Consider the following 57513-nt stretch of genomic DNA (forward strand, 5'->3'; position numbering starts at 1 on the left):
GACGCCCCTGTGAGCACACGTCCCACCGCGCCGTCAGGACATGTCGACGGGCTGCGCCCGGACGATCCGACGGTCCTCGAGGCCCCGGAGGCGTTCGACCCACCGGCTCCGCGAGCGTCGTCGCGGCGCCCGCCCGCGGCCCGCGGGCCGGCGGGGAGCGCCCCGGAGACGGGCCCGGACGAGGCGCCGGAGGCGGATTCGGAGTCGGGAGCCGGAACCGTCTCGGGAACGGGCCCGGGAGACGTCCCGGAAGCGGGACAGGAAACCGGCGCTGACGCGCGGCCGGCCGGCGCCGCGAGTGCCGCCGGTGCCGCCGGTGCCGCGGACGCAGCGGGTTCCGCGGGTGCCGCCGGTGCCGCCGGTGCTGCCGGTGTAGGGCCGCGCGCCGCCTGGCTCGCGCTGCTGGTCCGGTCCTGGCGGCAGCTCACCAGCATGCGCACCGCGCTGGTGCTGCTCTTCCTGCTCGCGCTGGCCGCGGTGCCCGGCTCGCTCATCCCGCAGCGCAACCTCAACCCGATGAAGGTCGAGGAGTACTTCGCCGAGCACCCCACGCTCGCCCCCTGGCTCGACCGGTTCTCCGTCTTCCACGTCTTCGGCGCGCCCTGGTTCGCCGCGATCTACCTCCTGCTGTTCATCTCGCTGATCGGCTGTCTCTGGTCGCGGGTGCACTGGCACGCGCGGGCGTTGTTCACCGCCCCGCCGAAGGCGCCGGCCCGGCCGGGCCGGCTGCCCGGCGGCAGCACCTGGACGAGCCCGCTCGACGCCCCGGACGCCGTCGACCTGGCCCGTGGGGCGCTCCGCGGGCGGCGGTTCCGGGTGGCCGTCGCGCCTGGTGACGCCCGCCGTCCCGACGGCTCGCCGGACCACTCGGTCGCCGCGGAGAAGGGCTACCTGCGCGAGAGTGGCAACCTGGTGTTCCACCTGGCGCTCGTCGCGCTGCTCGCCGGGATGGGACTGGGCTCGTGGTTCGGCTACCAGGGCACCGTCCTGGTCGTCACCGGCAACGGGTTCGCGAACACCCTGATCTCCTACGACCAGTACAGCGGCGGCGAGCTCGTGAACGCGGCCGACCTGCCGCCCTTCTCGGTCACCCTCGACCAGTTCTCGGCCTCCTACCAGGACAACGGCCAGCCCGCGGACTTCCGGGCCGACGTCTCCTACCAGTCGGACATCGGCGCGCCCGTGCGCACCGACACGATCCGGGTCAACCACCCGCTGCGGATCGGCAGCGCGAAGATCTACCTGATCGGCCACGGCTACGCGCCGCACTTCGTCCTGCGTGACTCCGCCGGTGCGGTCGTCTGGGAGTCCTACGTTCCCTGCACGCCGCGGGACGGCATGTTCACCTCGACCTGCACGGTGAAGATCCCCGACACCGGCCTGCCGCCGGTGGGGGAGCGCCAGGAGCCGCAGCAGCTCGCGTTCAGCGGGGTGTTCACCCCGACCACCGTGCTGGACCCGGGGCACGGATACGTCTCCACCTATCCGGCGGCGCGGGCACCCGGGCTCACGCTCACCGGATTCGTCGGGAACCTGCACCTCAACGAGGGCATCCCGCAGAACGTCTACGCCGTCGACACCCGGGACATGACCCAGTTCCCGATGACCGGGCCGGCCGGGGAGAAGCGGATCGCCCAGGTCGTCGCCCTGAACAACCCCGGGCAGCGGACGCTGACCGGCCTGCCGGGCGGCCTGTCGCTCGAGGTGGACGGCGTGCACGAGTTCGCCACGTTCCAGACCAAGTCGGACCCCTACAAGGGACTGGTGCTGGGCGCGTCCGTCGTCATCATTCTCGGCCTCGTCGCGAGCCTGCGGGTGCGGCGCCGCCGGGTGTGGGTGCGGGCGACCCCGCTGGACGGTGGCGGCAGCACGGTGGAGGTCGGCGGCCTCTCCAGATCGGACGCGCAGGGCTTCGCCGCCGAGCTGGCCGCCCTCAGCGAGGAGATCCGGCTCGACACCACCGAGGCCGAGGCCACCGCGGACGGGGCCACCGCGGGCGACACCGCTGCGGGCGACACCGCTGCGGACGGGGAGAAGCCGGCCGCAGCCATGCCGGCCGACCCGGTCACGAGCACGACCATCAGCGCCACCAGCGAACGGGAGCCTTGATGCCGGTCAACGAAGGCATGGCCAATCTGTCCGACCTGCTGTTCGGGACGTCGGTCGCCGTCTACGCGGCGGGGATGCTCGGATACGCGGCCGAGTTCGCGTTCAGCCGGCTCGGCACGCCGTCCGGGAAGGCCGCCACCGCGGACGGTGCCGGGCAGCTGGAGACCGCCGGCGAGGCCGGTGCGCAGGCCGAGAAGCAGGAGATCCTGGTCGGTGCCGCGACCTCCGCCCCTGGCACCGCCGAGGCCGCCGGGAAGCCGGGCAGGCCCGCGAAGGCGACGCGGGCAGGGGCGGGCACCGCGGGCCTGGCGGACGCGGCCGGAGGGGCCGCGGGCTCGGACGTCGCGGCGGGCGGTGGCGATGCCGCCGGATCCGGGTTCGCGCCCTGGATCGGCCGGATCGCGGTAGTTCTGACGATCGTCGGCTGGGTGGCGCACGTCGGTTCGGCGGTCACCCGGGCGATCGCGGCGGGCCGTGTCCCCTGGGGCAACATGTACGAGTTCTCGTCCATGATCTGCCTGATCGCGGTGACGACGTTCCTGGCCCTGATGACCCGCCAGCAGATCCGGTGGCTCGGGGTCTTCGTGATGGTCCCGGTCGTGCTCTCCATGGGCTTCGCCGGCACGGTCCTCTACGTCGCGGCGGGGCCGCTCGTCCCGGCGCTCAACTCGTACTGGCTGCGGATCCACGTCGCCGGGGCGATCGTCGCCAGCGGTGTCTTCCTGGTGTCCGCTGTGACGACGGTCCTGTTCCTGCTGAAGGACCGCTGGGAGAACCGGCTGGCCGAGGTGGCCTCCGGCCGCGCCGAGGCGTCGCGCGCCATGCGCAGCCGGGGCGGGATCGTGATGCGCCTGCCGTCCTCGGCCACCCTCGACACGATCACCTACCGCGCGATCGCGTTCGCCTTCCCGATCTGGACGTTCGCCATCATCGCCGGGGCGATCTGGGCCGAGGCGGCCTGGGGCCGCTACTGGGGCTGGGACCCGAAGGAGACCTGGTCCTTCATCACCTGGGTGATCTACGCGGCGTACCTGCACGCCCGCGCGACGGCCGGGTGGCGGGGACGGCGCGCGGCGGCGGTCTCGCTGCTGGCCTTCAGCGCGCTGTTCGTCGACTACTACCTGGTGAACCTGGTGATCAGCGGCCTGCACTCGTACGCCGGGGTCTGAGGCGCCGGCACCGCGGAACCGGCGACTGCCGGGCCGCCGGGCCCGCATGGCCGCCGGTCGGGGGCCAGCCGGAGGTCAGCCGCGGGCGGGCGGCTCGGGCTCGCCGCCGCGGATGCGGTTGGCGAGCTCCCGCAGGAACTCGGGATCGTCGTCCGGGCCGACGGGACGGACGGCCTGGCGGCGCATCCCTGTCCGGGAGACCCCGGAGCGGGTGCGTCCGCCGGCGGCACGCTCGGTTCCCCATGGCCCACGGCCGCCGAACGCCGGGTGGTCCGAGGCCGCGCGGCGCTCGTAGCCGTCGTAGCCGTGGGCGACGCGTGGCCGCCCGAACAGGAACCAGCAGACCGATCCGAGGAAGAAGAAGACGATCAGCACGATCAGCCAGATCGGTTTGGGCACGACCTTGACCGCGTCCGCTGGAGTGCCGATCACGTCTATGACCGAAAACACCCAGACACCTATGATCAGGAATGTCAGCGCGAGACCCAGCACCGGCCGACCGCTCCTCTCACTCGCTGTGAGCGGCGCGCCGACGCGCACCTGCCCGTGGACATCGCCGATCGGCGTGCCCCTGTCGAAGACGCACCGGCTCCTCGCGGCCACCGGTGCTGGACTGTTCACTCTCGGCCACCCGGACCCGCTCTGTCGGATCCACGGTTTCCAGGATGAACGTCTCGTGTGTCCCTAGTGTGCCTCCCGGGTGGACGCCATGTCCCGGCGGTCCGCGAAGGCGCTGTTCACCGGTCGCGAATGTGACGCGCCAGACGCTTGGAGCGCCCTGGGACAGGGTACGACCAGCGGCCCTTCGTCGGCGCTGCAAAGATGGACGCCATGGCCTGGGCCGATCTCCGCGCGTTCCTCGCTCACCTCGACCGGAGCGGGGACCTTCGCCGGGTGCGGGTTCCCGTCGATCCCCGCCTGGAGGTGACCGAGATCGTCACCCGGGTCGTCCGCGAACGCGGCCCGGCACTGCTCTTCGACAAGCCCCTCGGCTCCGACATGCCGCTGGCGATCAACGTGTTCGGCACCGAGGCCCGGATGGCCGCGGCGCTCGGCGTCGAGCGCCTCGACGACATCGGCACGCGCATCGGCGAGATGCTGCGCCCCGAGCTGCCAGTCGGCTTCGGCGGCCTGCGTGACGCGCTCGGCAAGGCCGCGCAGCTCACCTCCCTGCCGCCGCGCAAGGTCCGCACCGCTCCCTGCCAGGACGTCGTCCTCAAGGGCTCGGACGTCGACCTGAACCTGCTGCCCGGCGTGCACGCCTGGCCGCGCGACGGCGGGCCGTTCCTCAACCTGGGGCTGACCCACACGAAGCATCCCGAGACCGGGGCGCGCAACCTCGGCATGTACCGGCTGCAGCAGCACGACGCCCGCACCGTCGGCATGCACTGGCAGATCCACAAGGACTCCAACGCCCACCATGCCGTCGCCGAGCGGCGCGGCGAGCGGCTGCCGGTCGCGATCGCGTTCGGCTGCGACCCCGCTGTCACCTACGCGGCGTCCGCCCCGCTGCCCGCCGAGATCGACGAGTACCTGTTCGCCGGCTTCCTGCGCCGCGAGCGCGTCGAGATGGTCGACTGCCTGACCGTCCCGCTCCAGGTGCCGGCGAACTCCCAGGTCGTGCTCGAGGGCTGGCTCGAGCCCGGCGAACGGCTGCCCGAAGGCCCCTTCGGAGACCACACCGGCTTCTACACGCCGATCGAGCCGTTCCCCGCGCTGCACGTCGACGTGATGACCATGCAGCGCGACCCGGTCTTCCAGAGCATCGTGGTCGGACGTCCACCGCAGGAGGACGGGCCGATGGGCAAGGCGACCGAGCGCATCTTCCTGCCGCTGATCCGGATGATGATCCCCGAGATCGTCGACTACGACCTGCCCGAGGCCGGGGTCTTCCACAACTGCGCGATCGTCTCGATCGAGAAGCGGTTCCCCAAGCACGCCCAGAAGGTGATGAACGCGGTCTGGGGCGCGGGCCTGCTCTCGCTGTCGAAGCTGATCGTCGTCGTCGACGCCGACTGTGACGTCCACGACTACCACGAGGTCGCCTGGCGGGCGTTCGGCAATGTGGACTACGCGCACGACCTGCTCACCACGGTGGGCCCGGTCGACCACCTCGACCACGCCTCCTACGAGCAGTTCTACGGCGGCAAGGTCGGGGTCGACGCGACCCGCAAGCTGCCCACCGAGGGATACCGGCGCGACGGCGGCTGGCCCGAGGAGATCGTCATGGACGAGGCCGTCCGGGACAGGGTGACGCGTCGGTGGAAGGAGTACGGCCTGTGAGTGACGCCGCCTTCGCCCCAGGCATGCCCGGGCGGGCCTCCGGCGGGCCGACGCACGGCCCGGTCCGCGCGTTCCTGCGGCTCGTCGTCATCGAGCACTCCGTCTTCGCGCTGCCGTTCGCCTACGTGGCGGCGCTCGCGGCCTGCTTCGCGGTCTCGCGGTCGGTGCACTGGCGCGACCTGGCCCTCGTCACGGTCGCGATGGTGGCGGCCCGCACGTTCGCGATGGCCACGAACCGGATCATCGACCGGGCCATCGACGCCCGCAACCCGCGTACCGCCGGTCGCGAGCTCGTCACCGGAGTGGTGTCCGTCCGCACGGCGGTCGTCGGCTCGATCGTCGCGCTCGCGGTGTTCCTCGGCTCGGCCGCGGCTCTGTCCTGGCTGTGCCTGGCCCTGGCCCCGGTCGCGGTCGCCCCGCTCATCGTCTACTCGTACGCGAAGCGGTTCACCGACTTCCCGCAGGCGGTCCTCGCGATCGCCCAGGCCGTGGCCCCGATCGGCGCCTGGATCGCGATCACCGGCGCGTGGTCCTGGTCGGCCGTCCTGCTCGGGCTCGCCGTCGGCACCTGGATCGGCGGCTTCGATCTGATCTACTCCTGCCTGGACGCCGAGGTCGACCGGCGGATCGGGGTGCGCTCCGTTCCGGCACGGTTCGGCGTCCGGGCCGCGCTCGCGGCCTCGGTCGTCACCCACGTCGTGACCTTCGCGCTGTTCGTCGTGTTCGGCCTGCTGGAGGACTTCGGTGCCTGGTGGTGGGCCGGCCTGGTGCTGACCGCGGCGGCCTTCTGCTACGAACACGCGATCGTCTCGCCGACCGATCTCTCCCGGGTGACCCGGGCGTTCCTCACCACCAACGGCTTCGTCGGGATCGCCCTGTTCACCTTCGCGCTGGCCGACCTGGTCAGCCGCGGCCTGGCCACCTGATCCCCAAGATGTCCGACGGCCCCGCGGCGGCGCACGGCGGGCTGGCGGCCGACGGCCCCGCGGCGGCTGACGGGCCGCGGCGGCCCTGGGTCGTCGGGGTCAGCGGCGCGAGCGGGACGCCCTACGCGGCCGCTGTCCTGCGTGGCCTGCTCGCCGCCGATCTGCCCGTCGACATCGTCGTCTCCCGCGCGGCCCGGCTCACCCTGCTCGACGAGACCGGCATCGGCTGGCGGGACGGCGCCTGGCGCGACCCGCTGGCGAGCTGGCTCCGCACCCGGCTCGACGGCCGGCCCCGCGCCGACGCGGCCGAGGTGGCCGCCCGCGTCGACCGCCTGGTGGACGTCCACCCGCCCGACGACATGGGCGCGCGCCCGAGCAGCGGCTCCTACCCGACCCGCGGGATGATCGTGGTCCCGGCGAGCACCGCCTCGGTCGCCGGCATCGCCCTCGGCCTGTCCAAGGACCTGCTCCAGCGCGCGGCCGACGTCACCCTCAAGGAGGGCCGGCGCCTGGTCGTGGTGCCCCGGGAGATGCCCTACACCCGGGCCACGCTGCGGCACATGCTCGACCTGGACGCCGCCGGTGCCGTCGTGGCCGCGGCCAGCCCCGGCTTCTACGCCGGCGCCCGCGCCGCGGAGGACCTGGTGGACTTCGTCGCCGGCCGGGTTCTCGATGCCGCCGGCGTTCCCAACACCCTGTTCCGCCGGTGGACGGGCGAGCTCGGCGCCGCCCGCACCCTCCCGGCGGGTGGTGCGGGTGGTGCGGGTGGTGCGGGTGGTGCGGGTGGTGCGGGTGGTGCGGATGGGTCGGGTGTGGCGGCGGTGCGGGGGCCGCGGGCGTGACGGCCGGCGGGCCCGGCGCGTACAACTTGACCTGGGGGACGGGCCGCGGCGCGCCCTGACCAGCGGATGAGGGACGGGCGGGAACGTCATGGCGAGAAAGAAGGCCGGACAGGCGCGTGGCCACAACCCGGCGTCCGCGGGCCCCGGGAAGCGTGCGCGGCCCGGGGCACCGGAGGGAGCCGCGGGAGCGGCGGGACCGGGACGGGGGCGGGCGGGCCGTGCGCCCGAAGTCGCCCCGGATCTGCGCGTCCAGCTTCCGTACTTCCTGATCCGGCTCGCCGTGCTCGTGATCCTCAGTGTGGTCCTCATCGCCGTCGGGGTAGCCCCGCTGCTCGGCATCCTCATCGGCTTCGCCGTGGCCGGCCTCCTCACCTGGCCGCTGGGCCGCATGCAACGGCGGGCCGCGCAGAGGTCCGCCGCGCAGAGGTCCGCCGAGCGGAGATCTGCCGAGCGGAGATCTGCCGGCCAGGCCCGGGCGGATGGGTCTCCCCGGAACCCGCCCGCGTCCTGAGGGTCTCTGGTCGACCGGAGATCGAACTACGTTCGGTGACCTGAACCTGCGGGTGTCTGCTTGCCCTTTCGTTGCCTGCTCGCCCCTTCGGGCCGTCCTGCCGGCGTTTCCTCCCCAGAAGGGTGAGTAGCCGACGCAAGGGCAAGCAGCTAAACGATGTCTATGACGGCAGGGATGAGGCGTTCGGCCTGGTCAGACGACTGGCGAGACGCCGGGGGCGGCGCCAGGCCTCCGGGGAACCGGTCGCCGACGGTGACCATGACGGCGACCACCGCGGATCCCAGCCCGGCGGCGTCCACGATCGAGTCACCGCGGCCCGCGGTGACTCGAACGACTACGGATGATGCAGGCGATGGCGATGGCGATGGCGGCGTGGGGGCCGTGGGGGCCGTGGGGGCCGTGGCGGCTGCGGGGGCCGTGGCGGTCGTGGCGGTCGGTGGGGTCTGCGGCGGGGATCACGGCACCGGTGGCGGACCGGGACGTCATGGATTGTCGGTCCGCGGAGCTACGCTGGATCGCATGGATGCCGGGCTCAAGCGCGAGATCGAAGCCAAGGTCCACGACGGTGCCCGGCTCAGCCGGGCCGACGGTGAGGCCCTCTACGGGAGCGACGACCTCGCCTGGCTGGGTGGTCTCGCGCACGAGGTGCGTACCCGAAAGAACGGCGACCAGACCTTCTTCAACGTGAACCGACACCTCAACCTGACGAACGTCTGCTCGGCCTCGTGCGCCTACTGCTCGTTCCAACGCAAGCCCGGCGAGTCGGACGCCTACACGATGCGCATCGAGGAGGCCGTCCGGCTGGCGAAGGATATGGAGCCAGCCGGGATCACCGAGCTGCACATCGTCAACGGCCTGCACCCGACGTTGCCGTGGCGTTACTATCCGCGGTCGCTGCGCGAGCTGGGGAAGGCGCTGCCCGGCGTCGCGCTCAAGGCGTTCACCGCCACCGAGATCCACTGGTTCGAGAAGATCAGCGGCCTCTCCGCGGACGAGATCCTGGACGAGCTCATCGACGCGGGCCTGGAGTCGTTGACGGGCGGCGGCGCGGAGATCTTCGACTGGGAGGTCCGACAGAAGATCGTCGGTCACGAGACCCACTGGGAGGACTGGTCGCGGATCCACCGTCTCGCGCACTCCAAGGGCCTGCGCACGCCGTGCACGATGCTGTACGGCCATGTCGAGGAGCCGCGGCACCGGGTCGACCACGTGCTGCGCCTGCGTGAGCTGCAGGACGAGACGGGCGGTTTCGCGGTGTTCATCCCGCTGCGCTTCCAGCACGACTCGGTCGGCGATCCCCGCAACCGCCTGATGAACCAGCCGATGGCGACCGGCGCGGAGGCTCTCAAGACGTTCGCGGTGTCGCGGCTGCTGTTCGACAACGTCGATCACGTCAAGTGCTTCTGGGTGATGCACGGGCTGACCACCGCCCAGCTGTCCCTGAACTTCGGCGTCGACGACCTCGACGGCTCGGTCGTCGAGTACAAGATCACTCACGACGCGGACGGCTTCGGAACGCCGAACACGATGACCCGGGAGGATCTTCTGTCCGTGATCCGTGACGCGGGCTTCCGGCCGGTCGAGCGGGACACCCGCTACCGGGTCGTGCGCAGGTACGACGGTCCGGACACCACCCGGCGGGACAACCCCGTCTCGATCGACGCCTGACCCGGCGATGGCGCTCGAGGAGAACCCGGCCCGGTCGGGCGGCGGATCGCGGCCCGACAGCCCGGTCGTGGCCGGCGGGCCGGCGGCGCCCGGCCCGGAGGATCACGCGGGCGGCCCCGGGGGCCCGCCGCCCGGGGGCGCTCGCCCGGTCCGCCCGGTCCGCCCGGAGGGCGCGCCTGGGATGGGCTCCATCTTCGTGCTCGCGTTCCTGGTGATCCTGGTACCGGGGCTGGTCGCCTACAGCCTGCTGCGGTGGTGCGGCCTGGCGATCGGCCCGGCCGGCCTGCTCGGGCTGCTTGTGATCATCGTTGGGCTGGGGTTCTTTCCATCGGTCCTGCAACGGCTCGGTTGGGTGCGCCGCCGTCGGGGGCGTCCCGCCAGAAACCGGAGAGCATGATGTCCGCTGACGACGTGTCGCCGTCCGCTGGCGGCCACCCCATCGGCACGGGTGGCGCGGGTCGCGGGCGGGCTGGAGCCGCGCCGGGTGAGGGCGGGCTCATGGGGCTCAACCTCCGGTACTTCGCGCTGCGCGCGGCGATGTTCGGCGCCGTCCTCGGGGTGCTGTTCCTGGCCGGCGTGGGCGGCGTGCTGGGGTTCGCGCTCGCGGCCGTGATCAGCGGCCTGCTCAGCTACCCACTGGCGCTGCGCCAGCGCCGGGCGGTCCTGGACAATGTCGCGGCGCGGCGCGGCGGCCGGCCCTGGTGACGGTCCCGGGCGGCCCGGCTGACCACCGACCTGGCGGCGGGCCGGAGCAGCAGGAAGCGGCGGAGCGGCAGGAAGCGGCGGAGCGGCAGGAAGCGGCGGAGCGGCTGGGTCGACCCAGGGTCGGCCACATCCAGTTTCTCAACTGCCTGCCGCTCTACTGGGGCCTGGTCCACTCCGGTGCGCTGCTCGACCTGGAGCTGACCAAGGACACCCCGGACCGCCTGAGCGACGCACTGGTCGCCGGTGACCTCGACATCGGCCCGATCAGCCTCGTCGAGTATCTCCGGCACGCCGGGGATCTCGCCGTCCTCCCGGATCTGGCCGTGGGCTCCGACGGGCCGGTCCTGTCGGTCGTCGCCACCAGCGCGCTCCCGCTCAGCGAGGTCCGCACCGTCGCGCTGGGCTCGACGTCCCGGACGAGTGTGCTGCTCGCGCGCATGCTGTTCGAGCAGCGGTGGGGGCTGCGCCCGCAGTACGTGACCATGCCGCCTGACATCCCGCTGATGCTGCGCGAGGCCGACCTGGCCGTCACGATCGGCGATGTGGCGCTGCGGGCGACCTACGACGCGGAGCGGGCGGGACCGGGTCATCCGCTGCGGGTGTTCGACCTTGCTCGCGAGTGGCGGGAGTGGACCGGCCTGCCGATGGTGTTCGCCCTCTGGGCAGCCCGGCGCTCGTTCGCCGCGGCCCATCCCGGCGTGGTCAAGGAGGTTCACGAGGCCTTCCGGTCGAGCCTCGACGCGGCCCTGCTCGAAGTGGACGAGGTCGCCCGGCGCGCGGCGCGGTTCGAGGTGTTCGACCCCGCGACGCTGGCCCGCTACTTCACGACGCTCGACTTCCGGCTGGGTGCCCGCCAGCAGGCCGGAATCCTGGAGTTCGCCCGCCGCGCGGCGGCCCGTGGCGACGTGCCACCGCTCGGCGAGATCGTTTTCGCGTCGGTGTGACGCCGGCTCTCGCCGCGCCCGCCGCGTCTAGTCATCCGCGCAGGGCGCGGCGGGCACGAATGCCCGAGTGGTGCGCCGGTGCCGGGAATCGGCCCGGATATCCCGGTCGGCGGCGGACCTAATGATCGCCGGCTTGCCGGGCCGCCCCGGTGACCTACTCGCAACGCCGCAATGGTGATGTATTAGACAGGCGGCCGGAATGCCTGGGAGATACCCACCGGGGGTGTGGCCCGCTGTGCGCTGGCCGTCGCGAAACGCGCGATCCGGCTTTTGACGAGAGCGATGAGCCGAGGCGGTGTCGCCCGGCCACCCGGCGCAATCAGCATCTCGTCCAGGTTCGGTTGTTGCGCGGCTGCGGCGCCGCTCATGCCTGTTGCGGACAGTGACGGTACTCCGTCGCTCTGCTGGTGGTTCCAGGTCGAGCGCGGGGCAGCCGCGCCACCCGAAGGTGCGATGCCGGCGCCGCGCCCCCGGCCCTCCATGTACCCAGCGTGATCGGCGGTGGATTCGAGCGGGTGGTCGACCCCGTCCTGGCTGTCCGCCGCGCCGGTACGGGCCGCGCGGGTGCCGGCCCGCAGATCCGAACCGGCGGAGCGCGTCGCCACCAGCCCCTGCTCCGCTCGGCGGCCGTCGAGCCCGGTCCGCCCCGCCGCGGGCTCGGACTCCTCGGCGTGCCGGGCGGCCGCGTCGATGAGGCTGTTGACGGCGAGCGTCCACGCACGCAGGCCCTCGTGGCCGGTCAGCTCGGTGAACACCGCGGCCTCCAGGCAGCAGGTGCTGGCCTTCGCGAGCTCGTCCATGTCGAGCAGGGAGATGGCCAGCAGCCCGGCCAGGTGGCCCGCGATCATGAAGAGGCGGAACTGCTGGTGCGGCAGCATCGGGGTGCGCAGGAGCTGGTCGACGAAGGCCTGCTGGTCGAGGACCTGGGCGGTGAGGTCGGCCGGGTCCAGCAGGTCGGCCGCCGCGATGAGGTCGGCGGCGAGCCGGTCGAGATAGTCGAGCTCTCGGTCGGAGCGCCGGTGGTCGAGGAGGTCACCGATCCGCCGGCGGGACTCGATCTCCGCGTCGGGCTGGCGGCGGTGCCGCTCGGTGCGCTCGGCGATGGCGGCCTCGCGCAGGTCGACGAGCGCGCCCCCGGCCTCCAGGGCCGCGTCGACCGCGGCGAGGACCGGCCGCGCCGGTATGCCCCGGCTGGGCTGTTCCAGCTGGCCGATGTACTGGCGGCTGTATCCGGTCCGCCCGGCCAGCTCGTCGCGGGACAGGCCGCGCTCACACCGGCGCCGCCGGATCTCCGTCGGGAGGATGTCCTCCGCGGTACTCGAACCCTGCCGGCCTCGGCTCCGTTGCCGCATCTGCGCCGATCCTTCCGCTGCCCTGGGCTCGGCGAGACGTGACCGCCCTGATCTGACGACATCCGGCCGGATGTCGTCAGATCAGGGCGGTCACGTAACACCGCTGGCCGCCTGCTCACCGTTATGGGACGCGGCGGCACCTTCCCGCCTGGACGCGTGGTGCGGTCAGCCGACCGCGTTCACGCACCATACGGATCTGGTGCCTGCCGTCGTGTGCCTGGTGGGTTTCCAAGGGTGTGGCCCGTTCGGGTCACGGATACGAGACATCACCTTGTGTGATCAGAATACTCCGTCTGGCGCAGGTGACGACTAGGGGCCAAAGGTCCTAGGCACGGAGAGTCGTCGTCGACCCGTTGGTGTGTGGTAGCTGTGTGACGCCGAATCTGATCACGCTCCGTGATCGTTACCTTGGATGTCGGATCGCCTGTCGGAGCGTGCGGGGCGGGTTTGGGTGCTGGCTGGTATGCGCTCGGCGACCGTCCGGATCCCGTCCGGCGGCGACATCCCCGTTTTCCCGGAATCCACCCTCCGGCATTGTGAATCGATTGTGTCTTCAGTGTTTTTGATCGACGGATCGGAAATAGGGCCTGAAAAGCCCGCGCTCGCCGCCTGGTCGAGACAATTCGTCGCACCGGCCCGGGTATCCGCTCTGGGGGGCCCGTCAGGTGCTTCTGGGCGGGAGCGAACGGGTGGGGGACCCGGCGCGGTCGGGTCATACCGCGAAACCATCCCGAATGACGATGGGCACGACTCGCCCGCGGCGCGTACAAAAGACGAGTGATGGACTGCTGGCCGTCGACGGACGCGGAAGTCGGCGTCGCGGAAGTCGGCGTCGCTGAAGTCGGCGTCGCTGAAGTCGGTCTCCCCGAAGTCGGCGTCGCGGGAGCCGGTCTCAACGGGGCCGGTCTCAACGGAGCCGGTGTCTCCGACGCCGGGGTGGCCCGCGCGCCAGCCGGGCGCGGCCGGTTCCGTCCCGGTCCGTTCCGCGTCGTGATCGCGGATGACGCCGACGGGCTGCGCGAGCTCCTCTGCCTCCTGTTCGACACCGAGCCGGACTTCACCGTGGTCGGCCGGGCGACGAACGGGGCGGAGGCCGTCGAGGTCGTCACCCAGACCGCGCCCGACCTCGTCCTGCTGGACGTCGCGATGCCCGTGCTCGACGGCATCGGCGCCCTGCCGCATGTGCGGATGGCGGCGCCCGACGCGCGAGTGGTGATCTTCACTGGCTTCTCCGAGAGCGCGCTGCGCGACGAGGTCATGGCCCTCGGCGCGGACGAGCTGATGGAGAAGGACCTGTCCACCAGCGCGCTGCTCGACCGGCTCCGGCAGATGTGCCGGCGCCCGCGCCTCGTCTGAGCCCGCGGGCGAGCCCGTCCGGCGGCGCCGGACCGTGGTGGGTCCCGCCCGGGAAGCCCCGGCCCCGTCCCGCTCCGGCCCGGTTCTGGCCGTGCCGTCGGCTCGCATTCCCGGTCGTTCGCGCGTTGTGTGTGAGCCGTGACCCAGATGGGGTGTGACGACACAACCACGACGTCAGGGCGTCATCTGTGGGAGCATGGCCATCGTGACTGCCCGGGTCCACCTGCTGGAGCCGTCGGTCGGGCGAACAGACGCCCGTCGCCGACGCGCTGGCGCGTTCCCGCCGGCTGGGCCGTCACGGTCGAGGATCAACGTTATCCGGTTCATGCCCGGTGCCCCGACAGCGCCCTCGGCGCCGTCGGCGTACTCCGGCTCCGGCCAGCCGGGCCGGCATGGTCCGTCCGGCGTCCGCGGCGCGCTCGCGTCCCGGCCGGGTGACGTCTGCCCCGTCGACCTCCGCCTGGTCGCACGTCTGCACGTCGACCTGTTGCGTGTCTCCAGCGCCGGCTGTCGCCGCTCCCGCTGAACTCCGCCCGCGCCGGCGTTCGACGCCGTCGTGGACCCTGCTCACCGAGAGATCTCATGACTTCTCCTGCTCGACCCCCGCGTGCCGCGCGCCCGCAAAGCCCGTCCCGACCCAAGGGGCAGGGCCAATGGGCGCTGGGCTACTCCGAGCCGCTCAACCCCAACGAGCGGATGAAGAAGGACCAGGACGGCCTCGCCGTGCGCGAGCGCATCCTGAACGAGTACCCGCGCACGGGGTTCGACGGGATCGACCCGCAGGATCTGCGCGGCCGGTTCCGCTGGTGGGGGCTTTACACCCAGCGCCGGCCGGGGATCAGCGGCGGCCGCACCGCCGTCCTCGAGCCCGAGGAGCTCGACGACCGCTACTTCATGCAGCGCATCCGCCTGGACGGCGGCCGGATGACCTCCGAACAGCTCCGGATCATCGCTGACATCTCCACCCGTTACGGGCGGGACGTCGCCGACGTGACCGACCGCCAGAACATCCAGCTGCACTGGATCCGCATCGAGGACGTCCCGGCCATCTGGGGGGCGCTCGAGGCCGCGGGGATGACCACCGAGGAGTCGTGCGGCGACACCCCGCGCGTCATCCTCGGCTGCCCGCTGGCCGGGGTGGACGCCGACGAGGTCATCGACGCCACCGGCGTCATCGACCAGGTGGTGGAGCGGTTCGTCGGCGACACCACGCTGTCGAACCTGCCCCGCAAGTTCAAGAGCGCGATGTCGGGCTGCCCCGACCAGTGCACCCTGCACGAGATCAACGACATCGCCTTCGTCGGTGTCGTGCACCCCGAGCTCGGCCCCGGGTACGACCTGTGGGTCGGCGGCGGGCTGTCGACGAACCCGAAGCTCGGCGTGCGCCTGGGCACCTTCGTCACCCCGGAGCGGGTGCCCGAGGTGTGGCACGGCGTCATCCAGCTCTTCCGTGACTACGGCTACCGGCGGATGCGGACCAGGGCGCGGCTGAAGTTCCTCGTCGCCGACATGGGCGTCGAGTGGGTGCGCTCGACCCTGGAGAAGGAGTACCTGGACGCGGCGCTGCCGGACGGCCCGGCGCCGCTGCCGCCCCGCAACGAGGGCCGCGACCACATCGGCGTCCACCAGCAGCGTGACGGGTTCTTCGCGGTCGGCTTCGCGCCGCGCGCCGGCCGCCTCACCGGGACGACGCTCACCGCCGTCGCGAACCTCGCCGACCGGTTCGGCCAGGGGCGGATCCGGGCGACCACCACCCAGAAGCTGGTGATCCTGGACGTCCCCGGCGAGGATCTCGACGCGCTCGAGGCGGAGCTGGCCGCGCTCGACCTGGTCGTCCGGCCGAGCGTCTTCCGCCGCGGCACGATGGCCTGCACCGGCATCGAGTTCTGCAAGCTGGCGATCGTCGAGACCAAGGGCAACGCCCGCGACCTCATCGTCGAGCTGGAGCGCCGGCTGCCCGACTTCGACGAGCCCATCGGCATCAACATCAACGGCTGCCCGAACGCCTGCGCGCGGTTCCAGGTGGCCGACATCGGCCTCAAGGGCTCGCTCGTCCCGGACGACAACGGCGAGATGGTCGAGGGGTTCCAGGTCCACCTCGGTGGCCACCTGGGCACCCGCTCCCGGCTGGGCCGGAAGTCACGTGGTCTCAAGGTGACCGCCGACGGCCTGGTCGACTACGTCGTCGGCCTGCTGGAGACCTACCAGGAACACCGGGCCGACGGCGACACCTTCGCCGACTGGGCGGAACGCGCGGACGAGGCGCTGCTGACCGGCGTCGGGTCCGGCTCCGCGTCGGCCGGCTCCGCGTCGGCCGGCTCCGCGTCGGCCGGCCCGGCCGGCGGCCGGACCGAGGGCGGCGCGACGTGAGCGCCCGCGCCGTCCCGTTCTACTGCCCCTACTGCGGTGACGAGGACCTCGTTCCCGAGCCCGCGCCGGGCGGGACGGGCGAGGGCCACGGGCACTGGTCGTGCCGGTCGTGCCGGCGCGCCTTCCGGCTCAGTCTCACTGCGCTGGCCACAGCCAGAACAGGTTCGGCGAACGGCACCGTCGTGGCGCCGTCGGACGTGGAGGAGAAGAACTGATGGATGCCGCGCTGAAGGCCCGGGCACTGCGGGCCGGCGACGAGCTCGAGGGCGCCCCGGCGGAGGAGATCCTCCAGTGGGCCGCCGACGAGTTCGGCACCGGTCTCGTCGTCGCGGCGTCGATGGCCGAGGCGGTCCTCGTCGACATGCTCGCGCGCATCCGCTCGGACGTCCCGGTGGTCTTCATCGACACCGGCTACCACTTCGCGGAGACCATCGGCACCCGGGACGCCGTCGCGCACACCTACTCGTTGCCGATCATCAGCGCCCGCCCGCAGCTCACCGTCGTCGGTCAGGACGCCGTGCACGGGCCGCGGCTCTACGAGAGCGACCCGGACCTGTGCTGCCGGATGCGCAAGATCGTCCCGCTGGACCGCGCGCTCGCCCCCTACCGGGCCTGGGCGGCCGGTTCGCGGCGGGTGGAGTCCGCCGGGCGCAAGAGCCTGCCGGTCGTCGGCTGGGATCAGCGCCGCGGCAAGGTCAAGATCCACCCGCTGGCCACCTGGACGGACGAGGACGTCGAGCGGTACGTCCAGGAGCACAACGTGATCGTGAACCCGCTGCTCTCCGACGGCTACGAGTCGGTGGGCTGCTGGCCGTGCACCCAGCGCGGCGCCGGCCGGGACGGCCGCTGGGCCGGTACGACCAAGACCGAGTGCGGCATCCACTAGTTCGCCTGGCTCGCAGCCGGGAGCCGGGTGGCGCACAGTTCGGGGCAGGTGGCCAGGACCACGCTGTACCGTGCACGCCGTGGCAGTCGTGACACCTGGGCCGCAAGCCCGTGGATCCGGGTCGGATCCGGCACCTTCCCAGGTCAGTCGGCCCGGCGAGGTGTGGCTGGTGGGGGCTGGGCCGGGTGATCCCGGGCTGCTGACGGTCCGCGGGCGGGAGCTGCTCGCCACCGCCGACGTCGTCGTCACCGACCGCCTGGCCGCGGCCGTCCTCCTCGATGTCGCCCGGCCGGACGCCCGCGTCATCCACGTGGGCAAGAGCCCGACGACGTCCCGCAGCCAGGACGAGGTCAACGCGCTGCTGGTCGAGCACGCGCGCGCCGGCGCCCGGGTGGTGCGACTCAAGGGCGGCGACCCGTTTCTGCTGGGCCGGGGCGGCGAGGAGGCCGAGGCCTGCGCCGCCGCCGGTGTCAGCTGCACCGTGGTCCCCGGCGTGACTTCCGCGATCGCCGTGCCCGCGTACGCCGGCATCCCCGTCACGCACCGTGGCGTCGCGCAGGATCTCGCGATCATCTCCGGCCACCTGCCGCCGGGGCACCCCGAGTCGACGGTCGACTGGGCCGCGCTCGGTGCCTCCCGCGCCACGATCGTCGTGCTCATGGGGGTCGCCCGGCTGGTCGACATCGTCGACGCGCTGCTGGCGGGCGGACGCCCGCCCGGGACCCCGGCCGCTGTCATCGAGCGCGGCACGACCCCGGCACAGCGGGTGCTCCGCACGACCCTGGACGCCCTCGTCGTCGACGCCGTGGCCTTCGGGCTGCGCTCCCCGGCGGTGCTGGTCGTCGGCGAGGTCGCCGCGCGCCGGGACGCCGCCGTCCCCATCCCGCCGGTGGTCGAGGCCGACGCCGATCACGGCGAGCGGGTCCCTGACGGGTACGGCACGCGGGACACGCGCGTCCCCGGCGGGCAGGGCATTTCCGGCGGCCAGGGCATTTCTGGCGGGCAGGGTGTCTCCGGCGGGCAGGGCGGCCGCGCCTCGTCGGGGCGGCCCGGGGTGGCCGGCGACGCTCCGCTGGCGGGCATCCGTGTCCTCGTCCCGCGCACCAGGGCGCGGCAGGGGCTGCTCGCCCGCAGGCTGCGTGAGCTGGGCGGCGAGGCCGTCGAGACGGTGGTCAGCCGGTTCGTCCCGACCGGGGACGCGACGCCGCTGCGCGAGGCGCTTCCAGGTGCGGACGGCCTCGTGCTGGCTGACGCCGACGAGGTCGCCGCGGTGGTCTCACTGCTGCGGGGCGCGGGTACGGACGTGCGGGCGCTCGCCGGGCTGACGCTCGTCGCGGCATCCGCCTCGGCCGCCGCCGCGCTCGACGCGCTGGGGCTGGCCTGCGCGCGGTCGTCGGCCGAGGTCCAGGTCGCCCACACGGTGGTGACGGAGGTCCCGGTGCCCGGGCTGCGGGTGGTGATCTGCGGGGCCGCGCCGCCGCCGGTGGGGATCCGGACGCTGCGTCGTGTGCGGCTGCTCGCCGACGCGCCCGCCGAGGCCGACCCGCGGATCGCCGAGGAGCTGCGCCACGGTGACGTCGACGCCGTCGCGCTGGCGTCGTCGACGGCGGCCCGCTGCCTGGTCGAGCTGTACGGTCCGTTGCCGGACAGTGTCCTCGTCGCCGCGATGGGCCGGCGCACCGCGCAGGCCTGCGAGGCTGTTGGCCTGCGGGTGGACGCGATCCCGTCCGAGCCGGGGATCTACCCGCTCGCGGCGGCGGTCGCCGATCTCGTGGCCGGCCGGCGAGCGCCGACGGCGTAGCCCAGGGCGTCGGCAGACCCGGTCGGGGGCCTGCCGGCGTCGTGGGGCCGGCGGGCAGGGTGGGCACTGCGTGGCCTTAGCGGTACCCCGCGAACGCAACGGTCACGGTGCCGCGGCGGCGGCTTGGTGCAGCGCGTCCTCGATGCGGGCCTGCACGGCCCGCACGACCCCCGGATGCAGCCCGAGCGGCTGGGTGACCGTCCAGCTCGTCCCGGGGTGGTCCGTCTGCGCCGCCGCCAGGGCGTCCGGGATGTCGCGGCTGGTGTGGTTCCCGTCGAACAGGAAGAAGGGATGCGCCACGATCTCCGAGCAGCCGGTGCGGACCAGCGCGGCGTAGCCCTCCGCGATGTCCGGGCGGGCGATCTCGAGGAAGGCCGGTTCCACCGCGTCCCAGGCGGGGGGCGTGCCGGTCGGCACGCCGTCGCCGCTCCCGTCGCCGGGGGCTGGGGCTGGGCTGTCGGTGTCGGCACCGGCCAGCGTGCGCGCGAGCTCGACGACCGTGGCGTTCGCCTCCGCCCGCCGCGAGCCGTGTCCGATCACCAGGAGACCGCGCATGCTCTCTAGTCTGCAGCCAGCGGCGGGCGGCACGCCGCCCGGCGGGCACGTCACCCGGCGGGTCCGGCCCGCCGCGGCGCGGCGGCGCGGGCCCGGCTCTGATGCTGGGGTGGCTCTGTTCCTGGCGGCTGATCGGAGGCCCGGCTCGGCTCCTTGCCCTGAGAAGTCCTTCTCGCCGTTTGGTTTCTTCCTCGCCGTTTCGGGTGTCGATGGCAGCGGATTCCACCTCATTAGGGCGAGATGGAAACGAAAGGGCGAGCAGGCCGCCCGGCCCGTTGGGAGTTCTGTCCGATAGATAGCGAGCTGTCCTGGTCGTGCGGTCTGGGACCGCAGTGGCCATCGGGGCCGGAGATCGCCAGGCGCGGTGGCCCGGCTCGCGGGCCGGGTGCTGTTACGGCGGGCGGCCGTCGGAAGACGGACAGCATACGGTCATCCGACACTGCGCGGGTTACCGTCGCGAGCGACGGCCGCCCGGCGCGACCCGGACCGCCGGCCTGTCGCCGGCGCGGCCGAGGCGTGATGATGGGGTGTCCGCGGGTTCCCGCGGGATCGAGGGTGGCGGCACGTCGCGGTGGCGCCCGAGACGAGCGGGAGACCAGTGGCGGACCGATCGGCACGCCGGACGCGGGGTGCCCCCCTGCAGCCGGGCGATCCGACGTTGATCGGGCGCTACGAGGTCGTCGGCCGGCTGGGCGCCGGCGGCATGGGCACCGTCTTCCTGGCCCTCGACCAGAGCGGCCGGCACGTAGCGATCAAGGTGATCCGCTCGGATCTCACGGTGGATCCGGAGTTCCGGGAGCGGTTCGCCGACGAGGTCGCCGCCGCCCGCCGGGTGGCCCCCTTCTGCACCGCGCAGGTCCTCGACGCCGACCCGCACGCCCGCCGTCCCTACCTGGTCACCGAGTTCATCGACGGTGCCCGGCTCGACGAGGTCGTCGCCGAGTCCGGGGCGCTGCCGCTGTCCACCCTGCAGGGGGTCGCCGTCGGGGTGGCCTCCGCGCTGACCGCGATCCACGGCGCCGGGATCGTGCACCGTGACCTCAAGCCCAGCAACGTGCTGCTGTCGTACTCCGGCCCCCGGGTGATCGACTTCGGGATCGCGCGGGCGCTCGACGCGGCGGGCGGGCGCACCCAGTCCGGGCTGGTCCTGGGCTCGGCCGGGTGGATGGCCCCGGAACAGATGGAGGGCACGGCGCCGGTGGGCCCGGCGACCGACGTCTTCGCCTGGGGTCTCCTTGTCGCCTACGCCGCGGGCGGGAGCCACCCCTACGGCGACGGCACCTATCTCGAGATGTCGGAGCGGATCCTCACCGGCCAGCCCGACCTGCGGCCCGTCCCGGCACAGCTGCGCGACGTCGTCGCCGCGGCGCTGCGACGCGACCAGCGGGTGCGGCCGTCCGCCGAGCAGATCCTGCTGAACCTGCTCGGTGACCGTGGCCGGAGCGGCAACACGCGCGCCGTGGCCAGTGAGGTCCTCGACGGCACCTGGCCACGCGGCCGGTCCGCCGCCGCGGCGGCGGCCGGTTACGCGGCGGGCGCGGCCGGCGCGGGCGACGGCTTCGGCGCGGCAGGTGCCGCCGGAGCCGGTGGTGGGCCCGCGGCGACCCGTGTGGCGGGCGGGACGGCCGGCGCGGGCCAGGCCCCCGGCCGACCGGCCCCGACCCGCGTCGCCGGCCCCGCGGACGTCAGTAGCCGCTGGTGGGAGGGCCCGCCGGCGCCCGCCTCGGGCCGGCCGGGCGACGGTGCGGCCCCGGGCGGGTTGCCCGGTGCCCGCCAGGCATCCCCGCCGGTGCCGGGCGGGCAGCAACCCGCTCGCCGCCGCCGCAAGGGCGGATTCGTCCAGTACGGGGACGAGCCCGAAGCCGCCCGACCGGACGGGCGGTACTCGGCAGGTGCGGCCGGCGCGGCTGGAGCCGGCGCGGCGGCCGGTGCCGGCGCGGCCGGTCCGCCGCAGGCCCAGGGCGGCGGCGCGCGGCCGGCGAGTGCCAGGCCGGCTCCCCGTGGATACGCACCCGCCGCGCCACCCCCGCCCGCGCCTCGCCCGGCGCCGCGACCAGCTCCCCGGCCGGCGCCCCCGCCCGCTCCGGCGCCGGCGCCGTACTACGGCGACGCGCACCGCCCGGCACCCCCCGCGCCGGCGCCGTACGCGCCGAGCCGCCGGCCGCGCCGGCGGTGGCGCCTGCGGATCCCGTTCAAGAAGACGATCATCTTCGTGGCGCTCGTGCTGCTCCTGCTGTCGGCGGCCGACCAGATCGCCACGATGGTGGACGACCAGCGCCAGCGGCTCTGGGACAGAGTCGTCAGCACATTCCGGGACGACATCGGCGGCCGGATCGACGACCTGTGGGGCAAGACCGACAACCTGCGGAACCAGACCCCTGACCTGGGCGACCAGGTTCCCAACCTGCCCACCCAGCTGCCCGGCGGGCTCGGGGACCAGAACGGCTGAACCGTGCTGGCGCGGGCCCGGGCCGGCCACGCTTCGCGGCCGCGTGGATGTCGGCGGCATGAAACAGGCCCGACGCAGGTACACCGTCGTCATGGCGAACTTCAGCAGCAAGGTCCAGGAGATGCTCCACAGCCCGAAGGCCCGCCAGATGGTCGACAAGGCGCGGGCCGCGGCGAACAAGCCGGAGAACCGCGACAAGATCCGACAGCTGTCCAGCAAGCTCACCAGCCGCGGCCGTAGCGGGCAGGGCACCGGCCATGACGCCCGTGTCGGGTCGGACAACATGCACTCCGACGTGCACCGTTCCGACTTCGGCGGCCAGAACGGCGCCGGGCCTTCCGGCCCGGGAACGACCGGTGCGGGCGGGCCCGGCGCCGGGGCGGGTTCCGGCTCCCGCGACAGCTCGGGATACGACCGGATCTGAGCCGGTCCGCCACCCGGCCCTGGCCCCGGCGCCGCCGGGGCCGGTGCCACCCGGCCGGCGCTTCCCCGGGCCGGTGTAGCCCGGGCCGGGGCTTCTGACGCGGTGTCTTCCGAGCCGGCTCGTCCGAGTTCGGCCGCCCGTAGCCCGGGGCTCGCCCGGCGCAGGTCGTACGATCCTGGGGTGAGCCTTGTTGATGCCGACGGTGAGTCCCCGGCGGGCCGGGCCCGCGTTCCCGATGCCGAGATCCGCGCGCTGCTCGACCGGGCGGCTGACGGCGGGCGAATCTCGCCGGAGGAGGCGCTCCTCCTCTACACGTCCGCTCCGCTGCACGGGCTCGGGCGCGCGGCCGACGCCGTCCGCCGCCGCCGGTACCCGGACGGCATCGCCACCTACATCATCGACCGGAACATCAACTACACCAACGTCTGTGTGACGGCCTGCCGGTTCTGCGCCTTCTACCGGTCGCCGAAGCACGCCGAGGGCTGGGTCCGCGACCTCGACGACATCGTTGCCAGGTGCGGCGAGGCGGTCGAGCTGGGCGCCACCCAGATCATGCTGCAGGGCGGCCACAACCCCGAGTTCGGGATCGAGTGGTACGAGCGGACGTTCGCCGGCATCAAGGCCGCCTACCCGCAGCTCGCCCTGCACTCGCTCGGCGCCAGCGAGGTCGTGCACATCGCGCGGACGTCCGACCTGGACTTCGCCGAGGTGATCACCCGGCTGCGCGACGCCGGGCTCGACAGCTTCGCCGGCGCGGGCGCGGAGATCCTCACCGAGCGTCCCCGGCACGCGATCGCCCCGCTCAAGGAGCCCGGCCACGTGTGGCTGTCGGTCATGGAGATCGCCCACGGCCTGGGCCTGGAGTCGACGGCGACGTTCATGATGGGCACCGGCGAGACCAACGCCGAGCGCATCGAGCACATGCGCATGATCCGGGACGTCCAGGACCGCACCGGTGGGTTCCGCTCGTTCATCCCGTGGACGTACCAGCCGGAGAACAACCACCTCGGCGGCCGGACGCAGGCGACGACCCTGGAGTACCTGCGGCTGGTGGCCGTCGCGCGGCTGTTCTTCGACAACGTGGCCCACCTGCAGGGCTCGTGGCTGACCACCGGCAAGGAGGTCGGCCAGCTCACCCTGCACATGGGCGCCGACGATCTCGGCTCGGTGATGCTCGAGGAGAACGTCGTCTCCTCCGCGGGGGCCCGGCACCGCACCAACCGGTCCGAGCTCATCCACCTGATCCGGGCCGCCGACCGCATCCCGGCGCAGCGCGACACGCTGTACCGGCACCTCGTCGTGCACCGTGACCCGGCGCTCGATCCGGTCGACGACCGGGTGGCCTCGCACTTCTCCTCGACCGCGCTGCCGCTGGTGTCGACCTGAGCCACGAACCGGACGCGGGCGGGCCGGGCGTCGCGGGCAGCGGGCCGAAGATCGAGCTGCACGTCCACCTCGAGGGGACGGTGCGGCCGGAGATGCTGCTCGCGATGGCGCGCCGCAACAACGAGGCGCTGCCGGCCCGCACCGTCGAGGGCGTAGCCGAGCTGTACCGCTTCCGCGACTTCGACCACTTCCTCAAGGTCTGGGTGCTCACGACGCAGGTCATGCGCACGGCCGACGACTTCCGCGAGGTCGTCGTCGACTACGCGGGACGGGCCGCCGCGCAGGGCGCCGTCTACCTCGAAGGCATCTTCTCGCCGTGGTTCCGGGTGAACCGGGGCGTGCCCTGGCAGGAGATCTTCACCGGCTACGCCGAGGGTGCGGTCGAGGCCCGCGAGCGCTTCGGGGTCGAGGTACGGCTGACCCCGGACATCGACCGGGTGCTGCCACCCGAGGTCGCGATGGACGTCGTCGGCTGGGCAGCCCGGTTCACCGACCGCGGTGTCGTCGGGATCGGGCTCGGCGGGCCCGAGGTGGGCCATCCGCCGGAGCCGTACGCGCCGGTCTTCGCCGCCGCCGCGGAGGCCGGCCTGCCCGCCGTCCCGCACGCGGGGGAGACGGCCGGCGCCGAGTCGGTGCGCGGCGCGCTGCACGCGCTGGGGGCGAGGCGGATCCGGCACGGCGTGCGGGCCCTCGAGGACCCCGAGCTCGTCGCCGAGCTGGTGGAGCGGGGCATCGTGCTGGACATCTGCCCGACGTCGAACCTGCGGACGGGTGTCGTCACCGACCTGGCGGCGCACCCGCTGCCCGAGCTGCTCGCGGCCGGGCTGCGCTGCTCGCTGGCCACCGACGATCCGGCGATGTTCGGCACGGATCTCGAACGGGAGTACGCCGTCGCGGCGGGCCTCGGGGTGCGCCTCGCCCGGCTCTACGAGGCCGGGGTTGCCGGTGCGCTGTGCGACGACCGGACCCGGTCCCGGCTGGTGGCGCTCGGGGCCGGCACGGACTGGGACGCCGCCCAGGCCACGGCGCTCGCCGCCGAGGCGGCTGGGTCGGCGGCTGGGTCCGCGCTGGCCGGGTCTGACGCGGCTGGGTCCGCGACGGTGGGGTCCGTGGCCATGACGAACGCAGAGGGATGAGCCGGTGAGTCGAGCGGGTCTGGACAAGAAGCCCGACCAGGTGGCCGCGATGTTCGACCAGGTCGCGCGGCGGTACGACGTGACGAACGCGGTGCTGTCGGCCGGCCTGGACCGCACCTGGCGGACCGCGACCGCGCGGGCCCTGGCCCTGGCGCCGGGCCTGCGGGTCCTCGACGTCGCGGCCGGGACGGCGACGTCGTCCCGGGCCTTCGCCGCCGCCGGGGCCGATGTCGTGGCTTGCGACTTCTCTCTCGGCATGCTGGCCCAGGCCCGGCGCCGGCTCGCCGACGCGACCGCGCGGGCGGGCGCCGGGGCGGGAACGGGTGGGGCGGGAACGGGTGGCGGCCGGGTGCTGCTGGCGGCTGGTGACGGCCTGCGCCTGCCCTTCGCGGACGGCTCCTTCGACCGGGTCACGATCTCCTTCGGCCTGCGCAACGTGGCCGAGGTCGACGTCTGCCTCGCCGAGCTGCTGCGGGTCACCCGGCCGGGGGGCGTGCTGGCGGTCTGCGAGTTCAGCCGTCCGGTGTGGCGGCCGGTGCGCACGGCGTACATGGAGTACCTGATGCGCGCGTTGCCCGCGGTCGCGCGAGCGGTGAGCAGCAGCCCGGACTCGTACGTGTACCTGGCGGAGTCCATCCGGGCCTGGCCGGGGCAGGCCGCGCTGGCGGAGACGATCCGCGCGGCCGGCTGGACAAGGGTGGGCTGGCGCAATCTCAGCGGCGGCATCGTCGCCGTCCACCGCGCCGTCCGCCCCGGCGGAGACGACTGACTGACCCCTGGGTCAGTTCGGGACGTGCGCCTCCATCCAGGCCAGCGCGCGCGCCCAGGCGTCGCGGGCCGCGGCGGCGTCGTAGGAGTCGGGGCGCGCGTCGTTGTAGAAGGCGTGGCCCACCCCCGGGTAGCGGACGACCTCGGTGTCGACCTCGGCGCGGGCGGCCGCGGCCCGCAGGTGCTCCACCTGCTCCACCGGGATCGAGCGGTCGAGATCCCCGTACAGCCCCAGCCAGGGGGTCTGCAGGGCGGCGGCGAGGTCGAGCTGCGAGGGCTCGCCGAACCGACCGTCCTCGATGCCGCCGCCGTAGAACGTGACGGCGGCGCCGAGCGGGCGCCGCACGGCCGCGTGGAAGGCGATGCCGCCGCCCATGCAGAACCCGACGACGGCGCAGCGGTCGACCGCCGTCCCCGACTCGGCGAGCACCATCAGCCCGGAGTCCAGGTCGTCGAGGATGTCGTCGCCGGACAACCGGCCGCGCAGCGAGACCGCCGCCGCCGAGTCGGTGTAGTCGAAGACGGGGGAGCCCAGCCGGTGGTACAGATCCGGGGCGACGGCCCGCCAGCCGGCGTCCGCGAACCTGCGGCAGACGTCGGTCACGTGGTCGGTGAGCCCGAACACCTCGTGCACGACGAGGACGCCGCCGCGGGCGGTCCACCGGGGCTCCGCTATGACCGCGGGCGTCGGACCTTCGGCGGTGGTGAGAACGACTGTTTCTGAGGTCATGACCGCGTCGATCTCCGATGTCGGTGGGGCCTGTCGATCCACGCCGGGCGATCGGCGGGCTCCGGATCCGATGGGGGCGCGTCGATCCGTGAGACGCGGGTCCGCGCGATGTCAGTCATTCGCGCGATGTCAGCCAACTTTCTGCCAGCCAAAGTCAGCCAACTTTTGTCAGCCAACTTTGCGGAACTACCCAGCTCGGGTGGTCATGTCACCTCCTGGCCGGGGACGGCCGGCCCGATCGTGCGCGTCGCCCCCGCCCGCTTGGCGTCAGCCCCCGCCCGCTCGCCCGCTCGCCCGGCGCGGGCCGCCTGCGTGCCCGCCGGTGCCGCCTGCGCTGCCGGCCGGCTCGCGCCGCACCGACAGGCGGGTGTTGGCCCGGTCGAGGGACCACCGAGGTGCCTATCGTCGCCGTGCCGTGGCGCTGCGTTGCGAAGTACGGGGGAAGTTGGCTCGTCTGCGCATCTCGAGGTCCTGGTTGGTGCCTTGGGCCTTGGCAGGGCCTACACTCGGCGTGGCGCTCGTGAAGAATTTCACGAGCGCGCAAGCGGGAGACGTGGGACACGGCCCTGATCGGCCGACTGGCGCGGGAATCCGGAGCAGCGCGTGACCAAGCGGATGACGGAACGGGACGGCACCCGGGCGGATGACCGCCCTGACGCCGACGTCATCGTGGTTGGTGCCGGGCCGGGCGGCTCGGCCACCGCGTACCACCTCGCCCGCACCGGGCTCGACGTCCTGCTGCTGGAGAAGAGCACCTTCCCTCGGGAGAAGGTCTGCGGTGACGGGCTGACCCCGCGGGCCGTGCGCAGCCTCGTCGAGATGGGCATCGACACATCGGTCGAGGCCGGCTGGCTGCGTAACAGGGGGCTGCGCATCATCGGCGGCGGTGTGCGCCTCGAGCTGCCGTGGCCGGAGCTCGCGAGCTGGCCCGACTACGGCCTGGTTCGCCCGCGCGCGGACTTCGACGAGATGCTCGCCCGGCACGCGGTCAAGGCCGGTGCCCGACTGGTCGAGGGCGCCTCCGTCACCGGGCCGGTGCGTGACGACCGGACGGGACGGGTGGTCGGCGTGACCGCCCGGGCCGGGGTCGACCGGGCTCCGGCCGAGTTCCGTGCCCCGGTCGTGGTCGCCGCTGACGGCAACAGCGCCCGGATCGCGCAGGCGCTGGGGATCCGGCGCAGGGAGGACCGCCCGCTGGGCGTGGCCGTGCGGCGCTACTACCGCAGCCCGCGCACGAACGACGACTTCCTCGAGTCCCACCTCGAGCTGTGGGAGGGCCCGCCGCGCCAGAGCCGACTGCTGCCGGGCTACGGGTGGATCTTCGGTATGGGTGACGGCACCAGCAACGTCGGCCTGGGCATGCTCAACACCACCAGCGCCTTCCAGAACACCGACTACCGGGATCTGCTCCGCCGGTGGCTGAACGGGCTGCCGCCCGAGTGGGGCTACACCGAGGAGAACGCCACCGGCCCGGTCCGCGGCAGCGCGCTGCCGATGGCCTTCAACCGCACCCCGCACTACCAGGACGGAGTGCTCCTCGTCGGCGACGCCGGCGGGATGGTGAACCCGTTCAACGGCGAGGGCATCGCATATGCGATGGAATCGGGCCGGATCGCCGCCGAGACGATCGTCCTTGCGCTCGCCCGGCACTCCGGGCCGGCCCGGGAGCGGGCGCTCGGGCGATATCCGGAGATCCTGACTCAGACATACGGGGGGTATTACACCCTGGGCCGTTTGTTTGTACAGCTCATCGGGAATCCGACCGTGATGGCGCTGGGGACCAGGTACGGGCTGCCTCGGCCCATGCTGATGCGTTTCGTCCTGAAGGTCATGGCGAATCTGACCGACCCGCGGGGAGGTGACGCCACGGATCGACTGATCAACGCGCTGACCCGGTTGGCGCCCGCCGCCTGAACGCGGCCACGTTCGGAAGCAGCCGGTAGGGACGCCGGCAGCCGCCGGTATGGACTCCGGCGCACGTGCTCGCACGCGACACCTCCCGATAGTCGCGCGTGCTCCGAACCAGGGAACTCCGGGCTGTGTCAGACGTCCACGGGAGATCCCTCCGGCGGTGCTGCGGAGGGGAACAATCCCGGTGCGACCGGGAAATCAGAGGTCGCGTAGGCTGCACCCGCGCTCGGCACCCGCGGGGGCAGGAGCACGAAGCACCGGTTGGCTCGGGAGGCCCGTTCGGCCACACCCGGCGAACCGCCACCAAGACGTCCGCACCAAACTTTCGAAGGAGAGGAGTTCGGCATGCTCGACAGTTATGTGCCGATCCTCGTTCTGCTCGCGATCGCGATGCTGTTCGCGGTCGGTTCCGTGGCGGTGAGCGCGCTGGTCGGCCCGAAACGGTTCAACCGGGCGAAGGTCGACATCTACGAGTGCGGTATCGAGCCCGAGCCGACACCGGCCGGGCCGCACCGCTTCCCGGTGAAGTACTACATCACCGCGATGCTCTTCATCGTCTTCGACATCGAGATCATCTTCCTGTTCCCGTGGGCCGTCACGTTCGACAGTCTCGCGGTCTTCGGTCTCGGCGCGATGGTGTCGTTCATGGCGACGATCTTCGTTGCCTACGCCTACATATGGCGCCGGGGGGGTCTGGAATGGGGCTAGAAGAGAAGCTGCCCGGTGGAGTTCTGCTGACCACCGTCGAGAAGCTGGCCAACTGGTCGCGCAGGTCGTCGCTGTGGCCGGCCACCTTCGGTCTGGCCTGCTGCGCGATCGAGATGATGTCGACCGGCGCCGGCCGGTACGACCTCTCCCGCTTCGGGATGGAGGTCTTCCGGGCCAGCCCGCGTCAGGCCGACCTCATGATCGTGGCGGGCCGGGTGAGCCAGAAGATGGCCCCGGTGCTGCGCCAGATCTACGACCAGATGCCCGAGCCCAAGTGGGTGCTGTCGATGGGCGTCTGCGCGAGCAGCGGCGGCATGTTCAACAACTACGCGATCGTGCAGGGCGTCGACCACATCGTTCCGGTGGACATGTACCTGCCGGGCTGCCCGCCGCGTCCCGAGATGCTCATGGACGCGATCATCAAGCTGCACGAGAAGATTCTCGCCGGCTCGGTGTCGGGCAAGGTCGAGCACACCAAGGCCGGCTCGTCCCCCTACCCGAAGCCGATCGAGGTGGCCACGGCGTGGGCCGGCCTGCCCGCCGGCGCGGTCGACACCCGCACGCTGTCGGTCAACGACCGCAAGCGGTTCAGCCTCCCCGAGGGCGCTCCGGTCCCGGCCGGGCGCGGTGCCGTCGAGCCGGTGCTGGACGAGCGCCGCCCGGCGGCGATCGCGCCGCCGTCCGTCTTCGGCCGCGGCAAGCGGGTGCCCGTCGACGCCAAGCCGACCGACGAGTCCCGGGCCGGCGGTCCCGGACCGAGCACGGAGACCCTGACCGATGACTGACCTGGTACCGGGCTCCGCCGGCGTTCCGGGCGGCCCGGGCGGCCGCCGCCGGGACGCCTTCGGCGCGCGCGGCAGTGGCGACACGTCGGGCTTCGGTGGCCTCGTGCCGCCGGTGGCCGCGCTGGCGTCGACGTCCCGGCCGTTCGGTGACGAGGCCGCCGACACCGTCTACGACACCCTCGAGCGGGTCTTCCCCGAGCTCGGTGACGCCGTCGAGCGGGTCGTCTTCGCGTACGGCGAGCTGACGATCCACGTGCGCCGCGAGCGGCTGCTGGACGTCGCGTGGACGCTGCGCGACGACCCGGGGCTGCGCTTCGAGCTGCTGTCGTCGCTGTCCGGGGTGGACTACCCCGACGACCTGACCGGCCGCCGCCTGCACTCCGTGGTGCACCTGACGTCGCTGACCCACCGGCGCCGGCTGCGTGTCGAGGTGTCCGTCGCGGACGGCGACGCGGTGCTGCCGAGCCTGACCCCGGTCTGGCCGACCGCGGACTGGCACGAGCGCGAGGCCTACGACCTGTTCGGCATCGTCTACGAGGGCCACCACGAGCTCACGCGGATCATGATGCCGGACGACTGGGTGGGCCACCCGCAGCGCAAGGACTACCCGCTCGGCGGCATCCCCGTCGAGTACAAGGGCGCGCAGATCCCGCCGCCCGAGACCCGCCGGAGCTACTCGTGACCGGGCACTGTCCGGCCGGCACCCGGGCGCGGGCCACCACGGGGTCACGCGTGACCGCCAGGCACCCCCGAGCCGACTTCCGAGGTTCGCTATGAGCACGCACACCGAGACGCCCGTCGACAGTCCGGCCGAGACCATCACCGGCGCGCAGCCCTACGAGGCCGGGTTCACCGAGTCCTCCGCCGGTCGCATCTACACCGTGACGGGCGGTGACTGGGAACAGGTTCTCGGCACCGGTGAGGACGACGGCGAGCGGATCACCGTCAACATGGGCCCGCAGCACCCGTCCACCCACGGGGTGCTGCGGCTGGTGCTGGAGATCGAGGGCGAGACGGTCACCGAGACCCGCCTGGTCATCGGCTACCTGCACACCGGGATCGAGAAGAGCTGCGAGTACCGCACCTGGACGCAGGCGGTCACGTTCCTCACCCGCGCCGACTACCTCTCGCCGCTGTACAACGAGGCGGCGTACTGCCTGTCGGTGGAGAAGCTGCTCGGCATCACGGACGAGGTGCCGGAGCGGGCGACCGTCATTCGGGTGCTCGTCATGGAGCTGCAGCGGATCGCCTCGCACCTGGTGTGGCTGGCGACCGGAGGCATGGAGCTCGGCGCCACCACCGGCATGATCTTCGGGTTCCGTGAGCGGGAGAAGATCCTCGACCTGCTCGAGACGATCACCGGCCTGCGGATGAACCACGCCTACATCCGCCCCGGCGGCCTGGCCCAGGACATCCCGGACGAGGCGATCCCGGCGATCCGCGAGTTCCTCGACTACATGCCCAAGCGCATCCGCGAGTACCACGCGCTGCTGACCGGCCAGCCCATCTGGAAGGCGCGGATGGTCGACGTCAACTTCCTCGACGCCGCCGCCTGCCTCGCGCTGGGGACGACCGGCCCGGTGCTGCGCGCCGCCGGTCTGCCCTGGGACCTGCGCAAGACCATGCCGTACTGCGGCTACGAGACCTACGAGTTCGACGTCCCGACCGCGCTCGAGGGCGACTCCTACGCCCGGTACCTGGTGCGGCTGGAGGAGATGGGCGAGTCCCTCAAGATCGTCGAACAGTGCCTGGACCGGCTGCGCCCCGGCCCGGTCATGGTCGCCGACAAGAAGATCGCCTGGCCGTCGCAGCTGGCCATCGGCTCGGACGGCATGGGCAACTCGCTCGAGTACATCCGCAAGATCATGGGGACCTCGATGGAGGCCCTGATCCACCACTTCAAGCTCGTCACCGAGGGCTTCCGGGTGCCCGCCGGCCAGGTGTACACGCAGATCGAGTCGCCGCGCGGCGAGCTCGGCTACCACGTCGTCAGCGACGGCGGCACCAGGCCGTTCCGCGTCCACGTGCGGGACCCAAGCTTCGTGAACCTGCAGGCCGTGCCCGCGCTGACGGAGGGCGGGCAGGTGGCCGACGTGATCGTCGGCGTCGCCTCCGTCGACCCGGTGCTCGGGGGAGTTGATCGCTGATGCCACTGACCGAACAGACCCGCGCCGCGGCCCGCGAGATCGTCGCGCGCTACCCCGAGGGGCGTTCCCGCTCGGCGCTGCTGCCGATGCTGCACCTGGTGCAGTCCGAGCAGGGCGCGGTCACCGCGGAGGGCGTGGAGTTCTGCGCCGAGGAGCTCGGCATCACCCACGCCGAGGTCAGCGCGGTCGCGACGTTCTACACGATGTACAAGCGCCGCCCGGTCGGCGACTGGCTGGTCTCCGTCTGCACGAACCTCTCCTGCCTGTTGCGCGGCGGCGAGGAGGTCTACGAGCGCCTGTCGAAGAACCTCGGCGTCGGGCACGACCAGACCACCGAGGACGGCACGATCACGCTGGAGCACGCCGAGTGCCTGGCGGCCTGTGACTACGCGCCGGTGATGACCGTCAACTACGAGTTCTACGACCAGGTCAACCCGGACTCGGCGGAGGAGATCGTCGAGGCCCTGCGGCGCGGCGAGCGCCCGGCCCCGACCCGCGGCGGCCCGCTGTGTACGTTCGGCGAGTCCTCGTTCCAGCTCGCCGGCTTCGAGGACCCGCGTCCGGAGGGCGTCGCCGGGCAGGGGGTGGGGACCCCGTCTCTGGCCGGCGTGCTGCTCGCCGAGGCCGCCGGCTGGAAGGCGGAGGACGGCGTGGCCGGTGCCCCGCCGCTGACCCCGCTGCCCTCGAACGCGCCGCCCTCGGCTGCTTCGGCCCCGGCTGCGCCGGCGTCGAGCAGCCCCGCATCGTCGAGCGCCGCCGCCCCGGCGAGCCCGGCGCCCGCGCCGGGGACGCCCGGCGTCCCGCAGACGAAGGTGAACTGACCATGCCTGTCACCCCGGTCCTCACCCGGCGCTGGACGGCGCCCGAGTCGTGGACGCTGGCGACCTACGAGCGCCTTGACGGCTACCAGGGCCTGCGCCGGGCGCTGGCGCAGAGCCCGGACGACCTGATCAAGCTGGTCAAGGACTCCGGCCTGCGCGGCCGCGGCGGCGCGGGCTTCCCCACCGGCATGAAGTGGGGCTTCATCCCGCAGGGCGACGGCAAACCGCACTACCTCGTCATCAACGCCGACGAGGGCGAGCCGGGCACCTGCAAGGACGCCCCGCTGATGAAGGCCGACCCGCACTCGCTGATCGAGGGCATCGTGATCGCCGCCTACGCGGTGCGCGCGAACCGGGCCTTCATCTACCTGCGCGGCGAGCTCATCCACGCCGGCCGGCGGCTGCGCGCCGCGGTCGCCGAGGCGTACCGCGCCGGCTACCTGGGACGCGACATCCTCGGTAGCGGGTTCGACCTCGACCTGGTGGTGCACTCCGGCGCCGGCGCGTACATCTGCGGCGAGGAGACGGCGCTGCTGGACTCGCTGGAGGGCCGGCGCGGCCAGCCGCGGCTGCGCCCGCCGTTCCCGGCGACCCACGGCCTGTACGCGTCCCCCACGGTCGTGAACAACGTCGAGACGATCGCCACGGTTCCCTTCATCGTGAACTACGGCGTCGACTGGTTCCGGTCGATGGGCCGCGAGCGCGCCCCGGGCCCGAAGATCTACAGCCTCTCCGGCCACGTGACTCACCCCGGCCAGTACGAGGCGCCGATGGGCACGACGCTGCGCGAGCTGCTCGACATGGCGGGCGGCGTCCTCGGCGGCCGCAAGCTCAAGGCGTGGACCCCGGGCGGCTCGTCGACGCCGCTGCTGACCGCCGACCACCTTGACGTCCCGCTGGACTTCGAGGGCGTGCAGGAGGCCGGCTCGCTGCTCGGCACGGCCGCCCTCATGATCATGGACGACTCGGTCGACATGCTCAAGATCGTGCGGCGGCTGACCCAGTTCTACGCGCACGAGTCGTGCGGCAAGTGCACCCCGTGCCGGGAGGGCACCACCTGGATGGTGCAGATCCTGTCCCGGATGGAGCGCGGCCAGGGCGACCCCGACGACGTCGACACCCTCGTCGACGCCTGCGACAACATCTTCGGACGCGCCTTCTGCGCGCTCGCGGACGGCGCCACCTCGCCGATCGTCTCCGGGATCAAGTTCTTCCGGAACGAGTTCCTCCCGATCACCCCGGTGGGGCCGTCGGGTTCCACCACGTCGGTAGCCGGCTCGGCGAACGGCGCGGCCGCGGGTGGCGCGGCCGCGGGCACGCCGGGCGCCTACGCGGGAGCGCACTGAGATCATGACCGTCGCCCCAGAGAAGCCGGCAGCGCCGGCCGCCCCCGACCACGTCACGCTCACCGTGGACGGGCTAGAGGTGAGCGTGCCGAAGGGCACCCTCATCATCCGGGCCGCGGAGCTGTTGGGAATCGAGATCCCGCGGTTCTGCGACCATCCCCTGCTGGACCCGGTCGGCGCCTGCCGGCAGTGCATCGTCGAGGTCGAGGGCCAGCGCAAGCCGGTCGCGTCCTGCACGACCACCGTCGCCGCCGACATGGTCGTCAGGACCCAGGTCACCTCGCCGGTGGCGAAGAAGGCCCAGGCCGGGACGCTGGAGTTCCTGCTCCTCAACCACCCCCTCGACTGCCCGATCTGCGACAAGGGCGGCGAGTGCCCGCTGCAGAACCAGTCGATGGCCAACGGCGCGGCCACCTCCCGCTTCAAGGAGACGAAGCGGGCATACCCGAAGCCGCTGGCGATCTCCAGCCAGATCCTGCTGGACCGGGAGCGCTGCGTGCTGTGCGCGCGCTGCACCCGGTTCTCCGCGCAGATCGCCGGGGACCCGTTCATCGAGCTGTTCGAGCGGGGCGCGGCCGAGCAGGTCGCCGTCAGCGACGGGCAGCCGTTCTCGTCCTACTTCTCCGGCAACACCGTGCAGATCTGCCCGGTCGGCGCGCTCACCAGCGCCGCCTACCGGTTCCGGGCCCGGCCGTTCGACCTGGTGTCGACGCCGACCTCCTGTGAGCACTGCGCCGCCGGCTGCTCGCTGCGCACCGACCACCGGCGCGGCAAGGTGATGCGTCGCCTCGCCGCCGAGGACCCGGCGGTCAACGAGGAGTGGAACTGCGACAAGGGCCGGTTCGCGTTCAACTACGCGCGCCAGTCCGACCGGCTCACCACGCCGCTGATCCGGGACGACAGCACCGGCGAGCTGGTCGAGGCGAGCTGGTCGGAGGCGCTGGAGTACGCCGCCCGCGGCCTGGCCGAGTGCCGGGACCGCAACGGCGTCGGCGTGCTCGCCGGCGGCCGGCTCACCCGCGAGGACGCCTACGCCTACGCCAAGTTCGCCCGGCTCGCCCTGGGCACCAACGACGTGGACTTCCGCGCCCGCCCGCACTCCGCCGAGGAGGAGGCCTTCCTCGGCAGCGCCGTCGCCGGTACCGGAATCGGGGTCACCTACGCCGATCTGGAGGCCGCGCCCGCCGTCCTGCTCGTCTCGTTCGAGCCGGAGGAGGAGTCGCCCATCGTCTTCCTGCGGCTGCGCAAGGCGGCGAGCAAGCACGGAACCGCCGTGCACGCGCTGGCGCCGCTGATCACCCGCGGGCTGCGCAAGATGGCCGGCACGCTGATCCCGGTCGTCCCCGGCGGCGAGGCCGCCACGCTGGACGAGCTGGCCACCGGTGCGTCGGCCACCACCGAGGCGCTGCGGGCACCCGGCTCGGTGATCCTGGTCGGCTCGCGGGCCGCCGAGTCGCCCGGCGCGCTGTCCGCGGCGCTGCGCCTGGCCGAGTCCACCGGCGCCGCGCTGGCCTGGGTGCCGCGCCGGGCCGGTGAGCGCGGCGCGGTCTCCGCCGGCCTGCTCCCGTCGCTGCTGCCGGGCGGCCGCCCGGTCGCGGACGTCGGCGCGCGGGCCGAGGTGGAGTCCTTCTGGGGCGCCCGCCTGCTGGGTGCGCCCGGCCGCGACACCGCCGGCATTCTGGCCGCCGCCGCGGCGGGCCGGCTTGACGCGGTCGTCGTCGCCGGTGTCGACGCCGAGGACCTGCCCGACCCCGCGGCCGCGCTGGCCGCGCTGGCCCGGGTGCCGTTCTGCGTCTCGCTGGAGATCCGCCGCTCGTCGATCGCGGAGGTCGCCGACGTCGTCTTCCCGGTCGCTCCGGTGGCCGAGAAGGCCGGCACGTTCGTGGACTGGGAGGGCCGGCTGCGGCCCTTCCAGCGCGCGCTGGACACCCCGGCCCTGCCCGACCTGCGGGTGCTGCACCTGCTTGCCGCCGAGATGGGCGTGGACCTGCGGATCCCGGACGCCGGCGCCGCCGCGCGCGAGCTCAGCGAGCTCGGCCGGGCCGGTGACGAGACCGGCCGCGGGCCGGCCCCCACCGAGTCGGTGCCCGCCGCGGTCACCGCCGGCGCGGGGGAGGCCCTGCTGGCGACCTGGCACCTCAACCTCGACGACGGCGCCCTGCAGGCCGGCGAGCCGTACCTGGCCGGCACCGCGCACCCGCCGCGGCTGCTGCTCTCGGCCGCGACCGCCGCCGAGATCGGCGCGGTCGAGGGCGAGCCGGTCACGGCCAGCACCTCCCGTGGCTCGGTCACGCTGCCGCTGGAGATCATCGCGATGCCGGACCGGGTCGTCTGGGTGCCCACGCACTCGCCCGGATCGCATGTCCGCCGCTCGCTGGCCGAGCACGCCGGCGTGCTGGTCCAGATCAGCCCCGGCGGCCTGTTGCCGACCGAGACGGCGCCCGGCGGGGGAGTCGACACCTTCCCGGTCGACGAGACCCGCGGCGCGGCACTCGGCTCGCAGCTCGCCACCGCCCAGGACACCGCCGTGACCGTGGCCCGCACCGGCCTCGGTGCCGCGGGCCGGGTCGACACCACCGGAGGCCGGGCATGACCGGGACCTCGACGCTCCTGCTCGCCGCGAACGTCGGCGACCCGGACATGTCCGTCCTCACCGACGACCCGTTCTGGCTCATCCTGATCAAGGCTGTCGCGGTCTTCGCGTTCCTGCTGGTGATGACGCTGTTCTCGATCGTCTTCGAGCGCAAGGTCGTCGCGAAGATGCAGCAGCGGGTCGGGCCGAACCGGCACGGCCCGCGCGGCTGGCTGCAGAGCCTCGCCGACGGCGTGAAGCTCATGCTCAAGGAAGACATCATCCCGACGCTGGCCGACAAGCCGATCTTCATCCTGGCTCCGATCATCTCGGCGGTGCCGGCCATCCTGGCCTTCGCCTGCATCCCGTTCGGGCCGGAGGTGTCGATCTTCGGTGAACGCACGACGCTCCAGCTCGCCGACCTGCCGGTCAGCGTGCTGTACCTGCTGGCGGCGGCGTCGCTGGGCGTGTACGGACTGATCCTCGCCGGCTGGTCCAGCGGCTCGACCTACCCGCTGCTGGGCTCGCTGCGCTCGGCCGCGCAGATCATCTCCTACGAAGTCGCGATGGGCCTGGCCTTCGTCGCGGTCTTCATCTACGCGGGAACACTGTCGACCGCGGGCATCGTGCAGAGCCAGCACGACTGGTGGTACATCGCGCTGCTGCCGTCGTTCATCCTCTACTGCATCGCGATGGTCGGTGAGACGAACCGGACGCCGTTCGACCTCCCCGAGGCCGAGGGCGAGCTGGTCGGCGGGTTCCACACCGAGTACAGCTCGATCAAGTTCGCGTTCTTCTTCCTCGCCGAGTACATCAACATGGTCACCGTCTCGGCGATCGCGACCACGCTGTTCCTCGGAGGCTGGCAGCCGCCGCCGATCCCGGGCCTGTCCGGGCTGGACCACGGCTGGTACCCGCTGATCTGGTTCGTCATCAAGCTGCTGCTGTTCATCTTCGTGTTCATCTGGCTGCGGGGCACGCTGCCGCGGCTGCGCTACGACCAGTTCATGGCCTTCGGCTGGAAGGTCCTGATCCCGGTCGGCCTGGTGTGGGTGCTCGCGGTCGCGACCTTCCGCGCCTACCAGGAGCACGTGAGCGACCGGACGCCGTGGCTGATCGGCTTCGGGGTCGTGGTGGGCGTCCTGCTCGTGGTCGCGATCATCGACCCGGGCGCGGCGAGAGCCCAGCGTGAGCAGGAGGAGGCCGAGCGGGAACGCGCCGAATCGGCCCCGAGCCTGGACAGGATTCCCTGGCCGCCGCCGTCCGACGGCGCGACGAGGGCACTGGCCGGCCGTACCGCGGCCGGCAGCGGCGTGGCCGGCTCCGCCGGCGGCGACAAGGGAAACACCACCGTCATCCCCGCGGGCTCCGGCCCGCGACAGGAGAGCTGAACCATGGGGATCCTCGACCCCTACAAGGGTTTCGGCGTCACCTTCTCGACGATGTTCAAGAAGCCGACGACCGAGCAGTACCCGGAGCAGAAGAAGGAGACGGCACCCCGCTTCCACGGCCGTCACCAGCTCAACCGGCATCCGGACGGGCTGGAGAAGTGCGTCGGCTGCGAGCTGTGCGCGTGGGCCTGCCCGGCCGACGCGATCTACGTCGAGGGCGCGGACAACACCGACGAGCAGCGTTTCTCGCCGGGTGAGCGGTACGGCCGCGTCTACCAGATCAACTACCTGCGCTGCATCCTGTGCGGGCTGTGCATCGAGGCGTGCCCCACCCGGGCGCTGACGATGTCGAACGACTACGAGCTGGCCGACGACAGCCGCAACGACCTGATCTTCACCAAGGAGCAGCTGCTCGCCCCGCTTCGGGCCGGGATGGAGTCCCCGCCGCACCCGATGCGCCTCGGCGAGAGCGAGACCGACTACTACACCCGCGATCCCGACGCCCCGCTGCCCTGGCAGGTCGGCGGCTCGCCGGCCGGCGAGGCTGACGAGGCCGGCGAGGCCGAAAGGGCGGCGGACAAGGTGCCCGCCCACGGCGCGGGTTCGGAGCGGCCCCGATGAATCCGCAGATTCTCGCCCAGGCGGCGGAGATCAGCAGCACGTCGAACGGCGAGGCCTGGACGTTCTGGCTGCTCGCGCCGGTCGCGCTGCTGGCGGCGCTCGGCATGGTCCTGATGCGCAGCGCGGTGCACTCCGCCCTGCTGCTCGTGGTGAACCTGTTCTGCGTCGCGGTGTTCTACCTGATCCAGGACGCGCCCTTCCTGGGCTTCGTCCAGATCATCGTCTACACCGGCGCGATCATGGTGTTGTTCCTGTTCGTGCTGATGCTGGTCGGAGTCGATTCGTCCGACTCGCTGGTCGAGACCCTGCGCGGCCAGCGGATCGCCGCGGTGATCCTCGGGCTCGGCTTCGCCGGCCTGCTGGCGTTCCCGATCGGCCGCGCGATCGACGGCGGCAAGGCGGCGGGCCTGGAGGCGGCGAACACCGGCGGCAACGTCCACGCGATCGGACGTCTGCTGTTCACCCAGTACGTCTTCGTCTTCGAAGCGATCTCGGTGCTGCTCGTGGTCGCGGCGATCGGGACGATGGTCCTCGGTCACCGCGAGCACACCGGTGGGAAGGTCACGCAGAAGGAACGGATGCGCGCTCGCTTCGCCGAGGGCGGCACCGTCACCCCGCGGCCCGGGCCGAAGGTCTTCGCGACCAACCCCGGCCCGGAGCAGCCCGAGCTCGTCGCGGCCGGCGGCGGCGATGTCGCCGGCGGCGGCCCGGACCTCGGCGGGCCCGGTGCGGGCCCGTCCGGCCCGGCCGGCGCGGGTGGTCCGGACGGCGGCGGTATCGGTGGCCCGGGCGGTCCTGGGACAGGCGGTCCCGGTGCGGGCGGTGCTGGTGGTCCGGGTACGGACGGCCCGGGCGGCGGTGGGCCCGACGGCGGGCCGAGCGCGAACGGGACGAGTGAGGACTCCGACGACGAGACCGTCGTCGGCGGGTCGGCGCCGGTGGGCGCGGGCAGGGGGAGCGGTCGGTGAACCCGGCGAACTATCTGATCCTGTCGGGGTTGCTGTTCACCATCGGCGCGACCGGGGTTCTGGTCCGGCGCAACGCGATCGTCGTGTTCATGTCGATCGAGCTGATGCTCAACGCGGTGAACCTGACCCTGGTGACGTTCTCCCGCATCCACGGGACGCTGGAGGGCCAGATCATGGCGTTCTTCGTCATGGTCGTGGCCGCCGCCGAGGTGGTCGTCGGCCTGGCGATCATCCTGGCGATCTTCCGGACGCGCAGATCCGCGTCGGTCGACGACGTGAACCTCCTGAAGTACTGACCTCTCGACGTACTCGGGCATCCCGAGGCTTGTCTCCCGGCCGCCCTGACGCGGCCGCGACCGGGACCTCCGGTCACGGAAGAACGGACGACACTGCAGTGACGCTTTGCGCAACAGGGGCGGCGCAGCCCGGACCACCTCCGGTGGCCCTGGCGCTGGCGCATGTACCCGGAACCGGACCGCGATGAGCGCCGGAGGGGCCGCCATCCTCGCGGCCGACGAGCACGGCGGCGGGGCCGTGCACTACGCCGCCGCGTCCGGGGCGTTCTCGCTGACCTGGCTGCTCATCGCGCTTCCGCTGGCCGGGGCGGCCATCCTGCTGCTCGGCGGGCGGCGCACCGACCGGTGGGGCCACCTGCTCGGCACGCTGACCGCGGCCGCCTCCTTCGTGGTCGGCCTGGTCCTGTTCTTCGGGCTGCTCGACCGCTCCGGTGACGACCGGGCCGTCTCCCAGCACCTCTACAGCTGGATCCCGGTCAACGGCTTCCAGGTGGATGTCGGCCTGCTGTTCGACCAGCTCTCCGCGGTCTTCGTGCTGCTGATCACCGGTGTGGGCACGCTGATCCACATCTACTCGATCGGCTACATGTCGCACGACCCGGGCCGGCGGCGCTTCTTCGCCTACATGAACCTGTTCCTGGCGTCGATGCTGCTGCTGGTGCTGGGCAACAACTTCCTGGTGCTCTACGGCGGCTGGGAGCTGGTCGGCCTCTCGTCCTTCCTGCTCATCAAGTTCTGGGAGTACAAGCCGGCCGCGGCCACCGCCGCGAACAAGGCCTTCTACATGAACCGGGTCGGCGACGTCGGTCTCGCGCTCGCGATCATGTTCATGTTCGCCACCGTCGGCAGCACGAACTACGACTCGGTGTTCGGTGCCGCCGCCGCGGACGTCATCGGCTACGGCACCATCACCGCGATGGCGCTCCTGCTCCTGCTCGGCGCCTGCGGCAAGTCCGGTCAGTTCCCGCTGCAGGCCTGGCTCCCGGACGCCATGGAGGGCCCGACCCCGATCTCGGCGCTCATCCACGCCGCGACCATGGTCACCGCCGGTGTGTACCTGATCGTCCGGGCTGCTCCGATCTTCGACCAGACGCAGGCCGCGCGGACCGTCGTCCTGATCATCGGCGCGGTCACGATCCTCATCGGATGCGTCATCGGCTGCGCCTACGACGACATCAAGAAGGTCCTGGCCTACTCGACGGTCAGCCAGATCGGCTACATGTTCCTCGCTGTCGGGCTCGGCCCGGCCGGGTACGCGCTGGGCATCATGCACCTGCTCGCGCACGGCTTCTTCAAGGCCGGCCTGTTCCTCGGCTCCGGTTCGGTCATCCACGCGATGGACGACGAGCAGGACATGCGCCGCTACGGCGGGCTGTGGCGGCACATGCCGATCACCTGGGTCACCTTCGGTCTCGGCTACCTGGCGATCATCGGCTTCCCGGGCCTGTCCGGGTTCTTCACCAAGGACCGCATCATCGAGACGGCGCTGGCCAAGGGTGGCACCAGCGGCTACATCTACGGTGGCGTGGCGCTGCTCGGTGCCGGGATCACCGCCTTCTACATGACCCGGCTGTTCCTGATGACCTTCCACGGCAAGGCGCGCTGGGAGCACGACGGGCCGCAGGCCAAGCACCCGCACGAGTCGCCGGCGACGATGACCGGCCCGATGATGCTGCTGGCCGTCGGCTCGGTCTTCGCCGGTGGGCTGTTCGTCCTCGGCAGCTCGATGCAGGACTGGCTCGCCCCGGTGGTGGGCGAGCACGGTGAGGCGCACCACGACATCTCGCCCGCGGTCGTCACCGCGCTGGTGCTGGTCGTTTCCGCCGGCGGGTTCGCCGGTGCCTACCTGCGCTACCAGCTCCGTCCGGTCGAGGCCGTCGCCCGGCCGGACGCCGAGGTCAGCGTGGTGACCGTCGCCGCGCGCCACGACCTCTACGCGAACACCTTCAACGAGGTCGTCGCCATGCGGCCGGGGCAGTACCTGACCCGCTTCCTGGTCTGGGCGGACAACGTCGGCATCGACGGCTTCGTGCGCGGGAGCGCCGCCGCCGTGGGTGGACTGTCCGGCCGGCTGCGACGCACCCAGACCGGCTTCGTCCGGTCCTACGCACTGTCGATGTTGGGAGGTACCGTCCTCGTGGTCGGTGCTCTGCTGCTCACCAGGGCCGGCTGACGTGAGCACAGCCCCCTGGCTGACGATCATGCTGATCGTCCCCGCGGTCGGTTCGCTGGTCGTCGCGTCGCTGCCGCGCCGGCACGGCACGCTCGCCAAGCAACTCGCGCTCGTGGTCTCGCTGGCAGTTCTGGTGCTCGCGGTGCTGGCCACCGCCGCCTACGACCCGGACAAGGCCGGCTTCCAGTTCGGCCAGTCCTATGACTGGATCAAGGAGTTCGGCGTCTCCTACTCGGTGGGCGCCGACGGCATCTCGCTGGTGCTGATGCTGCTCGCCGCGCTGCTCGTCCCGGTGGTCGTGCTGTCCTCCTGGGACGAGGCGGAGGAGGGGCGGCGTTCCGTCCCCGCGTTCTTCGCGCTGCTGCTGGCGCTGGAGACGGGCATGGTCGGGGTGTTCGCCGCCACCGACGTGTTCCTCTTCTACGTCTTCTTCGAGGCCATGCTCATCCCGATGTACTTCCTCATCGGGAGCTACGGGCCGGTCGAGGAGAAGGCACAGCGCTCCTACGCGGCGGTGAAGTTCCTGCTCTACAGCCTGTTCGGCGGGCTGCTGATGCTCGCCGCGGTGATCGGCCTGTACGTGGTCTCCGCCGACCAGCTCGGCACGGGCACGTTCGACTTCGCCACCCTGCGCCAGCTGGAGATCACCCCGGGCGTGCAGAAGCTGCTGTTCCTGGGCTTCTTCATCGCCTTCGCCATCAAGGCGCCGCTGTTCCCGTTCCACACCTGGCTGCCCGACGCCGGCGCGCAGTCGCCGACCGGCGGCGCCGTCCTGCTCGTCGGGGTGCTGGACAAGGTCGGCACCTTCGGCCTGATCCGGTACTGCATCCCGCTGTTCCCGGACGCCGCCGAGTACTTCGCGCCGATGGTGCTGGCCCTGGCGGTGATCGGCATCTTCTACGGCGCCCTGCTGGCCATCGGCCAGCGAGATATGAAACGCCTGGTCGCCTACACCTCGCTGGCCCACTTCGGGTTCATCGCGCTCGGGACCTTCGCCTTCACCTCGCAGGCCGGCACGGGCGCCGTGCTCTACATGGTCAACCACGGCCTGTCGACGGGGCTGCTGTTCGTGGTGGTCGGCTTCCTGGTCGCCCGTCGGGGCAGCCGGGACGTCAGCGCCTACGGCGGCATGGCCCAGGTGACGCCGATCCTCGCCGGGGTCTTCCTGATCGCCGGCCTGTCCTCGCTGGCCCTGCCGGGTACGAACAGCTTCGTCAGCGAGTTCCTGGTGCTGGTCGGCACGTTCACCGAGTACCGGGCGCTGGCGATCGTCGCGACCTGCGGGATCGTGCTCGCCGCGATCTACATCCTGTACCTGTACCAGCGCACGATGACCGGTCCGGTCAAGGACGAGAAGATACGTCTCATCAAGGACCTCAGCGTGCGGGAGCGGGTGGTGGTCGCGCCGATGGTCGCTCTGATCATCGGGCTCGGGGTGTACCCCAAGCCGCTGCTCGACATCATCACGCCCACGGTGACCGCCACGTTCGCGGACATCGGGAAGTCTGACCCGGCGCCGACGGCCCCGGTGGCCGCGCCGGAATCCGGAGGCCATTCGTGAGCGCCGCAACGACTGTGCTGGCGCAGGGCGCCGCGCAGAAGATCACACCGCCGTCGATCGAGTACTCGTCCCTCAGCCCGATGCTCATCCTGTTCGGCGTCGCGCTGGCCGGGGTCCTCGTCGACGCCTTCGCCCCGCCCAAGGCCCGGCGGGTGCTCCAGCCGCTGCTGGCCGGGGCGGGGTTCATCGGCGCGTTCGTCGCGGTGGTGCTCCTGCACGCCCACCGCCAGGTGCTCGCCGCCGGCGCGGTGGCCATCGACGGGCCGACGCTGTTCCTGCAGGGCACCATCCTGGTGTTCGCGCTGCTGTCGGTGCTGCTGGTCGCCGAGCGTCGGCTGGACTCCTCCGGCGGCGCGCTCGTCGCCTCCGCCGCGGTCGTCCCCGGCTCGCGCGGCTCCACCGCGCAGCGCACCTCGCCGGACGTGCAGACCGAGGCGTATCCGCTGATGGTCTTCTCGGTCAGCGGCATGCTGCTCTTCGTCGCCTCGAACAACCTGCTGGTCATGTTCGTGGCGCTGGAGATCCTCTCGCTGCCGCTGTACCTGCTGTGCGGGCTGGCGCGGCGCCGGCGGCTGCTGTCGCAGGAAGCCGCGATGAAGTACTTCCTGCTCGGGGCGTTCTCGTCGGCCTTCTTCCTTTATGGGGTCGCGTTCGCCTACGGCTACGCCGGCAGTGTCGAGCTCGGCCGGGTCGCCGACGCGGTGGGCACGGTCGGCCAGAACGACACCTACCTCTACCTGTCGCTCGCGCTGCTCGGCGTCGGCCTGTTCTTCAAGATCGGTGCCGCCCCGTTCCACTCCTGGACGCCGGACGTCTACCAGGGCGCGCCGACACCGATCACCGCCTTCATGGCGGCCGGGACGAAGGTCGCCGCTTTCGGGGCGCTGCTGCGTGTCTTCTACGTGGCCTTCGGTGGCATGCGGTGGGACTGGCGGCCGGTGATCTGGGCTGTGGCGATCCTCACCATGGTCGTCGGCGCCGTCCTTGCGCTCACCCAGCGTGACATCAAGCGGATGCTCGCCTACTCCGCGGTCGCCCACGCCGGCTTCCTGCTCGTCGGGGTAGCCGGCTCGAACGTCGACGGCCTGCGCGGCGCCATGTTCTACCTGGTGACCTACGGCTTCACCACGATCGCGGCGTTCGCGGTGGTCTCCCTGGTCCGCACCGGCGACGGCGAGGCCAGCGACCTCTCCCAGTGGCAGGGCCTGGGCCGGACGTCCCCGCTGCTGGCGGGCATCTTCGCCTTCCTGCTGCTCGCGCTCGCCGGCATCCCGCTGACCAGCGGGTTCACCGGCAAGTTCGCGGTCTTCCAGGCGGCGATCGACGGCGACGCCACCCCGCTGGTGGTCGTGGCCCTGGTGTGCAGCGCGATCGCGGCGTTCTTCTACGTCCGGGTCATCGTGCTGATGTTCTTCTCCGAGCCGCTCGCCGACGGGCCGGTCGTTGTCACCCGGCCGACTCTTACCTTCGCTACGGTGGGTATAGGTGCACTCATGACCCTGCTGTTGGGCGTGGCGCCGCAGCCGCTTCTCGACCTGGCGACCACCGCGGCGACCTCCGGCTTCGTACGCTGATGGCGGTATGAGCGCTATCGGGCTGGAAGTGATGGGGATCAGGGCCGACCCTGATCTCGAGAAGTCGATGCGGGTCGGGCTCGCCGCGGTCGAGGAGATGCTGCGCGGATCCGTCCGCAGCGAGTTCTCCTTCGTGACCGAGGCGTCCCGGCACCTCGTAGACGCGGGCGGCAAGCGGTTCCGACCCATGGTCGTACTGCTTGCCGCCCAGTTCGCCGATCCGGACGCGGCCGGTGTCGTGCCGGCGGCCGTGGCGATCGAACTGACCCATCTGTCGACGCTGTACCACGACGACGTGATGGACGAGGCCCCGCTGCGCCGCGGAGCCGCGTCCGCGAACGCCCGGTGGACGAACACGGTCGCGATCCTCACCGGCGACTTCCTGTTCGCCCGCGCGTCCGAGATCACGGCCGACCTGGGGCCGGAGGCGACCCGCATTCTGGCGCGCACGATCGCGACCCTCTGCGAGGGCCAGATCCGCGAGACCGTCGGGGTCGGGCCGGGGCAGGACCCGATCGAGCACTACCTGCGGGTCATCACGGAGAAGACGGCTTCGCTGATCGCCACGTCCGCCCGCCTGGGCGCCATGCTCGCCGGCGCCGACCCGGTCACGACCGACGTCCTGGCCGCGTTCGGGGAGCGCTTCGGGGTGGCCTTCCAGCTCTCCGACGACCTCATCGACGTGGCGTCGCCGAGCGAGGACTCCGGCAAGACACCCGGGACGGACCTGCGCGAGGGCATCCCGACGCTGCCGGTGCTCTACGCCCTGCAGGGCGAGGACGCGGCGGCCCGCCGGCTGCGCGACCTGCTCGGGGTGAACCCGCGCACGGAGGCCGGGGTCACCGAGTCCGGGGTCGTCGAGGCGTTGGAGTTGCTGCGCGAGCACCCGGCGATGGACCGGGCCCGCGCCGAGCTCATCCGCTGGTCGAGTGAGGCCCGCGAGTGCCTGGCGCCGCTGCCCGACGGCTCGGCCAAGACCGCGCTGGAGTCGCTGGCCGACTTCGTCATCGACCGCACGAGCTAGTCCGCGGCGGGCTGCAGCCCGTCTCGCGAAGATCGACCAGAAGTGGATCGATCATGAGTCGGATGCCGTGCCGTGTCAGGGCCCGGTTCGGGGTCGGGGTGGCTGGCGGGCCTCGGTGTCGTGCGTGGCGGGGCGGTGCCGGGAGTGATCATGGCGGCGCCGTGCGAGGACGTTCCTGCCGGCCAGCTCTCGGGATCCTGCCGGGAAGCCGCCGACCACACGGTTTCAGACGTCGGACGTCGGACGTCGGACGTCGGACGTCGGGTGTCGGGCGTACGGCGTCGCGGCGGAGAGAGTGCCGGCTTGGAGCGGGTGCCGGGGTGACGTGCTGGCGCCTCCGGTGGAACAGGACTCAGCCCGTAACCCGGATCCACCTTCCCTGAACCGGTTATGCACCCTGGGTGCCGCCGTCGGGTGATGTGTGGCGGGTGAGTGAGTCCTGGCTGCCTCTCACCCGCCACGGTCCCGCGGCGCCGTGCATAGCGGCGGGCTGGTACGCATGCCTATCGGGCTCGGACCGTGTCCGGGCCCGATGATCGCCCTGTGCCCTGTGCCCTGTGCCCTGTGCCCTGTGCCCTGTGCCCCCCGTACCCTGAGCCCCCGCCCCCCAGGACACGGCCGCCACGGATGGCGGCGGATCAGGGTTTCCCTGGGGTGCTCGAACCGGACACGACTACTACTCCGTGGCCGATCGTTCTCTGTGGGAAGGGCCGTAAGAAGGATGCCGGTAAGACAAGGGTGGAGAACTTCTCCCAGCAGGTGCCGGCGGGGCCGCCGCGGTCCGTGCTCCGAGGCCGACCGAACGCCGTACCGACACACCGGTTGACCGGTTGGCGGGTTGGCCGGTTGCCGTTCCGGCTGAGGTGACGGTGCTGTTCGAAACAGTCGGCGGTGTCGTTGGACGGGCAGGCGGACCTCGGGGTGGCGGCTCCGGGGCTGGGCCCGGATGCGGCGGTCGGTCGGGTGGATGCCAGGGGTTGGGGTGGGGCGGTGGTGGTCGGCCAGGGTGGTCTTCCGCCGGAGCGGCCCCAATCGGCCGTCAGGCCCCCGATCTGGGCTTCTGCTGCCCTCTCCGGGCCCGGAAAGGTCCGGCTCGGGGGCTGCGTGGCACGTGGTGTCTCATCGGGGTCACTGTCCGCGAAGGCTTGCGGAACGCATCCCATACTGATCCGTCAAGGGTTCGGCGGGGACGGACACACACAGCCCTTTAGGTGCGCGAACGGAACACTCCACCCCACGGCGAGAAATCGGACATGGTGTCAGATCACCCGGTACCGACCGCGAGACCACGCCACAGGCCGCGGATCCGCGGAAGCCAGGTCGCCCCAGGTACACAGCCGTGGAGACTTCAGCCCTTGGTCCTGCCGGCCACCCGCGCTGTGTGTGGTGGTGGCCGGCAGGGGGTTCCCGCGCGCCGGGAGGGGCCTGCCCGGGCCCTCCCGGCGCGAGCCCCCGGCTAGGAGCCGGTGCCGGTGCTCGAGGACGCCGCCGGCGCGGGCGTCGCCGTGGTGCCCGACGAGGCGCTGGACGAGGTGGAGGCGCTCTGGCTCTGGGAGGGGAACAGCAGGTCCCAGATCGGGGTGACCTCGACCGGCGTCGGGTTGAACGGGAGCGAGCCCTCGCGCGAGGTCGGCGCGGGCGCCGGAGTACTCGAGCTCGACGTGGTCGGCCGGGTCTGCGCCGGCGAGGTGCCCTGCTGCGTGGGCGGGGTCGTCGCTCCCGGCTGGGTGGGCGTGGTGGTGCCCGGAGCGGTGCTCCCGGGGGCGGTCGTCCCCGGCGCCGTGCTCCCCGGCGTGGTGGTGCCCGGGGTCGTCGTGCCCGGCGCGGTCGTGCCGCCGGCGGCCGGGGACGGCGTCGCCGTGGACCGCGGGGTCAGCGGGACGAACGGGATCTCGTAGCCGGACAGGCCCTGCTGCTGCGTGCCGGACCCGCTGTACGACGGCGCGGACGGGCCGTTCGGCGAGGTGCGGTAGCCGCTGTCGCTCTGGCCGGTCGTGCCCGACCCGCCCGCCGTGGTCGGCGCCGCCACCGGGTAGGTCGGCAGCGGGACGCGCCCGTCGCGGGAGGCCTGGGTGTCGCCCGAGCCGAACGCGGCCGGCCGGGAACCGGCGACCTGCACGAGCGGCGTGGCGCCCGTGGTGGGCCCGGCCGCGGTGACCGGCTGGTCGCCGCTGAGCGCGACACCGGTCACGATCGCGGAGAGGCCGGCGAGGGACGCGGTACCGGCGACCACCATGCGCGTCCGGCTCGGCCCGCGGCGCGGTGCGGGTGCGCGGTGCGCGCCGCGGCCGGTGGTCGAACCGGCGGGCCGCGCCGCCGCGCGCGAGGCCGCCGCGCGCGAAGCCGTTGTCGAGCGGGTGCCGTCGGCGCGGGCGCCGGAGCGGGGAGCCGTGTCGAGCCGCAGGGATCCGGCCGGGCGGGCCGGTTCGAACAGCGAGAACCGGGATGCGCCGGGCCCGCCCGCGGCCCCCGTCTCGTCGCCGACCCGCTGCGGGTCGAGCTCCCTGGGCTGGCGGACGCCGAGGTCGGCGGTGTCGTCGAGGCGGTCACCGGGCCGCCCACGGCCCGCGGACCGAGCTGGCCGCCGCGCGGAGCGGCCGTAGGCGTCGGCCTGGCCGGGCTGCGGGTCGTCGCCGAACAGCTCGCGGCGCTGGGAGGTGCTCATCGAGATCGGGCCGGTGACGGTGTCCAGCTCGCCGGGGGGCCGTGTCGCCGGGCGGGGCGGGGCGGGGCGTCTCGGCAGCGAGGCCGTGGCCGCGGACGGGTTGCTGCTCCACTCGCTGGTGACCCAGCCGGATCGCGGCGCGCCGCCCGGCGGGTAGGGAGTCCGCGCGCGGGAGGTGAGCGCCTGGGCGGGCCGGGGGGTCTGGTCGTCGATCGGCTGGCCCTGGCCGGAGACCGGGCCGGGGACCGGTGTGCGGTTCCGGCGATCGGTCGCGGTGGAGCCCGCGCGGGAGTGCCGGCCGGCCGAGTGGCTACCCACGGTGGCCACCAACGCCTTGCGGAACCTGGTGTCGGGCGCGGCCCGACCCCGACGGCGAGCCCCGGTGACGGACTCGGTGACCTCGCGCTGCGTTACCCCGCACTGCGCCTCCGCCTGCTTCGGTGTTGTGAGCCCCCCCGGGCCACACGGCACCCCCACCGGCGCACACGATACCGCATGCTGATCAGAAAGCGGCAAGTGCTGCGTTAGCGTCTGTAACAGGGCAATAGGTGCAGATAGCACGATGGTGGTGGGCCCTGCGGTCGCGGTCCGAAACGGCGAGGGGCCGGGGTGGCAGTCGTGCCCACCCCGGCCCCTCGCACTGAGGCCAGCCCGCCGTCAGTCGATCGTCCAGGTCTCGCCGCCGGAGATGAGGGCCATGAGGTCCCCCGTCCCCTGCCGCTCCCGGGTCTGCTCGACCTGCGCGTTGAGCGCCTCGTCGTAGGTCGGGATGTCGACGTTGCGGAACACGCCGATCGGGGTGACGCCGTGGTCATCCCCGGTCAGCCGGGACAGCGCGAACGCCTGGCTCGGGTCCGTGTTCGCCGCGTCGTGCACAAGGACGCCCTCGTCGGTCGCCGCGCAGACCTCGAGGCCGCCGGACGCCGAGCGCCGGATGCCCTTGTCCCGCTCGGCGCCGAAGATCAGCGGCTCGCCGTCGATCATCTTCAGCGTGGCGTCGTCCCGGGTGCCGCGGTCCTTCAGCGCCTCGAACGCGCCGTCGTTGAAGATGTTGCAGTTCTGGAAGATCTCCACGAACGCGGTGCCCGGGTGCTCCGCCGCCGCGCGCAGCACCGACGTCAGGTGCGCCCGGTCCGAGTCGATCGACCGGGCGACGAACGTCGCCTCCGCGCCCAGAGCCAGCGACGCCGGGTTGTACGGCCGGTCCAGCGAGCCGAACGGCGTCGACTTGGTGATCTTGCCGACCTCGGACGTCGGCGAGTACTGGCCCTTGGTCAGCCCGTAGATCCGGTTGTTGAACATCAGGATCTTGATGTTCACGTTGCGGCGCATCGCGTGCAGCAGGTGGTTCCCGCCGATCGAGAGCGCGTCGCCGTCACCGGTGACCACCCAGACCGACAGGTCCGGGCGGGACGTCGCCAGGCCCGTCGCGATCGCCGGCGCCCGCCCGTGGATGGAGTGCATCCCGTAGGTCTGCAGGTAGTACGGGAAGCGTGAGGAGCACCCGATGCCCGAGATGAAGGCGATGTTCTCCCGGGCGATCCCCAGCTCGGGCAGGAAGCCCTGGACGGTGGCCAGGATGGCGTAGTCGCCGCATCCCGGGCACCACCGGACCTCCTGGTCGGAGGTGAAGTCCTTACGGGTCAGCTGGCTCGGCGTGGCGGGTACCAGGTCCAGGAGCCGGTTGGTAATCCCGCTGCCGTTCGTTGTGACGGTCACTGGTTGATCACGTCCTCCAAGACGCCCGCGAGCTCCGCGGCCTTGAACGGCAGTCCACGGACCTGGTTGTAGCCGATCGCGTCCACCAGGAACTGCGACCTGATCAGCGTGCGGAGCTGGCCGAGGTTCATCTCGGGGATCAGCACCTTGTCGTAGGAGCGCAGTACCTCGGCGGTGTTCGCCGGGAACGGGTTGAGGTGGCGCAGGTGCGCCTGGGCCACGTGCAGCCCCTTGGCCCGGACCCGCCGGCAGCCGGCGGCGATGGGGCCGAAGGTCGAGCCCCAGCCGAGGACCAGCACGCTCGCCATGCCGGACGGGTCGTCGACCTCGAGCGGGGCGATGTCCCGGGCGATGCCGTCGATCTTGGCCTGGCGCAGGCGGACCATGCGGTCGTGGTTCGCCGGGTCGTAGGAGATGTTGCCCGAGCCGTCGGCCTTCTCCAGACCGCCGATGCGGTGCTCCAGACCCGGGGTGCCGGGGACCGCCCACGGGCGGGCCAGCGTCTCGGGGTCGCGCTGGTAGGGCCAGAACTCCGGACCCTTGGGCCCGTCGTGGTTCGGCTCGGTCGTGAAGGTCACCGTGAGGTCGGGCAGCTCCTCGCGGGTCGGCAGCAGCCACGGCTCGGAGCCGTTGGCCAGGTAGCCGTCCGAGAGCAGGAAGACCGGCGTCCGGTACTTCGTCGCGATCCGGGCGGCCTCGATGGCGGCGTCGAAGCAGTCGCCGGGCGAGCGCGGCGCCACGATCGGCACGGGGGCCTCACCGTTGCGGCCGAACATCGCCTGCAGCAGGTCGGCCTGCTCGGTCTTGGTCGGCAGGCCGGTGGACGGGCCGCCGCGCTGGATGTCCACGATCAGCAGCGGCAGCTCGAGGCTGACCGCCAGGCCGATCGTCTCGCTCTTGAGCGCGACACCCGGGCCCGACGTGGTCGTCACGCCCAGCGAGCCGCCGAAGGAGGCGCCGAGGGCCGCGCCGACACCGGCGATCTCGTCCTCGGCCTGGAAGGTGCGGATGCCGAACTGCTTGTGCTTGCTCAGCTCGTGCAGGATGTCCGAGGCCGGGGTGATCGGGTAGGTGCCGAGGAACAGCGGAAGCTTCGTCAGCTCGCCGGCCGCGATCAGCCCGTAGGACAGCGCGATGTTCCCGGTGATCCGCCGGTAGGTGCCCTCCCGCATACGCGCCGGGGCGACCTCGTAGGTGACCGAGAACGACTCGGTGGTCTCGCCGTAGTTGAAGCCCGCGCGGAACGCGGCGATGTTGGCCGCGGCGATCTCCGGCCGCTTCGCGAACTTCTTCGTGAGCCAGCCCTCGGTGCCACCGGTGGGCCGGTGGTACAGCCAGCTCATCAGCCCGAGCGCGAACATGTTCTTCGCCCGCTCGGCTTCCTTCTTGTTCACCGTCCCCGCGACGCCCTCGGCGGCGTTGACCGCGTTGATCGTCATGGACGTCAGCGGGACGCGGTGGACGGTGTAGTTGTCCAGGGTGCCGTCGGTCAGCGGGTCGGCCGCGTAGCCCGCCTTCTTCAGGTTGCCGCCGGTGAACGCGTCGGTGTTGACGATCAGGTTGGCGCCGGGAGGCAGATCCTTCAGGTTCGCCTTCAGCGCGGCCGGGTTCATCGCCACCAGGACGTCCGGGGCGTCGCCCGGGGTGAGAATATCGTGATCGGAGAAATGTAGCTGGAAGCCAGAAACTCCGGCCGGGGTGCCGGCTGGCGCCCGGATTTCCGCGGGAAAGTCCGGAAGCGTGGACAGATCGTTGCCGAATGCCGCTGTCTCGCTTGTGAACTGTTCTCCGGTGAGCTGCATACCGTCGCCTGAGTCGCCCGCGAAGCGCACGACGACCCGGTCGAGCCGGCGGGTCTCCCTCTCCCTGACCTGCTCAGACACCTTCAGTAACCTCCTCAGGTACCACCCCAGCGTACCGGGCGGCTCAATGCACCACGGGGATCGTGACGCCTGACCGACTCCGGGAAGGACGGTGGGACGCCGTTCGGGACCGGATTATCCCCGTCACCCACCCTGCCTGGTGGTGTGCGGCTGGTTGCGGTATGCGTTTTCTGCTAACGGACGTGAGTGCGGCTCGGCGGGCGGGACCGGTCCCGCCGTGGGGCCCTCCGAGGCCGTCCCCACCGGGGCGAACCGTCGGCTCCGGTGGGTGGGAGGAGACGGCCGGACACCGGCGGGCGGGCCGCGCGGAGAAGGCCGCCGGTTCCCCCTTCGGGCCGCGGACGTGCTGTGTCACCTGCTCGCGGGAGCCCCGACGGGTGTCCGTAGGCGGACACCCCGGCCGGTGCCGCGACCCGCGCCCGAATCCCCCAGCCGGTGGGGCACCCCCCGGGGCGCGACTGTGCGCGGCGGTCACCCGTGCCGCGCGCGGGCGACGTCCATACCGTTCGGGGCGCCTATGTACAGCGCGGGCCGTATTCAGGTGACCTCCGCCCAGAGATCGGCATGCCGGTGTTGTCCATGGAAACGAGTACACCGGCATCGTGGTGGTATCGCGGCGATCACCCCCGCCGTGCGGCCGACGTCCACACATGAGTGTGTTCCCGGCCCCGGTCGGATGGGGATGGCGCCCCGATGTGAACACTATCGATTAGGTGGACCAGCGGTGCGCGGGGCGTCCCGCGATTTCGTATGGCGCGATAGGCACCGTGCCTGGACGACCTCCCGATGACACCGACCGGGCACGGATCGACGCGGACATCTCTCAGCATCACCGATCGGTCACCGGGAGATGAACGGTGTGTTCCAGCGGAGTTCCGGATGTGTGGCCGTGGCCGTTCATTGCGCGGCCGGGTGGTCCGGTCGTGAGCTCCGGCGGAGTCGATGGCCCCGGTGAACCCGGCCATGGCCGGGTACCCGTGGCCGTGTACCCGTCGCCTGTGCGCACCTCGGACGATTGGATCGGTGCATGAGGTCACTCCGGCGGGGCCCGAGCGGCGGAGACGGGGGAGCCGACCGCGGCGGGCCGCTCCAGGAGCGCGAGCGCGGGAGGGCGGCCACGTGGCGGGAATAGCGGCGGGCATGGCTGCGGGCCCGGGCCTCACCGTGGCCGTGATCGGCGTCGGCCGCGCCGGCTCGGCGCTCGGCGCCGCGCTCGCCGCCGCGGGCCACGAGGTTCGCGCCTACTACGCGCGCTCGCCCGCCGGCCGGGAACGGGCCGCCGCGCGCTTCCCGGCGGCCACGGCGTGCGCCACGCCCGAGCAGGCCGCGGCCGCCGCAGAGGTGATCCTGCTCGGCGTGCCCGACGACCTGATCGAGACCGTCGCCGCACAGGCCGCCCCCGGCCTGGCCCGCACCAGCCCGCTCCGGTCCGGCCCTGCCGGCACCGACGCGGCCCGCTCGCCATCCCCGCTCGTCGCGCACCTGAGCGGACGGCACGGGATCGCCCCGCTCGCGCCGGCCCGCGCCGCCGGGGCGCACCCGGCCGCCATCCACCCGATCATGACGCTCACCGGGACGCCGGCCGACGTCGACCGCCTCGCCGGTGCCACCTTCGGTGTGACGACGGCCCCCGGTGACGAGCCGGCGGCCGCGCTCGTGCGCCGCCTGGTCGCCGACGTGGGCGGGCGCGTGGCGGTCGTCGCCGAGGAGCAGCGGGCGCTCTACCACGCCTCCCTGGTTCTGGGCGGCAACTTCCTGGCGACCCTCGTGACGGCCGCCGGACGACTGATCGCCGAGGCGGGCGTTCCCGACCCGGCCGGCGCGCTCGGCCCGCTGCTGCGCGCGTCGCTGGAGAACGCGCTGGACGCCGGCGAGGCCGCGATGACCGGCCCGGTCCGGCGCGGGGACGTCGGCACCGTCACAGCGCAGTTGGACAGGCTGGAACGGCGCGACCGCCACCTCGCCGACGCCTACGCCGCGCTCGCCGTCCTCACCGCGGACCGGCTCGAGCAGGCCGGCCTGCGCGAGCCGGCCCCCCCCCCCCCCCGGCGCCCCCGCCGTGCGCGCCGGCGCGACGGACGGCCGCGGGCGGGCGTGACCGCTGCCGGGAACAGGGAGCGTCGGCTCCTTCGTTGAAGCGAGTGCGACAGGTCGACAGGACGGATACGCGACAGCCATGCTTCATCGCAGTCTCAACGGGCTGAAGACGGCGCTTCTCCTCGGCGTTCTCTCGGCCGCGATCGTGTGGATCGGGTCGCTCTTCGGCACGGGTGGCCTCGTCATCGCCGTCGTTCTCGCGCTCGCGATGAACGGATTCTCCTACTTCTACTCGGATCGGATCGCCCTGCGGGCGATGCGGGCGTATCCGGTGAGCCAGGTTCAGCAGCCCCGGCTCTACGCGATCGTCCAGGAGCTCGCCACCCGGGCGCGCATGCCGATGCCCAAGCTGTACCTGAGCCCCACATCGTCACCGAACGCCTTCGCGACCGGGCGAAACCCCCGTAACGCGGCCGTGTGCTGCACCGAGGGAATCATGGAGATCATGGATGACCGTGAGCTCCGTGGTGTCCTCGGGCATGAGCTGAGCCATGTCTACAACCGCGACATCCTCATCGCCTCGGTTGCGGGCGCGCTCGCGGGCATCATCGTTTATCTGGCAAACATGCTGCAGTGGTTTGCCATTTTCGGCGGCGGTCGCGACGAGGACGGCCCCGGGGTACTGGAGATGCTGGCCCTCATCGTCGTCGGCCCGATCGCCGCCACGATCATCCAGCTGGCGATCAGCCGGGCCCGCGAGTACCAGGCGGACGAATCCGGGTCGACCCTCACCGGCGACCCGCTCGGCCTGGCCAGCGCCCTGCGCAAGCTGGAGGCCGGCACGGCCGCCAGGCCGCTGCCAGCCAACTCGCGGCTGGGCCCGGCCGCCGCGCTGATGATCGCGAACCCGTTCCGCGGCGGCGGCGTCGGCCGGTTCTTCTCGACCCACCCGCCGATCGCCGAGCGGATCGCCCGGTTGGAGCAGCGCGCCAGGATGAACCCGTATCGGTAACCCCACCCAATCCGCCTACTCCGTCCACCCTCAACCCCACCGCCACGGTTCCGCCCGGAGGAATCGGCTCCCGGTCGCTTTGCCGGCCGGGAGCGGCGCGCCGGATCGCCTGATTCAGGCCGTGACGTCGGCATTCCCTTCATGACACCGACTGGATGGGTGCGGCTCCTCGGTGGCGGCCGATGTGGCTTGGTGTGGAAGGAACATGCCGGGAACGCGGAGTTCACCACCGCGTCATGACGAGACCCGGGGAAGGCACGCTGAAGCGCTGGATAGCGAGTAGTCTCAAAGCTCCCAGACAGCGGCGGAGCGTACCCCCCAGGTTCCGCCGCACGCACCCCGCCCGAAACCCCCCATCGGGCGGGGTGCACCTATTTCGGACATCTACCGCAGGATGTTCCTGACGCTTTCTGCCGTGCGGCGGCGACCGTGCTTCTTCCCGTGCATACGCCCCGTGTATTGCGGGTCCGTCCCGCGGCCCTGCCCGCACCGCGTCCCGCCCCGCTGTGGCGCCACGGGGCTGCGGCGCCACGGCGCTGGGGCTGCGGGCGGCGCGCTGTGTCCGGGCGGCGTCAGTCAGGGCTGATCGCCGTCGCCCACCGGTGTCGGCGGGCGACGGCGATCACCGGTAGTTGACGAACTGCAGCGGTACGTCGAAGTCCTCGGCCTTGAGGAGCTGGATGACCCGCTGCAGGTCGTCCCGCTTCTTGCCGGTGACCCGGAGCTGGTCGCCCTGGATCTGCGCCTGCACGCCCTTCGGGCCGTCCGCGCGGATCTTCTTGGCGATGGCCTTGGCCTTCTCGTCCGCGATGCCCTGCTGGACGGTCACCGTCAGCTTGTACTCCTTGCCCGACTGCCGCGGCTCGCCGTGCTCGAGCGACTTCAGCGAGATGCCGCGCTTCACGAACTTCTCCTGCAGAACGTCCAGGACGGCCTTCACCCGATCCTCGCTGTTGGCCTGCAGGAGGATCGACTCGCCGGACAGCGCCGCGGAGGCCCCGGTGTCCCGGAAGTCGAAGCGGGTCTTGATCTCTTTCGCCGTCTGGTTGACCGCGTTGTCGATCTCCTGGGTGTCGACCTTGCTGACGATGTCGAAGGACGGATCTGCCACGGGCACGGACCTCCTGGTCGAGTCGTACGGGGCGAGCGCCGGCCCCGTGACGCGGGCCGGGCGCGGGCCGGAGTGTTGGGGGACCCTCCCCGTCAGTCCACTCGGTGCGACCGGTATGCTTGTAGAACACGGCAGGTTGCCCGAGCGGCCAAAGGGAGCGGTCTGTAAAACCGTCGGCTCAGCCTACGATGGTTCGAATCCATCACCTGCCACCACCCCGGGTTCCCCGGGGAACATGCTGCGACACAGGCCCTGGAGAGGACTCCAGGGCCTTTCGCATGTCACGACCGTTTCCAACCGATCATGGTTGCCGCCGGCGGTTCATGCACAGGACGTGCACACGATCAACGGCCGCCCCTGCCCTGAAGGGTCGCCTCGTTCCGCTTCCGAGCTGCGACGTCGTCCCCGTCCACACACTCGGCCCACCACCGGGTCGCTGATCTCCCCGCCCCTGGATCCCCGGAACAGGCGCCCGTCCGAGGAGAAGCCGAACTCGTCGACATGCTGCCGGAGGACCGCGGTCAGAAGAGGACAGGCAGGAACCGGCCGGGTCTCTCCGGCCGCTCGACGCTTGAGTCGGCGGGCCGGAGGACCTCGGTGTCACCGGCCAGGTCCTGGTACGCCGACCAGGCCAGGTACAGCCCAGGCAGGATCACGACCCCGGCCGCCACGCTCGCCCGGTCCGCCTGCATCCTCAGCAACGCCGGGGTTCCAGAACGGGAACCTCAGCAGCGAAAACTCCTGTGGCACAGAACCTTTCGAGGTCTTGCTGATGCTGCGGGAGTTCGTTGGCTGCTGGTGAGGACACGGGGCCCGAA

The 57513-nt window shown here is 72.3% G+C and carries 49 protein-coding genes, 1 tRNA gene and 1 pseudogene (1 of these 51 cut by a window edge); 41 read left to right on the forward strand and 10 right to left on the reverse strand.

Going from position 1 to position 57513, the window contains the following annotated elements; genetic code table 11:
* The 3 genes in view from MXD62_RS00580 to ccsB are tightly spaced (each overlapping or abutting the next) and all read left to right on the forward strand, a layout consistent with a single transcriptional unit that may run on beyond the window.
* Window positions 1-13, forward strand: the final stretch of a protein-coding gene (locus MXD62_RS00580; RefSeq protein ID WP_248827518.1) for a cytochrome c biogenesis CcdA family protein. Its footprint begins 977 nt before the window's first position; only the last 13 of its 990 coding nucleotides appear in the window; its start codon lies beyond the left edge, outside the window; it ends in the stop codon at window positions 11-13.
* Window positions 10-2109 carry a cytochrome c biogenesis protein ResB gene (locus tag MXD62_RS00585; RefSeq protein WP_248827519.1) on the forward strand — a complete coding sequence of 700 codons (2100 nt, stop codon included), beginning with the start codon at window positions 10-12 and terminating at the stop codon, window positions 2107-2109. Before MXD62_RS00580 ends, MXD62_RS00585 begins: the two co-directional genes overlap by 4 nt.
* Window positions 2109-3278: a c-type cytochrome biogenesis protein CcsB gene (ccsB, locus tag MXD62_RS00590; RefSeq protein WP_248827520.1), complete on the forward strand. Its 1170-nt coding sequence runs from the start codon at window positions 2109-2111 to the stop codon at window positions 3276-3278. Before MXD62_RS00585 ends, ccsB begins: the two co-directional genes overlap by 1 nt.
* Window positions 3279-3353: 75 nt before the next feature.
* On the opposite strand, the gene MXD62_RS00595 is transcribed toward ccsB, so the two are convergent.
* Window positions 3354-3770, reverse strand: a complete 417-nt coding sequence (locus MXD62_RS00595) for a PLD nuclease N-terminal domain-containing protein (RefSeq protein ID WP_112108487.1) — start codon at window positions 3768-3770, stop codon at window positions 3354-3356.
* A 339-nt stretch (window positions 3771-4109) separates the two neighbouring features.
* Between MXD62_RS00595 and MXD62_RS00600 the strand changes: the two genes are divergently transcribed.
* The 8 genes from MXD62_RS00600 to MXD62_RS00635 all read left to right on the forward strand — a co-directional run bounded on the left by MXD62_RS00600 (window position 4110) and on the right by MXD62_RS00635 (window position 11157).
* Window positions 4110-5561: a menaquinone biosynthesis decarboxylase gene (locus MXD62_RS00600; RefSeq protein WP_248827521.1), complete on the forward strand. Its 1452-nt coding sequence runs from the start codon at window positions 4110-4112 to the stop codon at window positions 5559-5561.
* Entirely contained in the window at window positions 5558-6487 is a 930-nt protein-coding gene (gene mqnP, locus MXD62_RS00605) for a menaquinone biosynthesis prenyltransferase MqnP (protein WP_248827522.1), read from the forward strand. The genes MXD62_RS00600 and mqnP overlap by 4 nt, the downstream gene beginning before the upstream one ends.
* An 8-nt stretch (window positions 6488-6495) precedes the next feature.
* Complete coding sequence (locus MXD62_RS00610) at window positions 6496-7329, forward strand: UbiX family flavin prenyltransferase (protein WP_248827523.1); 834 nt, start codon at window positions 6496-6498, stop codon at window positions 7327-7329.
* 88 nt (window positions 7330-7417) lie between these two features.
* Window positions 7418-7840, forward strand: a complete 423-nt coding sequence (locus MXD62_RS00615; RefSeq protein ID WP_248827524.1) for a hypothetical protein — start codon at window positions 7418-7420, stop codon at window positions 7838-7840.
* Between the two features lie 519 nt (window positions 7841-8359).
* On the forward strand, window positions 8360-9508 hold the full coding sequence (mqnE, locus tag MXD62_RS00620; RefSeq protein WP_248827525.1) for an aminofutalosine synthase MqnE: 1149 nt from the start codon (window positions 8360-8362) through the stop codon (window positions 9506-9508).
* Between the two features lie 7 nt (window positions 9509-9515).
* On the forward strand, window positions 9516-9905 hold the full coding sequence (locus tag MXD62_RS00625; protein WP_248827526.1) for a hypothetical protein: 390 nt from the start codon (window positions 9516-9518) through the stop codon (window positions 9903-9905).
* Window positions 9906-10006: 101 nt separating this feature from the next.
* Window positions 10007-10213 (forward strand): DUF4229 domain-containing protein, encoded by a 207-nt coding sequence (locus MXD62_RS00630; RefSeq protein ID WP_308301178.1) that lies wholly within the window; start codon window positions 10007-10009, stop codon window positions 10211-10213.
* 104 nt (window positions 10214-10317) lie between these two features.
* Complete coding sequence (locus MXD62_RS00635) at window positions 10318-11157, forward strand: menaquinone biosynthetic enzyme MqnA/MqnD family protein (RefSeq protein WP_248827594.1); 840 nt, start codon at window positions 10318-10320, stop codon at window positions 11155-11157.
* A 182-nt stretch (window positions 11158-11339) separates the two neighbouring features.
* Here MXD62_RS00635 and MXD62_RS00640 read toward each other — a convergent pair whose 3' ends face one another.
* Together MXD62_RS00640 and MXD62_RS40005 are read right to left on the reverse strand one after the other, a co-directional pair.
* A complete protein-coding gene (locus tag MXD62_RS00640; RefSeq protein WP_248827527.1) occupies window positions 11340-12509 on the reverse strand; it encodes a helix-turn-helix transcriptional regulator in 1170 nt (389 codons plus the stop codon).
* Window positions 12510-12896: 387 nt separating this feature from the next.
* A pseudogene (locus tag MXD62_RS40005) lies at window positions 12897-13355 on the reverse strand (hypothetical protein); the annotation flags it as partial.
* Here MXD62_RS40005 and MXD62_RS00645 point away from each other — a divergent pair.
* From MXD62_RS00645 to cobA, 6 genes are all read left to right on the forward strand, one after another.
* Window positions 13290-13865 (forward strand): response regulator transcription factor, encoded by a 576-nt coding sequence (locus MXD62_RS00645; RefSeq protein ID WP_248827528.1) that lies wholly within the window; start codon window positions 13290-13292, stop codon window positions 13863-13865. The pseudogene MXD62_RS40005 and the gene MXD62_RS00645 overlap by 66 nt on opposite strands.
* Window positions 13866-14061: 196 nt before the next feature.
* Window positions 14062-14391, forward strand: a complete 330-nt coding sequence (locus MXD62_RS00650; protein WP_248827529.1) for a hypothetical protein — start codon at window positions 14062-14064, stop codon at window positions 14389-14391.
* A gap of 56 nt (window positions 14392-14447) precedes the next feature.
* On the forward strand, window positions 14448-16235 hold the full coding sequence (locus MXD62_RS00655; RefSeq protein WP_248827530.1) for a nitrite/sulfite reductase: 1788 nt from the start codon (window positions 14448-14450) through the stop codon (window positions 16233-16235).
* Window positions 16232-16450 carry a hypothetical protein gene (locus tag MXD62_RS00660; RefSeq protein WP_018505187.1) on the forward strand — a complete coding sequence of 73 codons (219 nt, stop codon included), beginning with the start codon at window positions 16232-16234 and terminating at the stop codon, window positions 16448-16450. The genes MXD62_RS00655 and MXD62_RS00660 overlap by 4 nt, the downstream gene beginning before the upstream one ends.
* Window positions 16450-17121: a phosphoadenylyl-sulfate reductase gene (locus MXD62_RS00665; protein WP_020463528.1), complete on the forward strand. Its 672-nt coding sequence runs from the start codon at window positions 16450-16452 to the stop codon at window positions 17119-17121. The genes MXD62_RS00660 and MXD62_RS00665 overlap by 1 nt, the downstream gene beginning before the upstream one ends.
* Before the next feature lie 160 nt (window positions 17122-17281).
* Complete coding sequence (gene cobA, locus MXD62_RS00670) at window positions 17282-18922, forward strand: uroporphyrinogen-III C-methyltransferase (protein WP_248827531.1); 1641 nt, start codon at window positions 17282-17284, stop codon at window positions 18920-18922.
* 102 nt (window positions 18923-19024) lie between these two features.
* Here the strand turns inward: cobA and MXD62_RS00675 are convergent, their stop codons facing one another.
* Complete coding sequence (locus MXD62_RS00675) at window positions 19025-19477, reverse strand: sirohydrochlorin chelatase (protein WP_248827532.1); 453 nt, start codon at window positions 19475-19477, stop codon at window positions 19025-19027.
* 598 nt (window positions 19478-20075) lie between these two features.
* Here MXD62_RS00675 and MXD62_RS00680 point away from each other — a divergent pair.
* From MXD62_RS00680 to MXD62_RS00700, 5 genes are all read left to right on the forward strand, one after another.
* Window positions 20076-21926 (forward strand): serine/threonine-protein kinase, encoded by a 1851-nt coding sequence (locus MXD62_RS00680; RefSeq protein WP_248827533.1) that lies wholly within the window; start codon window positions 20076-20078, stop codon window positions 21924-21926.
* A gap of 58 nt (window positions 21927-21984) precedes the next feature.
* Window positions 21985-22350, forward strand: a complete 366-nt coding sequence (locus tag MXD62_RS00685; RefSeq protein ID WP_248827534.1) for a hypothetical protein — start codon at window positions 21985-21987, stop codon at window positions 22348-22350.
* A gap of 180 nt (window positions 22351-22530) precedes the next feature.
* Window positions 22531-23736: a cyclic dehypoxanthinyl futalosine synthase gene (mqnC, locus tag MXD62_RS00690; RefSeq protein WP_248827535.1), complete on the forward strand. Its 1206-nt coding sequence runs from the start codon at window positions 22531-22533 to the stop codon at window positions 23734-23736.
* Window positions 23737-23786: 50 nt separating this feature from the next.
* The gene (gene add, locus MXD62_RS00695) at window positions 23787-24872 is read left to right on the forward strand and encodes an adenosine deaminase (protein ID WP_308301180.1); all 1086 of its coding nucleotides are present in this window, start codon (window positions 23787-23789) and stop codon (window positions 24870-24872) included.
* Between the two features lie 4 nt (window positions 24873-24876).
* Complete coding sequence (locus MXD62_RS00700) at window positions 24877-25641, forward strand: demethylmenaquinone methyltransferase (RefSeq protein WP_248827537.1); 765 nt, start codon at window positions 24877-24879, stop codon at window positions 25639-25641.
* Window positions 25642-25653: 12 nt separating this feature from the next.
* Here the strand turns inward: MXD62_RS00700 and MXD62_RS00705 are convergent, their stop codons facing one another.
* Window positions 25654-26370 carry a dienelactone hydrolase family protein gene (locus MXD62_RS00705; protein ID WP_248827538.1) on the reverse strand — a complete coding sequence of 239 codons (717 nt, stop codon included), beginning with the start codon at window positions 26368-26370 and terminating at the stop codon, window positions 25654-25656.
* A 615-nt stretch (window positions 26371-26985) separates the two neighbouring features.
* Between MXD62_RS00705 and MXD62_RS00710 the strand changes: the two genes are divergently transcribed.
* From MXD62_RS00710 to MXD62_RS00785, 16 genes are all read left to right on the forward strand, one after another.
* Window positions 26986-28284: a geranylgeranyl reductase family protein gene (locus tag MXD62_RS00710; protein WP_248827595.1), complete on the forward strand. Its 1299-nt coding sequence runs from the start codon at window positions 26986-26988 to the stop codon at window positions 28282-28284.
* Between the two features lie 342 nt (window positions 28285-28626).
* Complete coding sequence (locus MXD62_RS00715; RefSeq protein ID WP_248827539.1) at window positions 28627-28989, forward strand: NADH-quinone oxidoreductase subunit A; 363 nt, start codon at window positions 28627-28629, stop codon at window positions 28987-28989.
* Complete coding sequence (locus MXD62_RS40010; RefSeq protein ID WP_368862292.1) at window positions 28980-29774, forward strand: NADH-quinone oxidoreductase subunit B family protein; 795 nt, start codon at window positions 28980-28982, stop codon at window positions 29772-29774. The genes MXD62_RS00715 and MXD62_RS40010 overlap by 10 nt, the downstream gene beginning before the upstream one ends.
* On the forward strand, window positions 29767-30456 hold the full coding sequence (locus MXD62_RS00725; RefSeq protein ID WP_020463517.1) for an NADH-quinone oxidoreductase subunit C: 690 nt from the start codon (window positions 29767-29769) through the stop codon (window positions 30454-30456). The genes MXD62_RS40010 and MXD62_RS00725 overlap by 8 nt, the downstream gene beginning before the upstream one ends.
* 91 nt (window positions 30457-30547) lie before the next feature.
* Window positions 30548-31921: an NADH-quinone oxidoreductase subunit D gene (locus MXD62_RS00730; RefSeq protein WP_248827540.1), complete on the forward strand. Its 1374-nt coding sequence runs from the start codon at window positions 30548-30550 to the stop codon at window positions 31919-31921.
* Window positions 31921-32742: an NADH-quinone oxidoreductase subunit NuoE gene (gene nuoE, locus MXD62_RS00735; protein ID WP_248827541.1), complete on the forward strand. Its 822-nt coding sequence runs from the start codon at window positions 31921-31923 to the stop codon at window positions 32740-32742. Before MXD62_RS00730 ends, nuoE begins: the two co-directional genes overlap by 1 nt.
* 2 nt (window positions 32743-32744) lie before the next feature.
* Window positions 32745-34088 carry an NADH-quinone oxidoreductase subunit NuoF gene (gene nuoF, locus MXD62_RS00740; RefSeq protein ID WP_020463514.1) on the forward strand — a complete coding sequence of 448 codons (1344 nt, stop codon included), beginning with the start codon at window positions 32745-32747 and terminating at the stop codon, window positions 34086-34088.
* A gap of 4 nt (window positions 34089-34092) precedes the next feature.
* On the forward strand, window positions 34093-36681 hold the full coding sequence (locus tag MXD62_RS00745) for an NADH-quinone oxidoreductase subunit G (RefSeq protein ID WP_248827542.1): 2589 nt from the start codon (window positions 34093-34095) through the stop codon (window positions 36679-36681).
* A complete protein-coding gene (gene nuoH / locus MXD62_RS00750; RefSeq protein WP_248827543.1) occupies window positions 36678-38051 on the forward strand; it encodes an NADH-quinone oxidoreductase subunit NuoH in 1374 nt (457 codons plus the stop codon). The genes MXD62_RS00745 and nuoH overlap by 4 nt, the downstream gene beginning before the upstream one ends.
* A 3-nt stretch (window positions 38052-38054) precedes the next feature.
* Window positions 38055-38672: an NADH-quinone oxidoreductase subunit NuoI gene (gene nuoI / locus MXD62_RS00755; protein WP_248827544.1), complete on the forward strand. Its 618-nt coding sequence runs from the start codon at window positions 38055-38057 to the stop codon at window positions 38670-38672.
* Window positions 38669-39640 (forward strand): NADH-quinone oxidoreductase subunit J, encoded by a 972-nt coding sequence (locus MXD62_RS00760; protein WP_248827545.1) that lies wholly within the window; start codon window positions 38669-38671, stop codon window positions 39638-39640. Before nuoI ends, MXD62_RS00760 begins: the two co-directional genes overlap by 4 nt.
* Window positions 39637-39936: an NADH-quinone oxidoreductase subunit NuoK gene (nuoK, locus tag MXD62_RS00765; protein ID WP_020463509.1), complete on the forward strand. Its 300-nt coding sequence runs from the start codon at window positions 39637-39639 to the stop codon at window positions 39934-39936. The genes MXD62_RS00760 and nuoK overlap by 4 nt, the downstream gene beginning before the upstream one ends.
* Window positions 39937-40120: 184 nt before the next feature.
* Entirely contained in the window at window positions 40121-42109 is a 1989-nt protein-coding gene (gene nuoL, locus MXD62_RS00770) for an NADH-quinone oxidoreductase subunit L (protein WP_248827546.1), read from the forward strand.
* 1 nt (window position 42110) lies between these two features.
* Complete coding sequence (locus tag MXD62_RS00775) at window positions 42111-43670, forward strand: NADH-quinone oxidoreductase subunit M (RefSeq protein ID WP_248827547.1); 1560 nt, start codon at window positions 42111-42113, stop codon at window positions 43668-43670.
* Window positions 43667-45244 carry an NADH-quinone oxidoreductase subunit NuoN gene (gene nuoN / locus MXD62_RS00780; protein WP_248827548.1) on the forward strand — a complete coding sequence of 526 codons (1578 nt, stop codon included), beginning with the start codon at window positions 43667-43669 and terminating at the stop codon, window positions 45242-45244. The genes MXD62_RS00775 and nuoN overlap by 4 nt, the downstream gene beginning before the upstream one ends.
* Window positions 45245-45251: 7 nt before the next feature.
* Window positions 45252-46268 carry a polyprenyl synthetase family protein gene (locus MXD62_RS00785; protein WP_020463505.1) on the forward strand — a complete coding sequence of 339 codons (1017 nt, stop codon included), beginning with the start codon at window positions 45252-45254 and terminating at the stop codon, window positions 46266-46268.
* Between the two features lie 1456 nt (window positions 46269-47724).
* Here MXD62_RS00785 and MXD62_RS00790 read toward each other — a convergent pair.
* From MXD62_RS00790 to MXD62_RS00800, 3 genes are all read right to left on the reverse strand, one after another.
* Entirely contained in the window at window positions 47725-49251 is a 1527-nt protein-coding gene (locus MXD62_RS00790; protein WP_248827549.1) for a hypothetical protein, read from the reverse strand.
* 339 nt (window positions 49252-49590) lie between these two features.
* Window positions 49591-50652 (reverse strand): 2-oxoacid:ferredoxin oxidoreductase subunit beta, encoded by a 1062-nt coding sequence (locus MXD62_RS00795; protein ID WP_248827550.1) that lies wholly within the window; start codon window positions 50650-50652, stop codon window positions 49591-49593.
* Complete coding sequence (locus MXD62_RS00800) at window positions 50649-52535, reverse strand: 2-oxoacid:acceptor oxidoreductase subunit alpha (RefSeq protein ID WP_248827551.1); 1887 nt, start codon at window positions 52533-52535, stop codon at window positions 50649-50651. The genes MXD62_RS00795 and MXD62_RS00800 overlap by 4 nt, the downstream gene beginning before the upstream one ends.
* A 1119-nt stretch (window positions 52536-53654) precedes the next feature.
* Here MXD62_RS00800 and MXD62_RS00805 point away from each other — a divergent pair.
* Window positions 53655-54671 (forward strand): Rossmann-like and DUF2520 domain-containing protein, encoded by a 1017-nt coding sequence (locus tag MXD62_RS00805; RefSeq protein ID WP_248827552.1) that lies wholly within the window; start codon window positions 53655-53657, stop codon window positions 54669-54671.
* Between the two features lie 40 nt (window positions 54672-54711).
* Window positions 54712-55584, forward strand: coding sequence for a zinc metalloprotease HtpX (gene htpX / locus MXD62_RS00810; RefSeq protein WP_248827553.1), 873 nt, complete (start codon window positions 54712-54714; stop codon window positions 55582-55584).
* Window positions 55585-56206: 622 nt separating this feature from the next.
* Here the strand turns inward: htpX and MXD62_RS00815 are convergent.
* A complete protein-coding gene (locus MXD62_RS00815) occupies window positions 56207-56695 on the reverse strand; it encodes a YajQ family cyclic di-GMP-binding protein (protein WP_020463499.1) in 489 nt (162 codons plus the stop codon).
* Between the two features lie 130 nt (window positions 56696-56825).
* On the opposite strand from MXD62_RS00815, the gene MXD62_RS00820 reads away from it, so the two are divergent.
* A tRNA-Tyr gene (locus tag MXD62_RS00820) sits at window positions 56826-56910 on the forward strand.
* A 306-nt stretch (window positions 56911-57216) separates the two neighbouring features.
* Here the strand turns inward: MXD62_RS00820 and MXD62_RS00825 are convergent.
* Entirely contained in the window at window positions 57217-57387 is a 171-nt protein-coding gene (locus MXD62_RS00825; protein WP_248827554.1) for a hypothetical protein, read from the reverse strand.
* Between the last annotated feature and the right edge of the window lie 126 nt (window positions 57388-57513).

Origin of the sequence: Frankia sp. Mgl5, assembly GCF_023242985.1 — a bacterium.
Taxonomy (GTDB): Bacteria; Actinomycetota; Actinomycetes; order Frankiales; family Frankiaceae; genus Parafrankia; species Parafrankia soli.

Excerpts from the sequence above, each read along its gene's own strand:
- ccsB (WP_248827520.1), top strand. The coding sequence starts at position 2,109 with ATGCCGGTCAACGAAGGCATGGCCAATCTGTCCGACCTGCTGTTCGGG.
- MXD62_RS00600 (WP_248827521.1), top strand. The coding sequence starts at position 4,110 with ATGGCCTGGGCCGATCTCCGCGCGTTCCTCGCTCACCTCGACCGGAGC.
- MXD62_RS00610 (WP_248827523.1), top strand. The coding sequence starts at position 6,496 with ATGTCCGACGGCCCCGCGGCGGCGCACGGCGGGCTGGCGGCCGACGGC.
- MXD62_RS00615 (WP_248827524.1), top strand. The coding sequence starts at position 7,418 with ATGGCGAGAAAGAAGGCCGGACAGGCGCGTGGCCACAACCCGGCGTCC.
- mqnE (WP_248827525.1), top strand. The coding sequence starts at position 8,360 with ATGGATGCCGGGCTCAAGCGCGAGATCGAAGCCAAGGTCCACGACGGT.
- MXD62_RS00625 (WP_248827526.1), top strand. The coding sequence starts at position 9,516 with ATGGCGCTCGAGGAGAACCCGGCCCGGTCGGGCGGCGGATCGCGGCCC.
- MXD62_RS00630 (WP_308301178.1), top strand. The coding sequence starts at position 10,007 with ATGGGGCTCAACCTCCGGTACTTCGCGCTGCGCGCGGCGATGTTCGGC.
- MXD62_RS00640 (WP_248827527.1), bottom strand. The coding sequence starts at position 12,509 with ATGCGGCAACGGAGCCGAGGCCGGCAGGGTTCGAGTACCGCGGAGGAC.
- MXD62_RS00645 (WP_248827528.1), top strand. The coding sequence starts at position 13,290 with ATGGACTGCTGGCCGTCGACGGACGCGGAAGTCGGCGTCGCGGAAGTC.
- MXD62_RS00650 (WP_248827529.1), top strand. The coding sequence starts at position 14,062 with ATGGCCATCGTGACTGCCCGGGTCCACCTGCTGGAGCCGTCGGTCGGG.
- MXD62_RS00655 (WP_248827530.1), top strand. The coding sequence starts at position 14,448 with ATGACTTCTCCTGCTCGACCCCCGCGTGCCGCGCGCCCGCAAAGCCCG.
- MXD62_RS00665 (WP_020463528.1), top strand. The coding sequence starts at position 16,450 with ATGGATGCCGCGCTGAAGGCCCGGGCACTGCGGGCCGGCGACGAGCTC.
- MXD62_RS00675 (WP_248827532.1), bottom strand. The coding sequence starts at position 19,477 with ATGCGCGGTCTCCTGGTGATCGGACACGGCTCGCGGCGGGCGGAGGCG.
- MXD62_RS00685 (WP_248827534.1), top strand. The coding sequence starts at position 21,985 with ATGAAACAGGCCCGACGCAGGTACACCGTCGTCATGGCGAACTTCAGC.
- MXD62_RS00705 (WP_248827538.1), bottom strand. The coding sequence starts at position 26,370 with ATGACCTCAGAAACAGTCGTTCTCACCACCGCCGAAGGTCCGACGCCC.
- MXD62_RS00710 (WP_248827595.1), top strand. The coding sequence starts at position 26,986 with ATGACGGAACGGGACGGCACCCGGGCGGATGACCGCCCTGACGCCGAC.
- MXD62_RS00715 (WP_248827539.1), top strand. The coding sequence starts at position 28,627 with ATGCTCGACAGTTATGTGCCGATCCTCGTTCTGCTCGCGATCGCGATG.
- MXD62_RS40010 (WP_368862292.1), top strand. The coding sequence starts at position 28,980 with ATGGGGCTAGAAGAGAAGCTGCCCGGTGGAGTTCTGCTGACCACCGTC.
- MXD62_RS00725 (WP_020463517.1), top strand. The coding sequence starts at position 29,767 with ATGACTGACCTGGTACCGGGCTCCGCCGGCGTTCCGGGCGGCCCGGGC.
- MXD62_RS00730 (WP_248827540.1), top strand. The coding sequence starts at position 30,548 with ATGAGCACGCACACCGAGACGCCCGTCGACAGTCCGGCCGAGACCATC.
- nuoE (WP_248827541.1), top strand. The coding sequence starts at position 31,921 with ATGCCACTGACCGAACAGACCCGCGCCGCGGCCCGCGAGATCGTCGCG.
- nuoF (WP_020463514.1), top strand. The coding sequence starts at position 32,745 with ATGCCTGTCACCCCGGTCCTCACCCGGCGCTGGACGGCGCCCGAGTCG.
- MXD62_RS00745 (WP_248827542.1), top strand. The coding sequence starts at position 34,093 with ATGACCGTCGCCCCAGAGAAGCCGGCAGCGCCGGCCGCCCCCGACCAC.
- nuoH (WP_248827543.1), top strand. The coding sequence starts at position 36,678 with ATGACCGGGACCTCGACGCTCCTGCTCGCCGCGAACGTCGGCGACCCG.
- nuoI (WP_248827544.1), top strand. The coding sequence starts at position 38,055 with ATGGGGATCCTCGACCCCTACAAGGGTTTCGGCGTCACCTTCTCGACG.
- MXD62_RS00760 (WP_248827545.1), top strand. The coding sequence starts at position 38,669 with ATGAATCCGCAGATTCTCGCCCAGGCGGCGGAGATCAGCAGCACGTCG.
- nuoL (WP_248827546.1), top strand. The coding sequence starts at position 40,121 with ATGAGCGCCGGAGGGGCCGCCATCCTCGCGGCCGACGAGCACGGCGGC.
- MXD62_RS00785 (WP_020463505.1), top strand. The coding sequence starts at position 45,252 with ATGAGCGCTATCGGGCTGGAAGTGATGGGGATCAGGGCCGACCCTGAT.
- htpX (WP_248827553.1), top strand. The coding sequence starts at position 54,712 with ATGCTTCATCGCAGTCTCAACGGGCTGAAGACGGCGCTTCTCCTCGGC.
- MXD62_RS00825 (WP_248827554.1), bottom strand. The coding sequence starts at position 57,387 with ATGCAGGCGGACCGGGCGAGCGTGGCGGCCGGGGTCGTGATCCTGCCT.